We start from the raw sequence: 47,941 nt of genomic DNA on the forward strand, positions 1-47,941 counted from the left end.
AGCCCGTTATAAAAAGGATTCTAAATCGAAATTGCTGTTTCTCAAATTGAAGAAGCCGAAATTCGGAATGACGATCGCAACTTCCTTGTTTCTACGTAGCGAACCCAGTCTTTCGGGTGCAATTTTAGAGAAACTTCATACGAAGGATATCGTGGAAATTCTGGAAGAAGGAACCAGTGCCGTTCCCGTAAACGGTAAATTGGGTCATTGGGCTAAAGTTAAATCTAAAAACGATAAGGTCGGATTCGTATTTACCCCGTATCTTTCGATGGGGGACTCGCCGGATAGTTTTTCTTTTGTTGAAGATTCGGAAGCGAATGAAACTGGTTGGGTTTTTCTTAAAAAAGAACCGAAATTTATTTTTAAAAAGCAAAACGGTAAACTGCAAAGATCTGCAAACGATCAGCTTACAGCGAATCAGTTTTATCTGATACAATCCAGATATTTGTCCAAGGACGGAAAGATTTATTTTCATATCGTCAAGCAATCCGCTTCTTTAGCGGACTGGTATGCGGATCTCCAGGTTACTCTTTCGGCTGATTGTTATGTACCTGCTGAATCCGTAGAAGTCTCCACTCATTACGCATCTTTGTATGCCAGAGTGAACGAACCGAATCGAAAGAAAATTAAGATTTTCGAATTCCTAAGTCAAGAAATCATCGATGATGTTGATCCTGAATTCACGAGTTTCGATTCTTTTACGTTTAAGAAAGTTAAATATCATGTAATGATTACCTCCAATAAGTCCGATTACGACGAATGCAAAGGATGCTTTGAAGCCGAACGTTACAATCGTGTTTTTGTTTTCGAAGAGAAAGGGGGTGGGTTTAAGCTGATTTTTAGCGAAGCCGGTTCGAGGAGAGCTTCTTTTGGCCAATATTCTGGCCGCCCTATAATTACGATCGCAGACAGCCCGCCCGTGGAAGGAGATCAAGATCCGAGTAAAATTACAAACTACAATTACGGATTCAACGGATCTGAGTTTATATTGAATTCCACAGATGTAGTTCGATAATTCCTTTTGTGATTCTGGTGATGTGTTCCGAATTTCAAGACTTCCAAAATGATCTGAATTGAAGAGGTTAGTATCTATTCTTTAATTGATCGGAATTATTTCTTATTTGTTTTTCTACTCTAAATTTTGTTTTGATTGTGTTGACCGACTCGAACACATCAAAGTGTTCGATTTTCGCACTGAGCTTGTTCACAAGTTTCTGAGTTATTTAACGTCGTAATCAATGGTGTTTTCTACCAACCTCTATATTAAAAATATAGGTGATGGTAAAAATGAGAGAAGAGAATGGTGGCACCTTCCTTTACGACGCGGATCGGTTATTGGTGCTATAAATTTCAAGTTATTTGAATAGAATTCTTTGATTAGTCCGTTAAGTTTCAACTGCACTTTTCGTTAAAAATAGGTTAGTCGATCGTTCAGTTCATCGAGAAGAAAATTAAAAATCTCGACTTTCATCTTTAAAATGACTTGATTAAGGCGTTCAGAATATTTGAATCGATCCTGATTTCAGGTTTGAAAATATGAATTCCTTAGGATTACACAGGACTGGAGAGAGATTATTCAAAAAGGCTATATTCTCTCTATCCAATCCACACAAATCACCTTTAACACCTGACTCTTCTATCCCGATCAACACGGAATACTACTCAGAACTCACTGATTACTTCTTAGATACCTTCTACCCTAAATACTGTCCTGACTGTGACATACAACTTCGGAAGCGAGTAAGCACAAGAGAGTATTTGATTCGCTGTGAAGTCTGCCATCATCAAGCATCCAGGCTTTCCTTCACTCCCTTGCATCACTTTAAACTACCGCTCTGGACATTTGGATATGTATTGAATGAAGCTTACCTCAGAAGTCCGAAAGTCCTAACTGCTTCAGAGATTCAAAGAAAAGTAGGGGTGTCTTACAAGACTGCCTTACTGTTAAAGAGAAGAGTTCAGTTGTTCGCAACCGAACAACGCGACATATTCAGAAATCTAATATTCCAAAAGCTGAATCAACAGTTTCAAAATTTTCAACTTCCAGAAGCTCCGGACTTAAGCTCAAAAGCTTACCTGGAGGACTCACTTAAGAGAAAGAATAAGAGTTTTAATCATGTGACTACTCCAGGTAAGGCGATGAAGAAAGCTTTAAAGGGTAAGACACAAGTTAACGCCGATACCTTAGTGCTGTTCTCAGCCTCTCAGAGAGCCAACAAAGGCCGCAGAAGGCACAAACACGGCGGTTCTACAGCGTCCATTTATATGAGCGACAAACTCGGTGGCAAGCAAATTGGCACGTTAGTTCAGACAATTGCGACGAGTGATGGAGCGTTAATTCTGGATTCAATTCCTGATCAGAAGATGAATACTCTCGGTCCGCTCTTCCTCAAAAACCTTCCGCATTCAACTCCAGTGTTTACTGACAGTGCTTATACGTGGCTCGGATCAGTTTATGAGAACCATCGAATGGTAAATCACTCAGCGCGATCTAAGGACTCACGATATCAGTGGGCGAGGAATCGATGGAGTAAAGATGGAGTTCACATTCAGTATGCTGAAGGGAATCACAGAGTGATTAAACAGGCTTTCTCCGAGTACGGATATGTTCGACCTGAATATTCTCAGCTATATCTCAATGAATTTTGTTTCTTCAAGAACTTAAAAGCCTTTGGTGCTGAAGAGCTTGTGAGTGCGGTGAAGAAAGAGAGAGGAATTGAGGCTGGAGAGAGTAGTGGCTTGAGTGCTTCATCACCTTCATCTACTCCTGTTCAGGATGTCAAAGTAGGCCGCAAGTCAGTCCTCCAGAGTCCTTCTCTTGCTTCAGAAGCGAAAGAGAAGACTCGGAAGAATGTGCGGATTATACAGAAGAAATCCCTAACGCAACACTTCGTTGATCAATTTTCCTAAAAGAGAATCTTGAGTCTGAACTGTCTTCTGGTTCGCTTCATAAGAACGGTTGACTTCGATCATTTCAACCATCTCCGTAACAACGCTCACGTTAGACGCTTCTAGATAACCTTGTAGGATAGAAGGCTCGTCCTTGAGATCAAAGGGAACCGGTTCACCGGACTCGGGGGTGTCGGCGTAAAAAGAATCACCTTCTTTGTCCAAGTGGCGCGGATTTTCAACGGTTCTAATTTTAAGTTTATCTAATAGAACGGGAGTTTCAAAACGATTCTTATCAAGTGAGGTTCCGTTTATAGGGTCGTTTCCGATTTCACCGTTGATCCAAACCTCGCCGTTTTCTTTGATCAAAAAGTTTCCTCTTGCGACTCGAATCGGACCATTCTCACCCATCAAAGGAAAACCTTGAGGAGTCACGAGATAGCCGTTCGTATCCATAACAAAGGCGCCGCTTCTGGAAAGTCTTTCGCCGCGGTTTGTCATAACGCTGAAGAATGCAGGATGTTCGTTACCGGGTTTGTCTTGAAGCATAAGATCGAAAGGGTTCTCGGTTTTTTTGACGGCGCCTTGTTCGAAACGGGTGTAAACCTCGTTCACTTCGCCGCCTAATCCGAGTTTGCCGACTACCGGAGCCGTATCGAAGGAGCCCATGGGAACCTTTCCGACGCCGTCTTCGTCGAAACGATGGAGCAGGAGTTCCGGAAACGTTTTGAAAACGGTGGTATCTCTTTTAAACGCGGTTTTATCTACGTTGGCGAGATTGTTGGAAATCACGTCCATGCGGGTTTGTTGAATGATCATCCCGTTGGCGCCTGTGTACATTCCTCTGAGCATAGTGGTTCTCCTGATCCTTTAAAAAGATCGGAGAATTTTCGAAATCCCATAACGATTTTGAGGACATAAAATCGGAAACGGGGAAGAATCTTTTACTTTTTCCTGCCCTTAAGCGTGATTAGAAGGTTGCAATTCTCGAGAGAACTGCCGGTTTTTAATTCGAAGTCGTGTTTCAGTTCCGAAAGAATTCTTTCCTGAAGTTTAGAATCCAGATCGATATCGTAGATTTCTCCGGTTTCCTCGTCGATCGCGTGGTGATGATTTTCAACATTGGAATCATACAGAGTGATTCCCGACTTGAGTTCGAGAAGGTTTACGATTCCTTTTTCGGCGAACAATTTCAAATTATTGAATATAGTCGCGCGAGAAGCGTTCGGCATGTGTTCGTTTACCAACTGAAAAACCTGATCCGCCGTAAGATGTTGAGGTTCGGAAAGCAATAGGTTAGCCATCTGCAATCTTTGAACCGTCACATTGATCCCGGCGTCTTCCAGAATTTTCTTGCTTCTTTCGTAAGAATCCTTCATGAGATCAGCCTCCTATAGGCCTCGTTTTTTGTCTATAATTTAGACTGATTCTAAAAAAAGACTTGAACTAATTTTTTCTTTTTTTAGAATTAGTCTAAATTAAGAATTTATTTAAAAAAGTAAAATTTTGAAAGAATTCTTAGATTTAGGAGGTTTTACGATGAATTCTCAATCTCAAACCGATTTCACGGTTTCGAACCAAGGAAGAATTTCTCAGCAAGCCCTTTCCGAATTTTCACAAGCCTGGACCCAATATCAGAAAAGTATGAGATCGGAAAACCCGGCTTTCGACTCTGCAAGAAACGGAGACGTGGGTTCGTTGCGGATGCAAATTCGTTCTTTAAGCGGCCTTGAAGAGAAGAACACAAAGGGTTACACCTTACTCATGTTAGCCGCTTACAACGGTCAAGAAGAAGCGGTTCGTTTTTTAATATCCGTCGGTGCAGACGTAAATTCTACGGATCTCGGCGGGAACTCGATCTTAATGGGAGCGGCTTTCAAAGGTCACGCGAAAGTAGTGGAACTCCTTCTTCGAGCGGGAGCGGATCTCAACTATAAAAATCCGAAAGGTCAAAACGCATTCCAATTTTCGAATATGTTTGGAAGAACGGAAGTGAGCGCGCTTTTGGAAGATTCTTCCACGAATCAAAGTCGAACGCCGACCCGAGTTCGTTTCGATCGATTCTTATCCTTTTTCAAATTTTGGATCTTATTTCTTTCACAACTTACAAAAGGAGAAAAACAATGAGTAAGAAAATACTTACCACGGCCGGAGGTCATCCGGTTCCACAAAATCAACATTCGGTCACCGCAGGAGCAATGGGTCCGATTCTCATCCAGGACACTCATCTGATCGAAAAACTCGCACACTTCAATCGGGAAAGAATTCCGGAAAGAGTGGTTCACGCAAAAGGTGCGGGCGCTTACGGAACCTTGACGATCACAAACGATCTTTCTAAATATTCCAGAGCTTCCGTTTTTTCGAAAGCGGGAAAACAAACTCCGTTGTTTCTTCGATTCTCTACGGTTGCGGGTGAAAAAGGTTCTGCGGATACGGAAAGAGATCCGAGAGGATTTGCGATCAAGTTTTATACGGAAGAAGGGAATTGGGATCTTGTTGGAAACAACACGCCGATTTTTTTCGAAAGAGATCCTTTGAAGTTTCCGGACTTCATTCATTCTCAAAAAAGAGATCCGGTTACGGGTTATAAAAATCCGTTTCGTATGTGGGATTATTGGGCAAAGGCTCCGGAAGCGTTACATCAGATGACGATCCTTTTTGGCGATCGAGGAATCCCGGACGGTTATCGTTTTATGAACGGTTACGGAAGTCATACATTCGGACTTTGGAATACGAAGGGAGAACGTTTTTGGGTGAAGTTTCACTTCAAGTCCATGCAGGGGATCAAAAATCTCACCGCGGAGAAAGCGTCCGCGTTAGCCGGAACCGATCCGGATTATGCGACCAGGGATTTGTTCGAAGCGATCGAAAGAAAAGAATTTCCGAAATGGAAGTTAAACGTTCAGATCATGCCCGAAAAGGAAGCGGAAACGTATAAGTTCAATCCGTTCGATCTGACGAAGGTATGGTCTCATAAGGATTATCCTTTGATCGAAGTCGGCGTGATGGAACTGAATGCGAATCCGAAAAATTATTTCGAAGAAGTGGAGCAGGCCGCATTCTCCCCGTCGAACATGCCTCCGGGTATCGGAGCGTCTCCCGATAAGATGTTACAAGGAAGATTGTTCGCATATCCGGACGCGCAGCGATATCGTTTGGGAGTTCAGTATCAACAACTTCCGGTCAACAAAGCTAGAAACTCGGTAAACGTTTATCACAGAGACGGTAGCGTTAAGTTTCAATACGACGGAAACTATGATAACTATGAACCGAACGGTTTTGACGGACCGACTCAGGACGCGTCCTTTGCGGAACCTCCGTTGAAGATTTCGGGTGACGCGGATCGATATGATTCTCACAAGGGGAACGACGACTATTCTCAGGCTGGAGATTTGTATCGGATGATGAGCACGGAGGAAAGAGAAAGGCTGACTTCAACGATCGCTTCGACGATGAGCGGTCTTCCGAAAGGTTTGATCGTCGCCAATCTCAAACATTTTTACAAATGTGATCCGGAATACGGAACGAAGCTCGCTGAAAAGACCGGGGTTAACGTCGCGGATTTGAAAAAAGATTAAACCAAAGTCTCGTTTATCAAAATTGATAAGCGAAATCCAACAAAACCAAAGAATGGAGGGAGGATTATCCGCTGGGAACCTCTCTCTTTTTTTATTTTTAAGTCGTTCAAAACGCACCTTTCGGTGAATTTTCGTATAAAACTGGTTTTTTTATTAAACCATCGGAGTCAAAGAATATGTAGTTTTATTATTAAACCAGAATGCCGGAGGGCTAAAACGATGAGATTTAAGGATAAGAAGGTTTTGATTACCGGGGGAAACAGCGGGATCGGTTTTGCCGCGGCGAAATTGTTCGCGGAAGAAGGGGCTTACGTGATCATCACGGGAAGGGATCAGGACAAACTCGATTCTTCCCAAAAAGAATCGGGTTCTAAAGCAAGGGCTTATCGAGCCGACGTGTTGGATTCAAAGGAAAGGGAGAATTTGTTTCGATCCATTCAGGAAGAATTCGGTCAACTGGATATCGTGTTTGCGAACGCGGGCATCATGAAACCGACTCCGGCGGGACAAACCACCGAAGAAACATTCGACGACGTTCTTCGCGTTAATATCACCGGAGTTTTTCTCACCGTTCAATCCGCACTTCCTTTGATGAAGAAGGGAGGTTCGATCGTGTTAAACGGATCTATCATCAGTACGATCGGTCTTGCGGGTACTTCCGCGTATGCGGCGAGTAAGGCGGGTGTTCGTGCGATGACTCGCTCTCTTGCGGCGGAACTGAGTCCGAGAGGAATTCGCATTAATATTGTCGTTCCCGGAGCCGCGAGAACTCCGATCTGGGGTCCTGCGGAAGCGGCTAACGTTAGATTTGACGTAATCGCAAATTCGATTCCTTTAAACCGTGTGGGCGAGGCCGAAGAAATCGCAAAGGCGGTTTTATTCTTCGCATCGGACGATTCTTCCTATGTGCAAGGAGCCGAGATCATCGTTGACGGAGGTGCGAGTAGTTTACCCGCAGGGGCTCCGATTTATCTTGCCAAGTAAATACGATCTCCGAGATTCATAACATTCTCGGGTTCGAGAGGAGGGATCATTGTGAAACGAAAAAATCTTGAAGAAGAAGATTGTCCGATCGCAAGATCCCTTTCCGCAATCGGAGAATGGTGGTCTCTGCTCATATTGAGGGATGCATTCTTAGGCAAAAGAAGATTCGGTGAATTCGAAAAAAGTCTGGGACTCGCAAAGAATATTCTCAGTTCAAGACTTCATAAGTTGGTCGCCGACGGAATTTTGGAAATCGTTCCCGCTTCGGACGGAAGCGCTTATCAGGAATACGTTCTAACGGATAAGGGCAGGGATCTTTTTCCGATTCTTGTTTCTCTCAGACAATGGGGAGAGAAATATCTTTTTGACAAAGAGGTCGTCAACCAGGTTCTTGTGGACGAAAAAAACGGTAAACCGGTTCAAAGGATCGAAGTGAAATCCAAGGACGGTCGGGTTCTCACTTCAAAGGACGTTAAACTTTTGTTTTTGGATTCCAAAACAACGGTCAAAAAAACGAAGAAGGCGAAATCGGCGAAGAAACAAAAGTAGTTCGCGGTCGCCGCGCTCGCCCTTCAAAAAAACATTCAAAACTTGTGTAATTTGTTTTTTGAATGTAGAATATATTCGCCGTTTGTACTAAATTCTATTTTTCTCCCAAACGCTTATCTCGGGCAATGAAGCCTTAGGAATTTTTCCCGAAAAGAGGATTTTGTGAGTGAGAAAAGTTTTAGCCCCACGCATTTCGGAATTTCTCCCGAAGAGGGACGATATAAAAAATTCGTAGAATCCATCTATCAAAAACAAAACGAGGATCCTCATCGTTACGGGGGAAGAAAGGTAGCCGGAAACTTCATCAGCGAGTTGTTCAACATCATCTTTGCCGGATATTTTTCGGACGTCACGTTTCGAGATCTGGCTCACGTTGAGGACAGTTTGTCCGAATTCTTTCTTCACACAAAGGATAAACTATATCCTTATCTTTCCAGTCAGGAAAGTTCCTTTTCAGAACACATAACGATCGACGGGGTTTTGGATCGATTCAAGGACGAACTTCCATCCCTATACGACTTGATCTGGCACGATGCGATTGCCGCGTTTGAAGGTGATCCCGCGGCCGAAAGCGTAAAGGAAGTCATCCTTGCGTATTCCGGTTTTTATGCGATCGCGGTTCATAGGGTTGCAAACGCGCTTCATAAGATGTACGTTCCGATTTTCCCGAGAATGTTAAGCGAATACGCGCATGAAAAAACGGGAATCGACATTCATCCCGGAGCTTCCATAGGTAGATCCTTTTTTATGGATCACGGAACCGGGATCGTCATCGGAGGAACCTCTGTGATCGCGGATAACGTTAAAATCTATCAGGGAGTCACGTTAGGCGCTTTGTCGGTAAGCAAGGATATGGCGATGTTAAAGAGACATCCTACGATCGAAGAGAACGTAATCATCTATGCGGGCGCGACCATTCTCGGCGGTGAAACCGTAATCGGTAGAAACAGTATCATCGGCGGAAACGCGTGGATTACGCAGAGCATCGCTCCTTATTCCATCGTTCATCAAAGAAGCGAGGTCCGGGTTCGGACCTCTAAGGAACTGGACGATGTGATCGACTTTACGATCTGATTCTCTTTTTAAAGAGGACCCGAGGTTCTTCCCCCTCTCAAATCGAAAAGGGCGGAGACCAAAGCGTCTATATCGTCGCAAGTATTATAAAGAGCTAATGAAGGTCTGACCGTATTTTCCAATCCGAAACGACGGAGAATCGGTTGAGCGCAATGATGCCCGGATCGAACCGCAATTCCTTCCTGATTTAAGAACCTTCCTACGTCTTCGGTTTTAAAACCTTCAAGCACGAACGATAAAACTCCCGCCTTGTCCTTCGACGTTCCGATCAAACGTAAGCTCGGAATTCTTTGCAGTTGTTCCGTTCCATACTCCAAAAGAGAATGTTCGTAGTCCGCTATGTTCTTCATCCCGATTTGATCGAGATAGTCGATGGCGGCGCCGAGTCCGACCGCGTCCGCGATGTTTCCGGTTCCGGCTTCAAAACGAAAGGGTGCGGGTTGATAGACGGTCTTTTCGAACGTTACGTCTTCGATCATGTTTCCTCCGCCTTGCCAAGGAGGAATCGTTTCGAGAACATCCGACTTACCGAATAGAACTCCGATGCCGGTGGGTGCGAAAACCTTGTGGCCGGAAAAAACGTAAAAGTCACAGTCTAACGCCTGTACGTCGATCGGTATATGAGAAACCGCTTGTGCTCCGTCCACGAGAACCTTTGCTCCGAACTTATGAGCTTGTTCTATGATCGGGACGAGCGGTGTAACGGTGCCTAACGCGTTCGAAACCTGAGTGATAGAAACGAGTTTTGTTCTCGGGCTGAGAAGTCTTTCGTATTCGGATAGAATGATCTGCCCCGTTTCATCGACGGGAATTACCTTCAATCTCGCGCCTTTTTCCGAACACAACATCTGCCAGGGAACGATATTCGCGTGGTGTTCCAACCAACTGATGATGATCTCGTCGTTCTTACCTATGTTTTGTTTTCCCCAGGTTTGTGCGACAAGATTGATCGCTTCGGTCGCTCCGCGCACGAATACGATTTCGTTCGTTGAAGAAGCGTTTAAAAAGCGGGAAGTTTTTTCTCTCGCGGCTTCATACGCGTCGGTCGCTCTTGCGGCTAACGTGTGTGCGCCTCTGTGTATATTCGAATTCTCGTGTTCGTAAAATTCGGAGATACGATCGATTACACTCTGAGGTTTTTGAGTTGTGGCCGCGTTGTCCAACCAGACCAATTCTCTTCCGTTGATCTTTTCCTTGAGAATCGGAAAATCCTTTTTTAAAGAAGCGATATCCAATCCGCCGGAAGACAAATTCACTTTTGGGATGAGGCTCGGGCTGAATCCGAACGATTCAATCGACTGACTTCCGGGAACGTCCGGTACAAAAGAACGTATGTCCTCCAAAAAAGAAAACGAAGTGGAGAATGGTTGTGCGCCGATCCCCACGTTTTTAGAAGTAAGTCCTCCCGGAAAAGAGGGAAGGTTCGATCCGGATAAGATTCCGTCCGGAATTCTGCTCAATTCGGATTCGCTTAGATTTAAACCATAAGAATTCTCTAATATAGAGCCCGACTTGACCGGAGCCGTTTTTTGAACCAAGGACTTGGATTCCGTTACGGAAGAATCCGAAAGAATCAATTCTTCCACACTTCCGCCTTTGGGGAGAGAACCGAAAAGTTCCCCCGCCATACTCGCGATCACGCTTGGATCGATAAAACCTTGCAGTTCTTTTTGTCCAGAAGAGGGTAAATCTTTCGGAACCCAAGAAAGAGGATCACTTGTACTCATGATAGTTACCCACGTCCACGTTCTCCAGAACGCCGATCGCATCGTCGGTAAGAATCGCGGCCGAACAATATAAGGAAATCAGATAAGAACCGATCGCGGAACGATTGATTCCCATAAAACGAACCGAAAGACCAGGAGTTTGTTCTCCGGGAAGACCGGGTTGAAATAAGCCGATGATCCCTTGTTTTTTTTCTCCCACTCTCAAAAGAAGAATGTTCGTCTTACCGCTGTTAGTTTTCGGTTTACTTTCTCCGTCTACGAACAGTTTGTCGCAAGGAACGATCGGTAGTCCTCTCCAAGTCAGAAACTGAGCTCCGAAAAGGGAAACCGTAGCGGGCGGAACTCCTCTGCGTGTACATTCTCTTCCGAATGCCGCGATCGCAAGTGGATGCGCGAGAAAGAAGGACGGTTCTTTCCAAACCTTTGTGATCAATTCGTCCAGATCGTCCGGAGTTGGAGGACCCTTGCGTGTCGAAATTCTCTGAGACTTGGGAGCGTGTTTTAATAGTCCGTAGTCTTCGTTGTTGATCAGTTCGCTTTCCTGACGTTCCTTTACGCTTTCGATCGTTAAGCGAAGTTGTTCCTTGATCTGATCGTGCGGGGTGCTGAAAAGATCGGAAACTCTCGTGTGAACATCCAAAACGGTCGAGATTGCGCTTAACGTATATTCTCTGGGTTGTTCTTCGTAGTTTACGAAAGTTTCGGGTAGAGGTTGTTCGTCTTTTTGTCCGCAGAGAACGTCCACGGAAGTATTGTCCTTAACTCGGTTGACTCTGAGAGTTCCCGATTCCAACGGTTTCCAATCCAATAGACGGACGAGCCAACGCGGCGTTATGGCTCCGTACTGAGGCGCGGTTTTGGTTGTGTTCGCTAACTTGCGTGCGGCGCTGTCGCCGAGGGAATGTTGTACGGTGGTATCAGCCATGCCGATTTCTCCTAAAATTCAAATTCAATTCGGACGTTTGAGGAGAGTTTGAATTCTTCCTTTTCAAAATCGGTCAATTTAGTTCGTAATATCGAATGTATAATATGTTATTCATAGAGTCAGTATATTATACATTCATTACATTCTAAAATGATTAACTTATTTCGAGTCCTTAAAAGAAAATCATGCTTGGATTGTCGTAAACAAATGAAAATCATTTTTTGAAATTTTCGTATCCGACTAAGCGTTTTTTTGAATAATCAAAAAGAACGGAAACGTTGCAAGCGGAGCTACATAAAAAAACGAAATTTAATCAAAGGGATCGATCGAAGAACTTCGTAAAAACGGATCTTAGACGGATAAAATGGAATCATTCTTAGGAAATAAATTTACTAAGAATTCGGCGAATCGGAAAAGTGGCGGAGCGTTCTTCGGTTCTAAATTCTTTTAACGATAAAGAATCGTTCGGGTTTCGATTTTATTCAATCGATCTCGTATATACTGATAGAGGCTCAGCTTTTGGACTTGACCGAACCGAAGGTTTTGTTCAAAATATGGCGTGAAATGTACCCTATATTCGGCATTTGCGTTTTGATCTCCTTCATCCGATGATCCATATCCTTCAAATCATTCTTGAACAAGCGCACGCCGGATACTGGGAAAAAAATTTCTCCACGAATACGAGTTACTTAAGCCCAGCTTGGAAATCCATGTTGGGTTACGAGGACGAGGAACTCGAAAATTCCATTCGAACTTGGCAATCTCATATCGTTCCCGATGACTTGGATCCGATTCGAAACGAATTCGAAGAATATCTTCAATCAAAGCTCCGAGAACCTTACGAAGCGGACATACGATTTTTACATAAGAATGGAAGTATCGTTTGGTTTAAGTGTACCTGCAAGGTCGTGGAAGCCGCCTCGGATGGAGAACCGCTTCTTATGATCGGAACCTACTTCGACATTACAAAATCTAAAAAGATAGAATCGGAACTCCAACATACGGTCGATCGTCTCGCGCTCGCAACTCAAACGGCACGGGTGGGAATTTGGGATTTTGATCCGATTCTCAATCGAGTCGATTGGGACGATACGATGTTCGATCTTTACGGAGTAAAACGGGAAGAATTCGCGGGTACGGTGGAAGACTGGGAAAAAAGTCTGCACCCGGAAGATTTAGAAAGATGTAAATTAGAACTTTCGCAAGGACTTTCGGGCGAAAAGGATTTCGACACGCAGTTTCGAGTGGTATGGAAGAACGGCGACGTTCATCATATAAAGGCGACCGCAATCGTTCAAAGACTCTCTTCCGGAAAACCGTTTCGAATGTTGGGAACGAATTGGGATATCACCAAACATAAAAATGCGGAAATCGCTCTAAAGGAAAGTTACGAACTCAATAAGGTTTTTATCGAAAAGGCTCCGTCCGCAATCGCTATGTTCGACACAAACATGAGATACATGGCCGCTTCCCAACAATGGCTTGTCGATTATCATTTGAACGAAACGGAGATCGTGGGCAAGTCGCACTACGATATTTTTCCGGAGATCGGAGAGGAATGGAAGGAAATTCATCAGGAATGTCTTCGAGGAAAAGTTTTAAGAAGGGAAGAAGAATCTTTTGTTCGCGCGGACGGTTCCATTCAGTGGATCATCTGGGAAGTAAGACCTTGGTATGTTTCTCAAAACGTGGTCGGCGGCATCTTGATGTACACCGCGGATATAACGGCGCTTAAACGAAAGGAGTTTGAAAGAACTCGACTCGAAGAAATTCTCACACGAACGAACGAAGCCGCGCAGATCGGTTCCTGGGAAGTCGATCTGGAAACCAACACAAGGGTTTGGAGCAAGGTTACGAAATCGATTTTCGAATTGCCTGAGGATTACGAACCCGACGGAAACGAAGGCGCTCGTTTTTTTAAAAGCGAGAAGGAAAGGAAGAAGAGTGCGGATATTTTTGCGGATTCGATCGAAACCGGAAAATCATTCGACATGGAAATCGAGATCGTAACCGCAAAGGGAAATCTGGTTTGGACCAGATCCATCGGGAAACCGGAATTTCAAAACGGAAAGTGTATCCGTGTGTCCGGCACGTTTCAAAACATCCAGGAGCAAAAACAGAAAGAGCTGGCTCTTCAAAGAACTCTGGATATTATGAACGACCAAAACGAAAGACTATTAAACTTCGCTCATATAGTTTCGCACAATCTTCGTTCTCACGCCGGAAACATCACCATGCTTCTGAAAATTTTCGAGGAATCCGACAACGAAATCGAAAGACAGGAAGTCGTTCAGTATATTACGAAAGCCTCAGATAGTTTGATGGATACGATTCTCAATCTAAACGAGGTTGTTTCGATACAAACGAACAAAAATCTGCAGAACACCGAAATCGTTCTCAGGGATTATATCGAAAAGGCGACTCGAACGATCAGCGGCGAAATCCAGAAACATCAGGTTCAGATTAAGAATCTGGTTTCGGATACGATCAAAGTTCATTGCAACGCGTCGTATATGGAAAGTATTCTTCTGAATTTTCTTACCAACGCGGTAAAATACAGACATCCGGATCGGATTCCGGAAATCACGTTGAACGCGGTTTACGAAAAAAATCGTTTGGTCTTGAGCATCTCGGACAACGGACTCGGGATCGATATGAACAAGAACGGTGATAAACTTTTTGGAATGTATAAAACCTTTCATAACAACCGGGACGCGAAAGGAATCGGTTTGTTCATCACTAAAAACCAGGTGGAAGCGATGGGAGGAAGGATCGAGGTCGAAAGCCAGATCAATCAAGGAACCACTTTCAAAATCATTCTTCTCTAAATTTCCAAAGAATCGGAATCAATTTGGATATTTTTTTCACCCGAATTTCTTCCGCCCGACTCTAACATCTACAGTATGAAAATTCTTACCATCTCGGGAAGTTTACGTTCCCAAGCCACGAGTACCGCACTCATCCGAGCGATCATAAAAGTTGCGCCGTCCGAAATGAAATTCGTCGCCTACGAGGGGTTAGACGATCTTCCTCATTTTTCTCCGGAAAAGGACGGGGAAAATTCTCCCGAGGTCGTTCTCCGTTACAGAGAGGCTCTTAAAGATGCGGACGGAGTTTTAATCTGCACTCCGGAATACGCGCACGGGATACCCGGTTCTTTGAAGAATTCTTTGGATTGGGTTGTGGGTTCCGGTGAATACGTGGATAAACCCGTGATGGCGCTGAGTTCTTCTCCGTCGTATATGGGCGGTGAAAAAGCGCACGCATCCTTGATCACAACTTTAAAAGCGATGAACGTCGGAATCGTAGAGAAGGCTTCTTTTCCGGTTGCGCTTGCGCGTCGAAAAATCAACGATCAGGAAGAATTGATCGAGGCGGAAACGATTCAAACCTTCAAGGACGCGTTTCAAGAATTTGCGGACGCGATTGGAAAAAGAATGGCCGACTTGAAGATTCAGTAAATTAGAATATTCTTAAACCTTTCTTAAAGCGGACGTTTTTCGGAGCGCCTTGAGATACGCTTCTGCGGCGTAATCCGTAGGATCGGTTTTTACTACTGAGGCGAATGCCGCCTCGGATTTTTCGAAATCCTTCAACAGGAAATGAGTCACACCTTTTTCGAAATCGTATTTCGTATCGTTTCTTAGATCGATTTGGAATTGAGAAAGTCCTTCGTATACGTCGAAGATCACGATCTCGTCCTCTTTTCCTTTTACCTTTGCGCGTCCGATCAGCCTCATTTTATACCGAGTCGGATCGGGAATCGTCTGCATCGTTTTTTCGCTGATGAGAATGGAGGAATCGAACTTCTTAGTAAGTCCTTCGATTCTCGACGCGAGATTGACCGTATCGGAAATGACCGTGCCTTCCATTCTTTCTTCCGTGCCGATCGTGCCGAGCATCAGATGTCCGGTATGAATTCCGATTCCGACCTTGATCGGTTCATAACCGGTTTTTAATCGATGATGATTGTAAAGTCTTACCTCGGATTGCATTTCGATGGCGGCGCGTAACGCGTCTTCTCCCGATTCCGGGAAGAGGGCCATAATCGCGTCCCCGATAAACTTATCCACGAAACCTCCGTTTTGAATGACAAGAGGATTCATTCTTTTTAGATAAGAATTCAAAAAATTGAAATTGTCTCTCGGATCCATCTTCTCCGAAAGCCTCGTGAAATGACGTATATCGGAAAAGAAGATCGTCATTTCCTTTCTCGCCTGATCTCCCAAACGGATATCGCTGATATCGTCCTTTCCGAGATGATTCAAAAATTGTTTCGGAACGAATCGTTCGAAGGATTGAGTCATTACGGTTTGTTTTTTGAGCGCCTCTTTTTGGTTTTCGATCAGTTTCTTTTGCGCTTCCTCTTTTTCTTTTTTAAGAATGTTGATCCGATCCGCCAACGCCAGAGATAAGAGCAATACCTCGAAGGAAGAACCGAATTGAATCGAATATTCCGTAAAAAAATTGGAAGGAAATAAGGTTAACGTTTTTAGAATATAGGTTACGATTCCTAACAGCAAAAAAATCCATGCGGATAGATAGAATCGAGCGGCCCTGTAACCTTTGAATATGGAAACAAGCCCCGCCGAAATCAAAAGAACCACCATCAAAAACACATAAGCAATCGCTAATTTGATTCCGATGGAAAAATTAAGTCCCAAACTCAAAACGGAAGCGATCATACCGGTCGCAAAATAACCGAGAAGAATCCGATCCAAAACAACGTGATACGATTTCATTCTTAGGAATTCCCTCGAAAATTGCGCCCCCCAAGCGCCGCCGAAAAACATAAAGAAGGGCAGGGAAGAATTGGCCCACCAGATCGCGTCCGGCCATAAATACTGAAACGCAAGTCCGTTCAAACAGGCCTGGAATAAAACGTAACCGGTTAAGAATAGAACGTAAAAAAGATAAGACCTGTCTCTCGTTCCCAAAAATAGAAAGAAGTTGTAGGCCATCATCGCGATCATAATTCCATAATAAAGTCCGAATGTTTTCTGTTCCGCGACGATATGATTCGAGAACTCGTTGGCGGACCAGAGAGTCATCGGAAATTGAACCGAACTTTCCGTGAAAATTCTCACCAAAATTCGATACTCGGTCTGCGCCGCCAATCGGATCGGAAAGATAAAATTCTGATGTCGGATTTCCCTCGATTCGAAAGGAAGTTTATCGCCCGATCGTAATGTTTGAGTTTCGCCACTTTCCAAATTTTGAATGTAGAGTTCGATGGAATCGATCAAGGGATAGGCGAGTTCGTATAAGACGAGTTTGGAATTTCGATCCGCGTTTTTGACGTCTACTCTGAGCCAATGTGCGGATTCGGAATAACCGAGGTTTACCTTGGTGACTTTTTGAAAATCGAAATCGTTTTTTACGAAGTCCGTTCGTTTGAGAAGGGCTTGGTTGTCTTCGTATCGTTCCACAAAACCGATAAGATTCGATTTTTTAAAAAGGGAATCCACGATCAAACTTTCGGAACGGATCGGGAACGTAAAAACGGAGAATAGGACGATACCGGGGAATAGAAAGGATTTGAATCTGAATCCCATATTTTCGCTTCCTTGCTCGTATCCCGTCTCGAAAGAAAGATAAAAGCGTGAAGGGAATATGGGATTCTATTTTATAAAAAAATCAATAATAAATTGACTAAACCTTTTGAAATCGGGAACGAATCGGATTCGACCGACGCCGTTCCGAGTTCGGTTTAACGAAATTCGGTTTATTTTTTCTTAACCTTCTTTTTCGGTTTCGCCTTTTTCTTGGGAGCCGGTTTTTGTTTTTTCGCAACAACGACCGAGTCCGAAGAGGTTCCGAGATACGTTTCGATCCGGTCCGCGACCTTTTCCCAGCCGGCGTCCAACATCATGTTGTGGCCCATACCTGAAAAAATCTCGGCTTCGGTCTGATACGCTTTTGCGGTTCTTTTTACTTCCCAGGGAACAAAAAAACGATCCTTCTCTCCGCCCAAAACGAGAATCGGAGTTTTTACTTTTTTAGGACTTGGAAGACAGAAAAGTAGCATGTCTAAAAACGCGAGGAAGGATTCGTTTTGCATCTTAGACGCGTACCCGAGAGCCTTGTCTTCGTTTAACAATTTGGAGAAGAACAGTTCACGGGCGATTTTTTTGTCTTCCACGATCGGAAGAAGGGAAAGTGTGCCGAGAACCTTCAAGAACTTGATCGGAAACTTAACCAAAAGCTCCAAGGTGATCCGAAAAACTCCGTGAGGTGGAACGCTCGCAAGAAGAACCGCCTTGGGTGCATTCGTTTTTTCTAATGTTTTTTGAACGACGAGTCCTCCCATTGAATGTCCGATCAAAATCGGAGTCTGAGGTAGACTGCCGATTATTTTCTCAACGTCCTGAACGTAGTTTCGAATCGAGTTCCATCGAAACGATCCGCTTCCGTTCGGACTGTTTCCGTGTCCTCTCAAGTCGATCGAGTAAACTTCGTAACCCGCTTTTTGAAAATGCGGAACGAAACAATCCTTCCAACACCAGGCCCCGTGCCAAGCTCCGTGAACGAAAAGGATCGGAGGACGGTTCTGCGAAGAAGTTTTAGTCTTTTTGACTGCGGGGTAATGGTCTAGTTGAATCATCGTTTGCCAATGTCTCCGGTATGAAGTCGCGTTTGCGAATTCTCGGAGACGTACGATTTTTTTTCGAGAACAATTCCGATTTTGAGGATCGGTAATTTAGGGAAGAACGGGATTTTTAGGAGTTTTCCAAAAGAAATCCGTGACCGGAAAATCTTCCTTCCGTAAAAACGTAACGCTCCCAGGCTCCATTCTCAAACTCGACGATCACGTGATGTCGATTGCGTTCCGTGATCTTACCGCTTAGGGTTTTAGAGGAAGAATCCTCTTTGTTCGGTTTCTTCAATTCTAAGGAGACTTTTAAGTCTGCTTCGTTTTGTTCGATGGAAATTCTCGCGGGAACCGCTTTCAAAAAAGTTTCGGTAATCGTGATCGTGTAAGTGCCGGAAAGATCCGGAAGAGGGCCGTCAGTGTAAATGGAAGGTTTCATATAACAGTAAATTCTTAACTATAAAGGAAATCGGATCAAAATGTTTGCTTCGGTTTTTAGATTCTCGTTTAACGAGAGCATTTTATTGCATAAGAACGTTGAACGAGAAGTTCCGCCTTGGAGGAAAGTTCGGGAAGTTTTCTTACGTGAATCCCGTATTTTCTCTGAGCGTCTTCCAAACGGTTCAGACATACCGAAAGGTCTTCGGAATCGGCGCCTTCCTTCCGTTCTATTTTTTCACATTCACATTTGGTTTCGCCGAGATGAGCGGCGTATCGAAGGATTTCTTGTTCTGTGGGTGAGTTCGCTTTACAATTCCAGAAAGTTACGAACAAAAAAAGACGAATCATCGTTTTTTTGCAGTATGAATCCCGGAAAAACACTTTCTTTGATTCAATCTTATCAGACGAAACGGTCAAGGAAGAATCCTCAGACAATACGACGGAAGTTTAGGATCGTATAGGGTGATTCGCCCTATACGATGGGGAGGAGAAATCGGGCGAAGTATATTCTAAAATTTGAATGTATTTTAGTAGATGAGTTTATACGCTTTCGAGGTTCCGGCGGGCGCTTCTGAAAGTGCTTCGAATTTCAGATGTTTTTCGGACACCTGTTCGTAAACGGAATGGGTCACTAGAATTTCTCCGGCCTCCGCCATATCCTCGCCAAGTTTACTCGCCGTGTTTACTTCGGAACCGAATACGTCAGTGTCGCCGATCTTCAAAACCTTACCGTAACCGAGACCTACACAAAGAAGAATTTTCTCCTCCGGAATTTTATCCTGATTGTAGGAAACAAGTTCTTGTTGCATTTTGATCGCGGATTCGATTCCCTTTCCTACGTTTCTAAAGATGACTAAGAAGCTGTCTCCTTCCGATTTCAAAAGAATCCCGTCGTGGTCTTCAATGATTGGAATCAGAATTCTTTCCGATTCGTGAATCGTTTGTAGAAAATGTATGATGCCGAACTTTTCAACCCCTCTTGAAAATCCGGAAAGATCCGTGAACATCACACACCAATCTTCTCCGAAAAGATCCCAGATCCGTTGATCGATTTTCGACTTGTCCGCTCCCGGTTGGAGTCTATCTTGAATCAATTTTTCAAGTCTGTCTTCGGATGCGCTCGCTCCGATCGTTCTTCGAAATGCCATACGACCTCTTATAAAAGATTGAGAATTCTTCGTGAATTAGAATCCGAACTTATATAAAAAATCCCGTCCTTGTCAACGGGAAAGCGAAACGAGTCGTATAATTTATTTCGATTCCATGCTTGCCTAAAATCGGACCGTGTATAATTTTGTGGTCTTTCCTCGTATGGGCATTTGTCCGTCCGAGGGCCCGAGATTCGAACGGAGTTTGTATGAAACGTTTTCTGGTTTGTTGTGTTCTTTTATCTTTGAGCGGATGTTTTTATTCTTCACCGATCCGAAAGATCGTCTTAAAACCGATTCCGATAAACGTGGATTGGGAAGAAAGAAACAAGGAAGCCGTAAAAATTCTTCGGGATTTAATCCGAATTCGCACCGAACGATCCAACGAACTCGCGGTCGCACAGTATCTGCAAACGATTCTAAAAAAGGAAGGAATTCCTTCCACGATCTACGCGTCGAAAGAACGACCCGATCGCGCCAATCTGGTTGCGGTTCTGGAACCGATCCAACCGAGTTCTTTGAAGGGAATCATATTGGGAAATCATACGGATGTGGTCGAGGCCAATCCGAGCGAATGGAGCGTGCCTCCGTATAACGGCGATTTGGTGGACGGGAGAATCTACGGCAGAGGCGCCTTGGATATGAAAGGTTTGGCTGTGATGCAGTTTATGGCCTTTTTAGAATTGAAACGTTCCAAAATAGAATTGAATCGAAAGGTGATGTTTCTTTCCCTTGCGGACGAGGAAAGCGGAAGTTTTTTAGGCGCCCGATATATGGCCGAACATCACAGAGAGTTGTTTAAGGATTACGGAAGTATGTTGAACGAGGGCGGGGTTGCGACCAAGGACGTAGGAATCCAAGGGGCAACCATATTCAACATTCAATATGCCGAAAAAGGAAATCTTTGGCTTAGACTCAAGGCGAAGGGAGAAAGCGGACACGGAAGTGCTCCTAACAAGGATTATGCGACTCTCAATTTGATTCGTTTTTATGACGAGATTCTTTCCTTCGACGTCGGAATTCGAATTACCGAGGAAACCAGAGCTTACTTTTATCAACTCGGTTCCGTTGCGTCCTTTCCCACTTCTTTCTTTTTAAAAAACGCGTCCAATCCGATCATCAAACCCTTGTTAACCGGAACCTTAAAAAAAAATAAACATCTTTCCGCGATGACCCGGAACACCAAGGCGATCACCGGGATTCAAACCTTGGAAGGAGACGGTTACAACGTCCTTTCCGGAGAAACATTAGGAAAACTTGATGTAAGAATTCTTCCCGGCGTGAATTCGAAAGAATACTTGGAAAAAATCCGTGAAATCGCGAAACCCTACGGAATCGAGGTGGAAGTGTTCGACGAGATCGGACCGGATGATTCTCCCTTGGATAGCGATCTGTTTCAAATTTTGGCGAACGTTTCCACGTCTAAGGTTCCCGGAAGTGTGGCCGCTCCGTTTATGTCCGCCGGTAAAACCGATAACGCGAGGTTTAGAAGAATCGGGATTCAATGTTACGGTTTGAATCCCGCCATCCTAACCGCAAAGGATACGGAAGGTCTTCACGGTAAGGACGAGAATATCAGCGTGGAAAACTTGAAGTTAGGTTCTACGATTCTTTTTGAAACTTTGATTCAATACGCGAGTCCATAAAAATTAAAGCGACTTCAAAAAATTCAAAAGATGGGTTCGATCCCGTATGTCCAACCCGAGAACGTATTTTTTAGAAGACTCCGCTTCGCCGCCATGCCATAGTACCGCTTCCATCAAGTTACCGGCCCTTCCGTCGTGCAGATAACGTGTATGACCGTTGACCGTTTCGAAAAGACCGATCCCCCAGAGAGGCGGGGTTCTCCATTCGCTTCCGCTCGCTTCTTCGTCGGGTCTGTGATCGGCGAGTCCTTCCCCCATATCGTGCAACAAAAGATCCGTGTAAGGTCGGATGGTTTGATTGGACAGTTCGGGAAAACTCGCGTTCGATCCGGTTTGCATTTTTGGAATATGACAATTCTTGCAACCGGCCTTGAAGAAAATTTCTTTTCCGGCGAGAACACTTGTGTTGTCCGCCTTTCTTCTCGCGGGAACCGCGACGAGTTTCATATAATTGGTGATCGCGGTGATCTTACTTTGTGGAACTTCGGGGGAACCTCCGTTAACGGAAGATTGACACTGAGTTTGAGAACTCATACAATTCTCGCTAGGAAATAGAGGAGAGGTGATTCCCAAATCTCCCAAAAAAGCCGCTGAGTTTTGTCTCGTCAAATCGGTGTTATTCGCTTTCCATCCGAATCTTCCCAAAGTGGTTCCGATTCCGTTTAGATTGCGGACGTAGTTCGGTTTTCCGGAAATTCCGTTTCCGTCCTTGTCGTTCGGGTCCGCGAACCCGAGAATGGAATTTTCGGGAATCGCCTCCAAAAGACCGAGCCCGATCACTTGTTGAGTGACCCGGATAGAGGTTCTCGTATCGTTCGCAAGCGGTCCGTAACCTAAATTCGAAAGTTGTAATGTAGGAGAACGTAATGTGTATTCGGTTCCATCGTCGAATTTACCGGCGATCTCCTGATACGTTACGATCGCGTCTCCTTCTTTGGAAACACCGGAGACCCCGTTCGGTTGAAATTGTCCGCCGTAGTTCGGTTCCGTATTGTGCGAATCGTTTCCCACGCTCAGACGAACAAGACTCACGGTCAATTTTTCTCCGTCTTCTTCCAAAGCCCTTCCGTTGGCCGCGTGACACGTAAAACAAGAATTTGTGTGGAAGAGCGGGCCCAAACCGTCCCGATCCGGAAGCGCAGAGGAAAAACCGGCCGTCCAGGGAACCTCAAAGACGGTTTGCCCCACGGTAAATTCCGAGATGGAATTCAGGGGCGCATTCTTTGCAAATTGACGAAACGCGGTGCTTCCGAATTCGAAACTCGTCATACCGATTCCGCCCTGGTATTCTTCCCCGTTTTCGTAAGCCCATTCCGAGTTAGACGAAATTGCAAGCAAGGCGAGAATCGCAGTGCCGTTTTTGCAGTCCGTGGAGGAACAAAATTCTCCCTTGGGAGAACAGGCTCCCAAGAAGAGTGAAATTCCAAAAAAAAGAAAAAATCTAAATTTCAAACGCATTCCAATCCTTGTATATTATGGAATCGTGATGGAAACCGGAGTCGCCGCGCCCCAGTTCGTCTGAAGATCCGGTCTTCCTAAGGAACCCTTGAAGTTCCAACCCCATCCGTAAAAATTACCGTTGGAAAGAAGCGCGAAGTTATGCGTCGCTCCGCAACCGAAATGGATTAGGTCCGAGATTCCGACCACGGCGTTGTTCGGTTCGTACACCTTACTCGTCGTAGTTTCGCCGATTCCGAGATTTGCCGTGGTTCCGTTCGCTCCCCATCCTTTTACGGTTCCGTTTTTTAGGATCGCAAAACTTTGGGTTCCACCGGCCCAAACGGATGAAGCATTTGTAATATTCGAAACCGGTGTTGGAGTTGCGGTCGGGTTCGGCGATCCCGTGCCGCCGATTCCCAACTGGCCGCTCGCGTTGAGTCCCCAAGAGTAAACCGTTCCGTCCGATTTGAGCGCGAGAATGTGATCTCTTCCGTTTGCGATCTGTTTGATTCCGGAAAGACCTGGAACTTTCAAAGGAGTGGATTGTGCGGTCGTTGCGGTCGCGATCGTTCCGTTTCCAAGGTTACCGTATTGGCTTCTTCCCCAGACGTAAACTTCTCCGGAAGAGGTGAGCGCCGCCGAATGAGCCGAACCCGCGATCACTTGAATCACGTCCGTCAATCCGACAACCGCAACCGGGTTTGTGGAGATTGTGGTCGTCGTAAGACCAGTGGCTCCGTTGCCGAGTTGTCCCACGCCGTTCAGACCAAAGGCGACTAACGTTCCATTTGATTTTAGAACAAGCCCGTGATCGAAACCGTACGCGCCCATAACCGCGTCGCTGATACCCGGAACCTCGATCGGAGGTTGTCTCGGTCCCGCCGTGGAAGCGCTCGCTGGATCGGTCGTGTTGTTTCCGATTCCCAGTTGTCCGTTTGCGTTGGTTCCCCAGGTATAAACCTTTCCGTTTTTGGCGATCGCCATCGAACTGTTTTGTGTAAAATGAATGCTCGAGATATTGTTAAGCGAAGTGAGTTTAACGATGACGTCGTTGATCCCGTCTCCCGTCGAAGTTCCGGTTCCTAACTGACCGAAATTATTTCGCCCGACCGTATAAACCTCTCCATTCTTTAAAAAACCGGAGTGGGCCGCGCCCGCGCTGAGTTTGGTTCCGAAGTAAACGTGAACTTCTTTTTGAACCACGGTTCCGTCCGATTTTTTAAAACGAACTTGGATCGTATTCTCTCCGTTGACCGGTTTGAAAACGGAGGATTTGAGGGTGGTGGGAGCCTCGGCCGAAGAACCGTAGATTTTTTGATCTCCGTGATAGACCTCGTATTCTCCGGCGGTATCGGCTTGGATCGTAGTTTCCAACTGATATACCGGGATGATTTCGCCTTCCTTGGGGGAAAGAATTTGGAACGTATTCTGGTTATCCGACGTCGCCTGAACGGCCCCGATCGCCGTGAGGGAAAGGGGAGTGAGGTCGTTTGCGGTATTTTGTCCGCAGGAGAGAACCCAGGATAAGGATAGAATGAACGCAACTTTGAGTTTCATGATTTCCTCTTTATTTGTAGTTTATTGAAAATGAGAGTAATTCTCAGTATCAATCTAGCCATCCAAAAGAAACCACGCATAACGTCAAGCGATCTAAGTTGTTTCTTTGCATTTGACAGAAGGGGTTTCCTGTGGAGAATCGTGAAAATTCTTTCCTGGAGAATCCCATCAATGAACCGTTCCTTGCGTTGTTTGTTCCTTCTTTCTTTCCTGGTTTTGAGTTTTCAAAACTGTAAAAAAGAACTTAGCGTTTCTATGGCTACGTCCACTTCCTTAAGCGACAAACTCGCGTTCGCCGCTCTCGGAGGAGGAAGTTGGAAACCGGAAGACGGGGCGGAGTTTGTAAAACTTCATTTTTATCCGGACGAAGGGTTTCAACTCAAGAAGGTGGAAGTGGATTCTTGTAAGGGAGAATTCAGCGACGCGGTCACGGCCTATATCAACTTCGACGAGTTCAGCGCGGCCGCGGATCTTTCCGGCAAAAAGGCTTCCGTCAATTTTGAAAAACCGGTATATGCAAGATCCGTAACGATCAACTTTCGTAAGAACAAGGATCTTTGTATCGGAGAAATCCGTTTTTACGACGAAAGGGAAAAACAATTCTCCCTAAAACTTCCAAAGATCGTAGAAGGAAGTGCGACCGCTTCCGAAACCGCGAGTCCGGTTCTATCCTACGACGTGATGAATCTTTTCGATTCCCGTTACGAATACGCGTGGGCTTCGGATAAAAAAGGAAAAGGAGTCGTTTTAAATTTTAGATTCGCGGAGCCTCAAAAATTCGACACGATCAAAATCTGGAACGGTTATCAAAGATCGGATCAGCACTGTTATTCGAACGGAAGATTGAAGACCGCTACCTTGACCGGCGATAACGGTTATACTCAGAAGATCCAACTCCAGGACGTTTTAGGACCTCAGGAAATCGCATTAGAAAAACCTTTTGAAGGAAGCACTCTGCGTTTGACCGTGGACGATATCTACGCGGGAAAGATGTATAAGGGTCTTGTGTTGAGCGAAATACGTTTCGGTAAGGATAAGAATTGGGTATTGATCAATCCGATCAACAGATCTCAAACCATCGCGAGATCCAATCATCTTCAATTTACTCCTCCCGATTTGGACGGAATTTTAAATCACGGTCTGAGAGGTTCCGAGGTTTCCGAACTTCCCGCCGAAATTCAAAGCACGGAGAATATCGCGTCATCGGAAACATCCGCACAAACCACGGAGGAAGCGCAAGGTTACAGAGTTTCATCCGATTGGTCGCTTAGAATGCGTTCGGACGGTTCTTTTTTTATGGAAGGAAACACTCAGGATCAAAGCGGAATGGATTCCGGAATGTTGCATAAGACGAGCAAGTTCTATGCGATCGGAAACTACGAGGTTAAGGAATCTTCAGCGGATTCTTTGAAACTAAGGGTTTTCGGTTATATGCGTAAGTATTCCTCTTCCTTTGTGGAGAACTACGGAGATATGGACTGCAACGGTTGCGGTCGCGATTGTAACATGGCGGACAGCGATCCGGATAAAAAGGAAATCATCTTTCAGGACTTTATCACGATCAAAAAACTGAACGGAAGCATTTATGTTCAAAACACGAGTCCGAGCAGAAAATTGGATTTTAAAACCCTGGGGATGACCCTCGAGTGAGAAAAATCTATTACGGAATTGGAATATTCATTTTATCTTTCGGACTGATCGATTGTAAAAAGGATTCTTCCGGTCAAACTTCGGAGGGACTTGAACCGATTTCCTCCGATCCGAACCGTCAGATTAAGGTCAGCGTCCTTTGGGAGAAAAAAAGTTTTCCATTGGACATCGAACTCTATGAAGGTGCTTCTCAAAGACCGGTGGATCTTTGGGCGACCGGTTCGGTGAAAGATTTATCCGAGGCCCCCGTTTCCGTACCGATCGAAGGGAACGATCTCTATCTAAAACCCGGTTCTAAAAAGAAATTCGTTCTTGTGGTGAAGAATACAACGGATCGGGATTTTTATTTTTTTGCGTCCCCGCATTCCATGCTTCCGGCGGAAGGTTCTTTGGGGTTTAAGTTCAAATGTCTTTGTATCAACCACGCGTTTTTCATTCCTCCGAAAGAAACCTGGTATAGGGTTGTGGAACTCCGAACGGGAGGAGAGGCTCTCGCAAAAGAATTAAGAATTACTCATACACTTGTGGGAATGGACGAGGAGAGAATCCGACTCTATCAAAAAGGAATAGGAACCGGAAGCGGCTCGCGAGACGAATAGAACTTGCGCGAGCCGATATTCTGAGGAGATCGTTTTTGTTTAGTGAAGAGGTTTGATGTCGCCGGATTCGGCAACCGGACCGCCGCAGAGAACGATCTTGTTTTCGATTCTGCAGTGTTTTTTGGAATGATCGAAAGCCGAAAACAAAATGCCTTCGCTTGAATTCTTTTCGTCCTGGAATTCTCCCTCATACACGCTTGTATCGGGGAAACGAACCTTTCCGGGGCCGTTCATTTTTCCCATTTCGAACGTACCTTCGAGCATCGCCCCGTTTTTAAAAATATAAGTTCCTTTTCCGTCCTTCATATCCTCTTTGAAGGTGCCTTCGAATCGATCCCCGTTTTTGTATTTGATTCTTCCCGATCCGCTTCTCAGATCGTTTTCAAAACCGCCTCTGTACTCGTCGTCGTTGTCGTAGACATAGGTTCCGGAACCGGTGACACAATTTCCTTGAATACAACCCCGGGTCGGATCTACGGTTTCTTCGGTTGCGGATCTGCTTGCGGTAGTGGTCTGTGTCTCTTCCATGTTTCTTGCGCTTTCGTCCGAGTAGGCGGAACGTCCCGCGCCGCTTGCGGACTCGTTAGGCGCCATCTTTTGGTCTCCGGATGAACACTGAACGAAAACACAAAGGAACATAACTCCGCAGAAAGAGCATCTTACAAAAAATCTCATCATATTTTTTGAATACGAAATAAAATCGTTTTCACTTACAAACATGGTCAAAATTTTATGAACCGCGCCGTAATCTGTCAAACTCTATTCTATTTCAGGAGCTCCGAGACCGGCATGGCCTGTTGATTGATAAACGAAGGGAGCTTGGACCGAATTCTCTGATACAAAAATAAGTAGAAACGTCTCATAAAAGGATGAAATAGAATGCGGTCCATCAGTCTTATGTTCTTTCTTTTTCGGACGAATAACTTCAGCAAAAGTTTAGACATAAGTCCGGGGGTTCTTCTTCGGGGAAGAATTCTAAACTTATACGCGTCCGGATAATTTTCGGAATACAGATCCCGGAGATAAATCGCCTCTTCGAGAAGATACTGTTCCCGTTCCGGATCGGGAAGATAGATCAGCTCCCTACAAAATGCGAATAACTGAAAGGTTTCGTATTGAAACCGGAAATCGTAAGGAAGATCGAGTCGTTTCGAGATTCTTCCCATTTCTTTGAGGTCCTCGATCGCCCGATATCCCTTTTGTACCGACTCTTCCGGGTTCTTGCAAAAAGCTGAATATAAGATTCGGAAGTGATCGCTGATCGTGACCCTGTCCCAGGTGATGTGGAGAAGGGGAGGAATCCTGACCCGATGAATGTATAGAGGAAGATCGCTGAACGAAGGATCGTATAAAAGATTTTCAATCACGGAATCGGAAAGTTTTAAAAACCGGACAAACTCTTTGATCCCCTTTTTACCGAAGAATTTTCGGAGACTTTTTTTGACGCTCCAATCCTTTTTAAAAAGTCCGATACAAACGAATGTGTTGAGTTCGTTCCAATAGGAAGTATTCTTTAAAAACGTAATGTTCTTAAACGAGGACCAGCCCCCGGTTTGACACCAGACGCTGAACCCTACGAGATTTTTGGCTTTTTTGAGTTCCTTTTTATACGCCAGATATTGCCAGCCCACAAAGGACGGATATTCTCCGAAACCTTCGTATTCTCTTCTTGCCTGAAACTCCACGAGTTTCGGAAGATCGTCTTGGAAGAACAGGGAATTGATCGAAAGATAGCGAAAAAAATCGCCTTCTCCGTATTTCATGGAAACTACGAGGTTCTTGGAAGGAACTCCCTCGAAAACTTTTTCATATGTTTTTTGATTCCAGATAAGATCGCCGATCGGATACGCTCCGATCGTCCAGGTTCTAAATATTAGAGTTTTGGAATGTTTTTCGAAGACGGGGAGAATTTTTTTTAAAAATCGGTTCGCGTCCTCGGGCTTTTTTAGAAACAGTCTGCTTCTGAAATCCCCTTCGACGTCGACTCCGTCCGATTCTCCGATACGAAGAACGACCCCGTCCACGTTTTCGAACTCCGTAAACAGTTTTTCCAGACATTCCACGAAAAGATCGGAAACACGATCGAATTCTCCCTTGGTTTGTTCTTCGATGTAAGAATTGAAGAACATAAAATCGCTCGTGATAAAAACCTTGAGTTTGCTTTTACGCGCGGTTCTAAAAAGTTTACGATAGGAATTCTGATAGGATCTTATTTTGTTTCTGAGAAGATCGGGATAAAAGGAAAAGTCCGTCACGAAGGAAAGTTCGTCGATCGTGATCGCGTTGTATCCGAGCGCGCTGATTCGCCTAACGTATGAATCGAAATTCTCCCGGATTCTTTTGTGGGTTTTCTTTTTGAATTCCCTGTTTTTTTCCAGAAGTGCGATCGGGGCCTTGGACCAGTTCTGCGATTTCCCGGGAGCTTTTACGAAGAACGGGGCGCTCGAATCGATGAGCGCCAGATTCAGTTTCATGTTTTATTCTTCCTTGCCGAACCGAATCGTTTCCAAGGTGCCCGCGACCAAGATCAAAACTCCGCCGACAACTTCTCTGTAACCCGGAATATCTCCCAACAAGATCCAAGCGAGTAAAATGGAATACACGGGTTGTATGCTCGAAAGAATTCCGGCGGTCTTGAGTTTGAGTTGAAACATGGATTTGACGTACAACGTATGCGCGAATGCGGTGAAAAAACTTCCGAGCAAAAAGATAAGACCGAGTGATCTTGTGGAAGTGGGAATACTTTCCCAGTAACATACGGGAGCCAACATAAAAACCGATGCAAAGGATTGAAGACACATAACTTGTGCGCTTCCGTGATGAGAAAGAAATTTTTTACTGAGTAGATTTCGAAACGAAAAAGAAGCCGCTGACAATAAACCCGTAACGATTCCCCAAAAGAAATCGTTACCCGGTTTGAAGTCCGGAATCAAAATCCCAACCCCGAGTAAAACCAAAAACGCCAGCGAAATGTCTCTCAATTTTAACTTGGATGGAAAGTAGATCGGCTCTATAAAAACGGTGATCACGGGATGAGTGAAAAGCGTTAGGACCGCGATCGCAGGAGATGCTAACCGCGCCGATGCGAAGAATAAAACCCAGTGGGTTGCGAGTAAAATTCCACCTCCGATGGCCGCGCCGTTTTCCGTCGCGCTTGGAAACAAAACGGGTTTGTCCCTCCATTTCAGAAATAGATAAAGACCGATGCTTGCAAAGACCGTTCTTCCGAAAGTAATCATCCAAACACTTTCATCGATCAGTTTTGCGAAGAGTACGTTTCCGCTGATGAGGATCATCGCGAATTGAAATTCCAAAAATATCTTAGTTTTCGAATCGGAGGACATGGGTTTCTCTCAAACCAAAAGACGATAAACCCCGTTCCTGGAAAACAAAATTGATTTTTTTAAGACGAGACGAAACCGAAAAAGAACGAATCTTTTTACAAAACTGTAAAATACCTTCTCCTTCTCGTCGCTTGAAATCGGAACGAAGAAAGAGAAGGTCTATCGAAATCAAGCGATACGTTGTTCCGCCTGTAGCTGTGTTTCCGGATTGTAACGGTTGGCGCGTAACATACTGTCAAAATCGTTAAACCGAATTCCATAACGTTTCATCGCCGGATGAACAAAAGGTGCGACCATCTGACGGATGTAAAACGGTTGATTGACCACGAAGTGATGGATTCCGTGAGTGCTTCCGAAGTTGAAACAAAAAAGATGCAAAGGAAGAAGTAACCAAGAATTCAAGACCTGGGTTTGTTCGTGGATTCCTTTTACGTCTCCGTAGTAGTGCATGTTGGACGAAACGATTTGAATGCTGGATTGACGGATCCAATTCGGGAGCATATAAACCACCGCGGCCGTATTCAGAAACATACGAGCCGATTCCAAAAGTTCGGGATAGGGAAGCTCGACCGGGGAACCAAGAAATAAATTTCCGTAGTGGATCAGATTCAAACCCAGAAAGTTGTACCAAAGAGTGTAATAGATCACGAGCCAAGGCCAACTTTCCGAAACGATTTCCTTTCTTTTAAACTTAGGAGCGTCTTTGACGAGTTTTCTAAAATTGAGAATCGCGGAAACGTTTCCGTCGATCATCGCAAAAAAACGAACCAAACCGGCCTTCATACCGTTGCCGATCAGACGTTCTTCGATATCGTCCTTATGACCGGAAACTTTGTGGTGTAGAGTGTGAATCATTCTTCTATACCAAGGACTTACGGTGTTTCCCCGAAAAATCCAAACGGTCCAGAATAAAAGATCCTGCATCTTTGTATTGTCTTTGAAGTAAAGATTGTGGATCGTATCGTGTTCGATCTCGTGAAGAAGGGAAGCGAAGATCGCGTTTGACACGATCGCAATCCAAGCCGGGATGATTCCCGCTATATAAAGCCCCGCGGTGACGATCATCATTCCCGCCGAACCGAATGTGATCGACGCGCCCAAAAGATTCTGTCTGTTTAAGATAGGAAATTTTTTTCTGAGATTCTTTTCCCTAAAACGAATCCAGCGCATGATCTTTACGTTTTTTTCCCGAGTCGCCAGTGTTTGCCATTTCTTCGGCTTTCTACTCGGAAGAATTTCATTTTTCGCTAATATAAGAGCGCTCATATCGACTCCTTTCCAATTCTCGTGATGGAACGGATTCTAACTCCTTTCCCGAATTCGGTCGTCCTATTCTATCGATTCCGACGCGGTCCGGCGACCGAATCGATAAATTGCGCCGAGTTTGTGCGGTATTCGCTCGGAGTAATTCCGGTATGTTTTTGAAACGCGCGGTTGAACGAAGACTTGGTTCTAAAACCGACGGAATATGCGATATCGATGATGCTCTTATCGGGTTCGGAAGTCAAAAGGCTACGAGCTTCCGCGACCCTGTAGTCGTTTACAAATACGGAAAAATTCTTACCCAATTCCTGATTGAGAAACTCGGAAACCTGATGTGTGGAAAGTGCGAGCTCGTCTGCGAGATCTCCGAGACCCAAATCTTCTTCCCTGTATAAAAAATCCTTTTCCATCAGATGAATCAGATTTTCTTTCAAAGCCGCGCGATCGATTCCCACCAAAAGAGAACGCGCGTATTTTTCTCGCGTCGCTTGTGTGACTTCCTGAAGTTTTTGAAAGAATCCCGGATTTCTATGACCGATCAGATAAGCCGCGCAGAGAGCGAGGCCCATTCCTCCCGAAGTGAGAATCAAAAAGTCGGAAGTTTTCGTGATAAAAAAGAATGCGCCGAGCGTAAGATGAAGAATGGAAGTCACCGCTAAAAAGGAAAGAATTCTCGCGGTCGGTTCGGCCTTCCAAACCTCCCATCTCCAAAGATCGCGGGAACTTTTTAAAACTAAGGAAACATAAAACGCGATTCCGAAAACCGCAGGAAGAAGAACCCAATCCAAAGGACTTGGAAAAATCTTTTCCACAAAAGATCTGTGGATCATTTCGGGAATGTGTCCCGGAAAGAATAGAATTCCAAGATAAAGAAACGCACCCGTTACCGGAAGAACGCAGTGAAGCATTCTTTCCCGGTTGGAATCCATAAAAGATTCTCCCGTGCTGACCTTATAAATTCCGTATAAAACCGGGCCCACGGAATACAAAGCCGGGATATGAAGCAGGATCAACCAGGATAAAAACGAAGTGGAAAAGGAAAGAATCGAGATCGAACTTCCCTGAAGAATAGACATTCCTAAAAAGAGAACACCTAAAAGATAATTGAGTCTTACCTTGTTCGGTAGAACCATCTGGCCTAAAAACATCAAACAGCCCAGAGCAGAGCCGAAAACTCCCATCCAATAAAAAAAAGAACTCAGCCAAAGTGGAAGAAAAAGGGGAGACGGAGAAGAAAATAAGCCGTGAGCGAACACAATAGCGAACGCTACAGCGTTGAGTAAGTTCTGTCAAGGGAGAAAAGCGAATGCCTTTCTCCCTTAAAGAAAGATCAGTATCTAGATCTAGATTTTTCTGGGAAAGGTTTTTTAGGAAGGGCTTCGTTCACTTTGATTTCTCTTCCACGGATTTGTGTTCCGTTTAAGCCGTCAATCGCCGCGTTTCCTTCGTCCTTGTTCGCCATTTCCACAAACGCTAATCCCCGGGATTTGCCGGAAAGTTTATCAGTGATGATGCGTACAGAGGTTACTTCTCCAAAAGACTCGAAAGCCTTACGAAGATCGTCTTCGGTTGCCTGATAGGCGAGGTTGCCTATATAAATGTTCATGAGAAAGGGTCCTTACAAAAAATTACTGGCTTCTAAAACAAAATAGAAGCTAAGGCTAGACCATTCCATCGGCGGGATTCGAGAGAGAAGGGACCTTTCCTGGTTGCTCTATTGTTCAAAAGTTCTCAACTGACCCGGGAAAAGGCAGCTAAAAATTCCAGTCGCGCTCACGGTAATCATAGTCAAAAAATTGTCAAGAAAATCTCATATTTTACGAATTTACTGTCTGAAAAACCGAAACAACCGTTTGGGAACTCGGGGTAACATGGCAAATTTGTTCTATGTCACATTTGTATGCGAGCGATTGCTCTCTTTTGAAGCAAAGTAATTTAGCTTTTTTTAAAATTTTTAACGATTCTTTCTGAATATAAGCCTGAAATAAGAGGGCTATATCCAAGCTCCGTATTCTTTCCCTTCGGATTTGAAATGGAGAATTGAAAATGAAAGGATTCGCTTGGAAATGGATCGCGATCGTTTGGATTGCGTTCGAACTGATCTCTTGTAAACCGGACGATCAGAAATTCAACGCTCTTACTTTTTACGATAATATCACGAACGATGGAAGTCTGCGGCTTTTCAATCTTCTGGACGAATATCCTTCCTTAAAAGCGGGCTTTCAAAGTCTTCAACCGGAACAATTCAATCTTCGTTTGGACAGCTCCATGCGAAAACCTGCACGTAAGGACATCACCGGTTTTTTAAGAGTTTCCTCCGATATGCTTTTGAAACCGGAAGCGAGGGTGAGAGAATCTTTGCTCAAAGCGAACGTTCTCATCCATCGTTTGAAAGATTCTCCATCGGGTGCGTTTGAAGGAATTCTTCCTTGGTTGGAAAGAATCCGCAAATATCCGGGGAAGGTGGTTCGAAATCTTTCGCCGATCAGTCAGAGCGCGCTCATCTATCTTTACAATACATACAACACCGCAGATACGGAAACTAAATACAAGGAATTGGCGAACGCGCTCAAAGATCCGGATATGATCGAGTTGTTTCAGGATTTGGAAACGGTTCTTCATAAGTCTTTGGTGCAAAATGCAAACGCAAGAAGCGGAGTGGAATCCATTCTCAAGGGCATGATCGATCCCACGTTGAGCGCGGATCGTGTTTTGAAAAATCAGATGATCAACCTGATCGCGGAGATCGGAAATACGTTTGCGCAAAGGGCCGGTTTCAGCGATTTTAAATCCTCGGATACGGCTCTCAAGGATCTGATCGTTAATTTAGAAAAGTTTTATACACCGGGCGGGGCCGTTTATAACTCCGCCGGGATTGCGGACTACAGGGACGCGAACTATCCTTCGGATTTTTCGATCGTTCTCACCGAAGTCTTTCGTTATCTAAGACCGATGTTGTCAAAGGGCGGAGTTTATACAAAGGATCCGAACGTTCTTTTGGGTAAGGAGCTGAGTAAGAATTTATTCAACCTCGGTTTTCCCACCGAAATCGAGAATGTGGATTTTTCTTTGAAAGAATTGATTCGTATGGATTATCTCGGAAGGGATCGAGCGTACGGCGGTTTCGAATACAAGGTTTCCGCTTTGGAACATCTGATGTTTCTCCTAACGCTCGCGGACTCGTATGGGTTTCGATGGGAGAATCCTTCCGACAATACGATCATGAGTTTGGAACCGAACGGCTCCGTGAACGGCGGTCCGATGACAAACGGGGTTTTGACCGTGGGGGACAGCATCTACGCGCTCGGTTCGGCGATGACCGGAAACTTAGGAGTCAAAGCGTTCTTAAATCAAAGCGCAAACGACGGTGCGGTTTATCGAAACGGGGACGCAACTTCTCCGACTCCGTTTACGATGGGAATCAACACTCCCACGCTGGCTCTTTTGGAATCTCCCGATCCTTCCGTGGTTCCTTCCGCGAACGATCCCGTTTTTACAAAGACGATTCCGTTTATGATGAGAATGATCGTAAACGTAGTGTTAGGCGGTGGAGGTCCATACTACAATAAGAACAGAAGGGATTCTTCCGGAAACGTTTATACGCCAGACGGAAAACTTTATATGGATTCCAACGGAAACGATCTGATCTATAAAACTTCCTGGACCACTTCGGATTACAGAATCAAGGTTTCTGATACGGGAAGCGGAACCTGCACAGCTGGAAGTCTTTGTCGTTGGGTCGGACCGGGTGGAAGAGAATCGAACGCGAGTTATGCGAACAACCAATTCGCTCAGGTCGCATCGGGAACCAACGCAAGCGGAACCAAGGGATGGAGTATTCCCGTTTGGGAAATTTCAAAATCCTCTTCGGAACGCGCCTTGGAAACGGACGAAGAAGCTCTTTATAAAAACTTTCAGTGGCTCCTTTCCGAAAAAAGAATGGTCGCAGTTATACCATTGCGCGCTTCACTCGGACCGGGTGTTCCTTATAAGATGGCCGCCTTTGTCACAGTGATCGCAAACGGTTTGAAAGGTTTGATGGGAGCCAAACCTCAGTTTCAAGACGGAAGCGCTTGTTCTTCGAAACAAAACGGAAAGTGGAATCTTTTAGGTTCTCTTTGGAAACCCGGATGTGCTTCTTCCACACAACCGAATTTTAGAGTGGCCGGAACGGCCGTTCTTGAGGAGAATTTTTCCTCTCTTCCAGGTGACAGCATGTTCTTTTTGGAAGCTTGGGATTACGGAACGAGCGGAAACAGTTCGATCACCTTCAACAGTTTAGGCGATTCCAACGTTTACAATATCTTTTATCCACCGACTTCCCAATACGGGGTTTTACCTCCCGTATTCGCATTCAATTTTCCTGTTATGGAAAGGCTTTCCTTTTTAACGGCGGATTCCGTTTCTCCTTCTCAGGTAAATTCTCATTGGGAACAAAGAAATAAAATTCTTCCCTTGATCGTTTCTCTTGCAAAAACTCTTTCCGATCAATCCGATTCTGCGACGAACAAAAATCCGTTTCAACTTTTAACGGGACTCGGCGCGGCTTTGACAAGACCCTTGTTGACTCAAACCGCGGACGCCGAAAACAATTCGGGAGGAAGAACGATCACAATTATCAAAACGGGATTGTCGAACGGAAACTTTCGAAATCGTTTTGCGGGTCCCGAAGAATATCTGTTTCGTCAAAGCGATCCGATCGCGGAGGAACCGATTCGAAGTCCTTTGTCCGTGTTGATCGAAAAGGAAAGGGGATTTCAAGACGGACTTTTGAATCTCGTATCTAAAACAAAACTTTTGACCAATCTTGTTCACATGCTCGCCGAAATGGGAAGACCGAGCAGACAACCGGGAAGCGATCTTTTTTTTGCGGGTCTTGCGGCGGTCGGAGGTGAGATCAAAATCACCTCCGAAACTCCGACTGCGGTTCAATTCAATATACAGACCTACTTGGAAAAGTTAGGAAACGATCTCGCTGTTTATCCGGATACAAGACCGACTAACGTATACGACCCTCTTTGGGATGATATGGGAGTGGTTGCCGTTCGAATTCGAGATTATCTTTCTAGGGATTCGGTTTATTCCCTCATACCTATGTTGGATTTTTCGATGGACCTGGTTTTGGACGTAACACCTTCTCCGCAGGAAATCATTCATCTGCTGAATCTTCTCGGTTCGATTTTTCAGAATGCGTCGGGCAATCGTGATTTTCTCGTGACGACTCTTTTGACCTCGGACACACCCGCGTTGATCCAAGTCTCCGCTCCGTATGGAAAATGTATCAACGGAGTTTTGATGGGGCTTTCTTTAACGGGAGAATTTTTCAGCTATCTTGAGGCGGACATGAACACTCCTTATACGATCCGTGAAATTTTCGACGACTTGGATCGATTGACCGTTTCGGATATGGTTCAGAGTCGATCCGGAAATCATTCCCTTCTGTATGCCGCTGGAGTTTTGATGAATCTGTTTGCGGACATCACCGAAAAAGGAAGAAAGCCGTTTCCGGACGGAACCGTGTTCTGGGATCGATTCAATAAGAACGAAGATTCTACCACGTATTGGGACAATCTTACTTCGATCTTCAGTCGTTAGTCCATATTTACCTTAAGTCTCTAACTCTAAAAGCCATTCTACGCGCCGTGTTTGGGCTTAAGCGCGCGTAGAATTCTAAAGCCGGTTCGAAGTTTCGACCGGCATTTTTTTAATTAAGAACGGTTGTTATAAATAATCTTTTTTATTCGAACATTCGAAAAAAATCCGGAATATAAGTATTAGATAAGTCCGAAATCGGCCAGGAAGCGTATTCTTTCCCCTGTTTTGAAGAGAAATGGGAACAGGACGGAAATTCAGATGCTAATTCAAAGAATTCAATTCATCGGAATCGCATTGCTTCTATGTTGGTTCGTGGTCGATTGTTCGGATAAAAAGAAAGATTCCGGCTTCGACTTGATGGCGCTTTTTGATTTGGGAAGTCCGACGGGGGGCGAGGTTGCAAATACTTCCGTGATTCCTCCTTACAACAACGTGGACAACAATATCGCGACTCTTCCCGTCAATTTCGGAAATACGGGACCACAGGCGTATCTGTTTATCAATTCCACCGAAAACGTAAATCGTTATAAGGATCTTGAAATCCAATTCTCGAAACCGATGAACCGCGCTCTTACACAAGCGAGCATAACGTTGACGGGAGCCTCCGGACCTCTTTCCGGTCCCGGAATCGGAGTGGAATTCTACTGGGCCAGCGAACAAAGGTTGATCCTCAATCCGTATCGCGAATTGAAACCCGGAGAAAAATACACGCTCAATATCAGCCAAGACGCGCTTACGATTTCAAACAAACCGCTGATCGCTTATACGCAGGAATTTAAAACGACATTGAATTATTCTCTGAACAACAACATCGTTCAAGGAGCTTTGAACAAGGCCTTGAACGGATCGGACGATATGACGCTCGATATGTCCGCGAACATCACGGTCAACTCCGCGTTTCAAACGCCGGTTGTAGGGGAGAATTATATAGATTCCATTTATCTAAAGAAGAGTGGAAGCGGATCCTCGGTAAAAATTTGTCCGAGCGCGGTTCCCGGTTCGACCTGTTCGATGAATCCGATCAGCATCAATCTTTCGACTTCGGTTTTGACGCCGACGATCGGAGGAAATACGTATTACTACGAGATTCAGACGAAGTTCGGTCCGGTTTATAAAAAATACTTCAGCTTTAATTACGGAAATCTAAACAACCCGAACAATCTTCTCTCGAACATTTCGAACGGGGTGATGGACGAGGCGCAGATGTTGCCCTTTCTCGGGAAGGTGATCCAAAAGTTTACGACGGGAGCCTTCAAGGTTCAAGACGTCAACGGAACTCCGAGAACGTTTCAAGAATTCTTAATCGGACTTCCCGATCATTCCAAAAAGAAATTCTATGATAACGGTCAATGGAACATAGGCGAGGCGTGCATTCGTCCCGGACAATCCGGATCACCCGGAACAAACAAGTTCGACGATTTCAAAAATCAACAATTCATTTCCGTGCTCGGTGCAAAACCGGGAGCGGAAGGAAGAGGATATTGTTGGGTTCCATCAAGCACATATCCTACGTATCCTACCTCGGTGGTCGAACCGAAAGGTGCGGAAGATCAGGGAGAATGGGCATTCGATAAATGGCCGAAAGCCGCCGCGCCATTCAGTCGTTATAACGCTCCCTTGGAAGATTCTCTCGGTGCGGCGAGTATGACGATGGACGTTTACGTAACCGATATGAGACTTCCATCCTATGTGAAGAATGCTTCCGGTTCTCAACTTGGAAACATTGCCGCCGATCTTAGAGTCAATCCCGGAACAGCAAACACCGCGCCAGGACTCGGACTCGATTTGAGTTCACGTTATGTGGAAGTGGATCTGTTTATCGTATCTCGTTACGAGGATTGGTATACGATCTTTATTTCTCCGGGCACTTTGATGTATTTCAAAACCACGGCGCGATTGAATTGGGATCCGAACGTGGATCCGGGTTTGAACGGAGGAAACAATCAACTTCCGAATATTTATCTGACGACTCCTTCCTTGAGAATGGCGAGAGCGAGAAATACGTTGTCCGTCGACGGAACCGGATCCGTTTCCATGGCGGTTCGTTCTCCGTTTGCCGTAAACAATACGGTGTTTCCGACTAACCCGAGTAATGCGGACATCGACTCGGTTACGAATAACTTCTTTGTTCTTCCTTGGTCCAATCCTACCTTTCTTCCTATGGGAATCTATTCCGGAGCGGAAGATACGAAGGACTTTATGTATACCGCTCCGATGGAATACATCGCTTCCAACGAAGGAGGAGTGGATAACATTCTCGTTCCGTTGATCGGAAGAGGAACGGTTCAGAATCTTGCGGGTGGAACCGTTCCTTACGTAAAAGGAATCATCACGCAGTATATGTTGAAGGACATCGTACAAAGAATTGCGCCTAACGTTCTCAATTCGGTCGTGGGCGCTCTTCGAGACGACGGCGTAACGATCCAGTTGCCGAGTTATCTACCCGATCCGCTTCGTAATTTTCCTTTGACCGTAAAGATGAAACTGAGAACGGACAGCGTAATCAAACACGACGGGGTCAACAAGGGACTTGTCAGCAATTTGGATCTATCGTTTTCGAGCAACTACGTGGATCCTCAAGGAAGAGGTTTGAGAAATCAAACCGCAAAAACGGGAATGGTGATCACAAGAAACCCTGCGACCCCGTTTCCTTCTTCCTATCAATTTACGCAGAGTAGCGCAAATCCGGGATTTCTTCTTTCCTTACATTCGGATACGATTTCCCAAGCCGCGTTTCACCTTTGGCAAAGAAGGGGACTCGACATCACGATGAATAAAAGTTTCATCGAAACGATCAACAGTTACTCGGGGGGAAATCCTCTCTTTCAATTGACCACTACCTTACTCAAGGCCTCTCCGATCATAACGATCTTGGCACCGGGAAGAGAAAAACTGCAGGGTTTAAACGGATCGAACGCGCTCGCTCCGGCCGCAAAACCCTACGACGATATCGAGATGGTGATGGAACCGGTGCTGGCTCCGAGTGTGAAGTTCAAGCCGATGACCGGACCGGGAATTCCGAAACTGCGTCTTTATTTTACGGAGATGCAGTTGAAGATCGTCGCCAAAAAACCGGCGAGTTGTAGCGGATTGACGGGAGCCGAATTGACGGATTGTGGAATCGACACAAGACCGAACGGATACACATACACGTTAGGCGCCGTTCGAATCAGTCTGGCCGCGGACGCCGAGTTTAAGTTTATCACGTTCTCCAATCCGAACAACGATCCTAATTTACAAAATTTGAATGCACTTCAGGTCGTTCTTTCCACCACGAACCTGGATTACACGGTGGAAGTGTTGGAAGGGATCGCGAACAATCCTTTCGGACTCGATCCGGACGGAATCAATAGCGTGATCGAACCGTTAGTCACATCGCTCGTCGTTCCTCTTGTGAACAGTATTCTGAAGGAGGTTCCTCTTCCTCCACAGATCAACTTTCCGAAGCTGAGACATCCGACGAACAACACCGCGTGTGCGATCAACGCAAGAAGTAACGTGATACAGTTCTTCACGTTGGCAACGGAGAATACATCCGATCCGTATATGTTAGGAGGAATGAGATTTGTAGGAGTAGCCGCAAGTGATCCGAGTTCGTTGATCGTCTGTCCGTAAAAATCAAAACGAACTCTATTCGTTATATGGGCCTGCAAAATTGCAGGCCGTTCTAGTTTGTGCAACCAAGATGAAAGTAATTTTTCTTCTCTTCGTTACTTAAAAAAACTCTCTTAGCTTTAAAAAACTAATTTCAAAATCATGATTCTCTGCATTCTAATACGTGCGAAAGAATTTTGGTTGATAAAAAATCATGAGCTTTTATTCACAATTTAACTGAACGGTTGTAAGATAAAAAAGGTATTTGAAAATCAATGAATATAACGCTCTATCAGATCTCCTGCTATTTGGTCGCGACTATACTGGCTTATAGAACGCTTCATCACTTATTTCTATATTATAAGAATAGAAAGCAGGTGTACCTCCTACATTTTGCTTTTTTACAGGTTTCTTACGGTTTTTACTTACTGTTTTTTACAAAAACGATCAATGCGGCCAGTGCACAGGACGCACTTCTTTGGGAAAGATTGGAAAACGCGTTCATTCCGATTTTCGGAATGACCATGATTCTGTTTGTAAACAGCTATAGAAGAATTTTCAGCAAAGACTTTGTATATCTCTACATTCTTCTGAACGTCTTGTTGTCTGCGGTGATTCTTGTGGATCCGAATTCTTACCATATCGGACTTGCACACGAACGGAAATTTCCCGCGCTTGGAATTGTGATCTACGAAACCGATCAACCCTTGCTCGTTCAGTATTTTTATTTGTCCGGAATTTTGATGATTATCTGGACCTTGTTCAAGGTAATCACTCAGTTTGTTCGAAATCTTTTTAGGAACTTATTCCTTCTCATCGGTTTGGTGATCTTCTGCACGAACGTGCTCTTAGACATTCTTGTCGCGATGGACGTGGTTCCGTTTCCATACACTTCTCATTTCAGTTTTTTGATTCTGATGTTTTCCGTGGATTCATTCTTAACCTTGAACAAATCGGGACGTGAGATCAGGGAAGAATTAAAACAGGCTCTTACTTCTCCGGAGGATTTCGATCTTTCTTCCGAGAAGATGAACTCGGGTGCGGGCGCCAAAAGCAAACAAGAAGAGATTCAAGCCGCATATTCTAAAATTTCCTCTTCGGGTTCCGAGAAGGATCAGATTTTTATCCGAGCGTTGGGCGGTTTGGAATTGGAACGGGGAGGAATTCGAATTCCTCAAACGGAAATTTCCAGTAAAAAGAAAATGCTCAAACTTGTAAAAATTCTTCTCATCCGTTTTGAAAAGGGAATTCATCGCGAAGAATTGCTCGAACTTCTTTGGCCGGGAATGACGGATAAGAATGCGCTCAACAGTTTACACGCGCTTTGTTTTCGTTTGCGGAGAATCATAGGAAATCCGGAAGCGCTTGTGTTTTCGGAAGACCGTTTGTTTTTCAGACAGGATCTCGTTCAAACGGACTTTCAACTTTTTGAAAAACACTATGAAGGCGGGGCCAAGGCTCTTCGCAAAGGCGACACGGAACTGGCGATTCAGGAATTCCGTTTCGCGCGCGCATTTTATCGCGGAGATTTTTTCGAGTTCGATCTTTATTTTCCGGAATCCGAAATCAGAAGAGAATACATCCGCAAAAGTTTGATCGAAATCTTTCGATTCTTATGCGAGAAGGATGGGGAACGGAAAGAGATGGAAGGTCTTTTGGAAGATTCCGCGAGTTGGATTCGTTTGGACGATTTGGATGAACGGGCTTGGAGATTTCATTTCGAAGCTCTTCTTCAATTGGATCGTAAGAATGAGGCGCTCCGTAAATACGAAGAATTCCGAAAGTCTCTCAGGAAGGAACTCGGTGTGGACCCGGAACCGGAAACTCTCGGGCTCATCGAAAGAATTCGTTCCGGCGCGGTGACTCGGGCTTAAGAGGTAGGAGTTCCCACAAAACCGGATTCTTCTTTGCTCTTCCTTATGAATCGGGAAGGGCATAAAATAAAACGAACATTCTAAAAAAAAAATCATGGACGGATATTCCGTCGCGATTAAGTTTCATCAAAATCTCTTAAGCGATAAATGTACCCGAAATGAGAAATCGAAAGTTGCCGTTTGGTTTTCTTTTATTTGTAACGATTGTTACAATAAACGCGAGCTCCTGTTCCTTAGTTTATAACATCACTGGAAGAACCATTTCTTCCTACGCGGACGATCACCTAATCCCGTTTATGCTGGAATCGAAGGATTTGGATTCCGTTTGCAACGCAGGCGTGAGTTTAGCGCCCTTGATCGCTTCCTTTGAAAGAGTCAGTCCTCGTCCCGATCTTCCCGTTATGGTTTCTATGCTCGGCGCCGGAATGTGCGCGGAAAGACAGGCGCAAGAAGCGGAACTTCATTATCTCGCCGCGGTTCGAAAAGGAAAGGGAGAAGAGGCGACCGATCACCAAGCGGTTGAAATTCGAAATCACGGACTTGCCGCAAAACGTTACGGCGAGGCTTACAAACGTTTTATTCTTCACTTCGGAGAATGGAACGGCAAATGTCCTTCTCTTTCCAAAGAAGATCAGTTCTATTATTTGATCGGTTTATCCTCGAGTCTTCTTGCGATTCTTCACGACCGCGCGGCTCAAGGTGTGGCTAACGTGCCGACCGATATTCCTTCCCTTGTTTCCAACGCTTCCAAATGTTTGAATCCGGACGAATGGTGGGGAGTTCCGATCGCACTCGAAGCGATCATCTGGCTTTCCATTCCCGGAGCAACTCCTGCGGGCAAAGATCCGTTTCAACAACTCGATCGTGCCGTTGCGATCGGAGACAAGGCCGGTGTCAGTCTTTCTCGCGCGTTTCAAATCCAAGCGTTAGCCGGAAGAGGAAACCAAGAAGCGATCAAAAAGGCAGTGAAGGAACACGCAAAGATTTTAGAGAAAGGTCAGAGCAATCCCAACTATCAACTTTTGGAATCGTATGCGGAACAACTTTCCAGACACGAGTCCGATAAAATTTGGATCAAGGAAAAAGGTCACAGAGGCCCGCTTCTTCTCGGAAGTTTTCCGCAAGGCAAACGCGACACAAAGGAAGACGACGATCTTCTCAAAGGTCTTTGATTCAAAGTCATTCTAAATAAGAATTCAATTGTAAGGAGAATATCCATGAAAGGAATCCGTTTCCAAATTCTAACCGTACTGGCGTTGACCTTGTCGTCTTCGCTTTTCGCCGCAGATCCGATCAACAAAACGATCTGTGTTTTTGATCCGTCCGGAACACACGGAGATATTTTTAAGTCCGCTCTTCGTTATCAGGCTCAAGCCCTCAACTGGGGAATCCGTCTCGAGCCAAAGGCGTATACGGACGAGGTTGTAGCCAATTCCGACTTTAAAGCGGGCAAGTGCAATCTTGCGCTTCTTACAAGTTTAAGAGTTCGCAGTTACGTTCCTCAATCCGGTTCTCTCGAAGCGATCGGAGCTCTTCCTTCTTACGATCTTTTGAGAAGAACGATCGACGTACTTTCCAATCCGAAAGCGAGACAGTTGAACGTTGCAGGCGAATACGAGACGATGGCGATGTTTCCGGGCGGAGCGGTTTATCTTCTTTTGAGAGATAAGAATCTTCGTTCGATCAAGGATCTTGCCGGTAAAAAGATCGCAACCTTAACGTACGATCAAGCCGCTACTACGATGGTGGACGTCGTCGGTTCTTCCATGGTTCCCGCGGAGATCGCTACATTTGCGGGTATCTTCAACAACGGACGTGCGGACGCTTGTTATTCTCCGGCGGTGGGATTTAAACCTCTCGAATTGATGAAGGGTGTTGTGCCTAACGGTGGAATCGTGAAGTTTCCGATCGGACAACTTACGTTTCAGATCGTAGGTAAGACCTCCGATTTTCCCGCAGACTACGGAAATCAATCCAGACAATGGGCGGCGACTCAGTTCGACACGATGCTTGAGTTGACACGCAAAGCGGAAAAGGAAGTCCCCGCTAAGTATTGGCTCGAAGTTCCGAAAGAGGAAATCAAAGGTTATTTCGAAAAGTTCAGAGAAGTTCGTATTAAACTCAGAGACAAGGGAGTGTATCACGCATCCATCTTGAAACTGATGAAAGGGGTTCGTTGTAAGGCGGACGCGACTGCGGAAGAATGTTCGGACTCTTTAGAATAAATTAGGAAGACATGGCTAAGAAAATCGTATCCTGGGCAGTACTGCTCTTTCTTTTTGTTCCCTTAATTCAAAGTTTCGGTCAGTTGGTCCAGGCTCGTATGCTCGAGCTTGGGGAATCCATCTGGCCGCGTTATGCGGAGATTCGGATTCACTGTATCGCTTCCGAAATCAATTCTTTGCAGAAGGTGGAAGTAAGCGCTTCCGATTCGGCTCTTTTGGAAGAATTGGATCTCGGAACGGATTCATCATCCAAATCAAAACATGCGCCTAAAAAGGAAGAGGCAACGAACACTGCGGCTTCTTCCGTTCTTCCTCCGATGGAACTCAGTCTCGGACAAAAGTTGTACTGCGGAACGGAACGAAAACTTTCCTCGATTACGATCTTTGCAATCGATTATATTCCGATGACGATGGTAATTTTGTTGCTCGTTGCCGGAATCGTTTCTACCACGAGACGATATCATATCGCCCTCAAAAATCCGGAAAACAAAAAGGAAGAACTTGCCTCGGAGTTGAGTCAGATATTCGCGAACGGAATCCTGATTTTTTCGGCGGCTTCTATGCTTCCTTTTAGCAAGGGTGTGGACGCGCAGATTCAGATTTTGTGGATCGCCGGGCTTGTCTTTTTGAGCGCCTTGAATGTTTATAATATTCGAAATTCAGAATTTACTCATATTCCAAAGGATCAGGAAAAAAGCAGGATTTCGGAGATTCTTCTGGCGATTCCTTTGTATTGTTGGATGGCGACCGTCTGCGGAATCTATTTCACGCTGATCGAGTTTCATCCGGCCGGACTCGCGATTTATCTTCAAAAGTTGACCGCGCACGCGACGCTTTACATCCAAATCGGTTTGTATGTTTGGACCGGGATCTTACTCAGGGACACTTCTTTGGGAAGAAGATTTTTCGATCTTTTAAAACCTTGGAAACTTCCGGCGGAACTTTTGGCCGTGATCGTTGTGATCGCCGCGGCGCTTCCCACCGCATACAGCGGCGCTTCCGGAATCGTGGTTCTCGCGCTCGGAGCGACTATCTTCGTCGAACTCAGAAGAGCGGGCGCCACTCAGGAAAGAGCGTTAGCCGCAACCGCTATGAGCGGAAGTTTGGGAGTCGTTCTTCCTCCTTGTCTTTTGGTCGTGATCGTGGCTTCTTTGAATCTCGACGTGACGACCGACGAACTTTTTCACTGGGGTTGGAGGGTATTTGCCGTTTCCACTACGTTGTTTTTGGCGGTGAGTTGGTTTTTGAGAAAGGATTCTTGGAAAATTCAACCCGAACAAAACGCGTTGAAAACGACTTGGTCGGTTTTTAAACCGTTCAGTTTGTACATTCTGATCGCGGTTGTGATCGTGGGTTTTCTCGTCTTCGGATTGAACACTCATTTCGACGAACACACTGCTCCGTATATGTTGCCGATTGCGATGCTTGCGTTGATCTACTGGGATCATAAACAAAGTCAGAAGGAACATCATCCCGCTTCGGGCGCCAGAGACGTGGTAAAAATCTCCAGAACTTCTTACGATACGGGTTCTCACTTGGGCGCACTTTTGATGCTCATGGGACTTTCGGCTTGTATGGGAGGAGTATTCGAACGTTCGAATATTATAAATCTATTTCCTACTCAGCTCGGTTCTCCCTTGTCCGCGATGATCATTTTGACGATCGCGCTTGTGATCATCGGAATGCTTATGGATCCGTATGGGGCCGTAATTTTGGTTTCGGTGACGTTGTATCCGATCGCAAAGGCGAACGGAATTCATCCGTTGAATTTTTGGATGACTGCGCTCGTTTCTTTCGAGTTGGGTTATTTGACTCCGCCGGTCGCGCTCAATCATCTTTTGACGAAACACGTCGTTCGAGAATATTTGGAAAAAGAACCCGAAGTGCATCACGCGAGTTTTTTTGCGAGATACGAAAGGGTCATCGTTCCGATCATCGTTCTATTCTTGACGTTGATCGTGACCGCGTTCGGACCGATTTTGTATCAGAGTTGGAATTCTTAAGTTAGAATCGGACTCGAACCGAATTGGATCGACTCGGATTCTTTCAAGAGCCGGATGTTTGTGTAAAAACAAAGTCCGGCTTTTTATTTACGACTTACGGCAAGAAGAGCGGAAGCATCCAAAACGTTTTTTCCGTATCTTCTTTCGATAATTCTTCCGCAATCCAAAATCAAATCCCTTGAATTTTGAAAATTCTTTCCCGCAAGAGCGGTCTGAAGTTGTTTCGTGAATTCGGAAGAGGGGATTCCGATCGCGGAATAAATCCGATCCGAAGCCAAGATCCAATATTCTCCCGTTTTCAAAACCGTCTTTTTCAGATCCAACTCGACGGCCTTGTAATCGAAGTAACGTACTTTCGTTTTTTCGAATGTGTTTAAGGTTTCGTTTTTATAAACGAACGCAGGGAGTTCCTGAAAGTGAACGTAGCCTAGTTCGCCGGTTTTGGTTTCGAGATAAAAAATAGAAAGGTTTAAAAACGGGATCGGCATCTTGGAAAGAATTTTACCGATCTTAAGAACCAATTCTTCGCCGCGCACTCCGCTTGTTTCGTTCGCTAGGGAAAAAATTCCTTCGAGTCTTGCCTTAAACGCGGATTCTAAAACGCCCGGCGTAGGAAATCCAGCGAGAATTCCCACACAACCGTCCGAGCTTGGAATCACGTTTACGTAGTCGCAAATCGAATCTCCGCTCATTCTCGGGAAAAGAGAAACGTCCAAGTTGCGGATCTTAGGAAGTTGAATTCTATAAAACGCTCTTTGCACCGAGTCCGCGATTTCTCTCGCTCTTTCGCCTAACGCTTCTTGTGCGGGTTCGTCTTCCATTTCTTTTTGTTGAAAGAATTTCAAACGAAACGCGCGAACGAGTTCTCCGATTTCATCGTCCCTTTCGGCGACCGGATGTTCTTCGTAGACGTCGCTTCCCCAGTCTTGAACCAAGGTCACGAGAGAACGCATCGATGCGTATATTAGTTTTACCGCATAGAAGACCAAGGACGCGAGAAGTGTGGAGAATGAAATCGAAAGCGCGAGACGAATGGAAAGAGAAATCGCCTTTTGTTGACCCAAGGGGGATTTGAGGATGATGTCGTCCGCTACCGTATAAACCAAAAAGAACAAAAAGCTGAGAACGAAAACGGCGATCGGTAATTTTAGTTTGGAAGGAATTTTGTTTATCAAGTTATTCTCTCTCTATCACCTTCATGAGAACGATCGAAACCGCAAACAGGATCGTCAAAGGAACGAATA

At 45.0% G+C, this 47,941-nt stretch carries 37 protein-coding genes and 1 pseudogene (2 of these 38 cut by a window edge); 19 read left to right on the top strand and 19 right to left on the bottom strand.

Features of this window, described 5'->3' with window-relative positions; all coding sequences use genetic code 11:
• Together CH367_RS07965 and CH367_RS07970 are read left to right on the top strand one after the other, a co-directional pair.
• A protein-coding gene (locus CH367_RS07965) for an SH3 domain-containing protein (protein WP_100761934.1) crosses the window boundary here: on the top strand, positions 1-1,015 show its 3' portion. The gene continues 269 nt to the left of window position 1, outside the view; the window shows 1,015 of its 1,284 coding nt (coding positions 270-1,284); its start codon lies off the left edge, out of view; its stop codon occupies positions 1,013-1,015.
• Between the two features lie 947 nt (positions 1,016-1,962).
• The gene (locus CH367_RS07970) at positions 1,963-2,910 is read left to right on the top strand and encodes a transposase (RefSeq protein ID WP_244284506.1); all 948 of its coding nucleotides are present in this window, start codon (positions 1,963-1,965) and stop codon (positions 2,908-2,910) included.
• Here the strand turns inward: CH367_RS07970 and CH367_RS07975 are convergent.
• Both CH367_RS07975 and perRA read right to left on the bottom strand, forming a co-directional pair.
• On the bottom strand, positions 2,878-3,741 hold the full coding sequence (locus CH367_RS07975) for a flagellar hook-basal body protein (protein WP_100761935.1): 864 nt from the start codon (positions 3,739-3,741) through the stop codon (positions 2,878-2,880). The genes CH367_RS07970 and CH367_RS07975 overlap by 33 nt on opposite strands.
• 92 nt (positions 3,742-3,833) lie before the next feature.
• On the bottom strand, positions 3,834-4,268 hold the full coding sequence (gene perRA / locus CH367_RS07980) for a peroxide-responsive transcriptional repressor PerRA (protein ID WP_100761936.1): 435 nt from the start codon (positions 4,266-4,268) through the stop codon (positions 3,834-3,836).
• Positions 4,269-4,428: 160 nt separating this feature from the next.
• Here perRA and CH367_RS07985 point away from each other — a divergent pair, with 160 nt between their 5' ends.
• The 5 genes from CH367_RS07985 to epsC all read left to right on the top strand — a co-directional run bounded on the left by CH367_RS07985 (position 4,429) and on the right by epsC (position 9,074).
• Positions 4,429-5,016, top strand: coding sequence for an ankyrin repeat domain-containing protein (locus CH367_RS07985; RefSeq protein ID WP_100761937.1), 588 nt, complete (start codon positions 4,429-4,431; stop codon positions 5,014-5,016).
• Positions 5,013-6,467 carry a catalase gene (locus CH367_RS07990; RefSeq protein ID WP_100761938.1) on the top strand — a complete coding sequence of 485 codons (1,455 nt, stop codon included), beginning with the start codon at positions 5,013-5,015 and terminating at the stop codon, positions 6,465-6,467. Before CH367_RS07985 ends, CH367_RS07990 begins: the two co-directional genes overlap by 4 nt.
• A 219-nt stretch (positions 6,468-6,686) precedes the next feature.
• Positions 6,687-7,451: an SDR family NAD(P)-dependent oxidoreductase gene (locus CH367_RS07995; protein ID WP_100761939.1), complete on the top strand. Its 765-nt coding sequence runs from the start codon at positions 6,687-6,689 to the stop codon at positions 7,449-7,451.
• A 51-nt stretch (positions 7,452-7,502) separates the two neighbouring features.
• Positions 7,503-8,000, top strand: coding sequence for a winged helix-turn-helix transcriptional regulator (locus CH367_RS08000; RefSeq protein ID WP_100761940.1), 498 nt, complete (start codon positions 7,503-7,505; stop codon positions 7,998-8,000).
• A 198-nt stretch (positions 8,001-8,198) separates the two neighbouring features.
• Positions 8,199-9,074, top strand: coding sequence for a serine O-acetyltransferase EpsC (epsC, locus tag CH367_RS08005; RefSeq protein ID WP_425268816.1), 876 nt, complete (start codon positions 8,199-8,201; stop codon positions 9,072-9,074).
• An 8-nt stretch (positions 9,075-9,082) separates the two neighbouring features.
• Here epsC and CH367_RS08010 read toward each other — a convergent pair whose 3' ends face one another.
• Positions 9,083-10,801, bottom strand: coding sequence for a family 2A encapsulin nanocompartment cargo protein cysteine desulfurase (locus tag CH367_RS08010; RefSeq protein WP_100761942.1), 1,719 nt, complete (start codon positions 10,799-10,801; stop codon positions 9,083-9,085).
• Positions 10,788-11,726 (bottom strand): family 2A encapsulin nanocompartment shell protein, encoded by a 939-nt coding sequence (locus CH367_RS08015; protein WP_100761943.1) that lies wholly within the window; start codon positions 11,724-11,726, stop codon positions 10,788-10,790. The genes CH367_RS08010 and CH367_RS08015 overlap by 14 nt, the downstream gene beginning before the upstream one ends.
• A gap of 608 nt (positions 11,727-12,334) precedes the next feature.
• Here CH367_RS08015 and CH367_RS08020 point away from each other — a divergent pair.
• Positions 12,335-14,554: a PAS domain-containing sensor histidine kinase gene (locus CH367_RS08020; protein WP_100762096.1), complete on the top strand. Its 2,220-nt coding sequence runs from the start codon at positions 12,335-12,337 to the stop codon at positions 14,552-14,554.
• Positions 14,555-14,629: 75 nt separating this feature from the next.
• Entirely contained in the window at positions 14,630-15,187 is a 558-nt protein-coding gene (locus CH367_RS08025; protein ID WP_100761944.1) for an NADPH-dependent FMN reductase, read from the top strand.
• Between the two features lie 12 nt (positions 15,188-15,199).
• Here CH367_RS08025 and CH367_RS08030 read toward each other — a convergent pair whose 3' ends face one another.
• The 5 genes from CH367_RS08030 to CH367_RS08050 form a co-directional block, all read right to left on the bottom strand.
• A complete protein-coding gene (locus tag CH367_RS08030; protein ID WP_100761945.1) occupies positions 15,200-17,281 on the bottom strand; it encodes a 7TM diverse intracellular signaling domain-containing protein in 2,082 nt (693 codons plus the stop codon).
• 170 nt (positions 17,282-17,451) lie between these two features.
• A complete protein-coding gene (locus CH367_RS08035; protein WP_100761946.1) occupies positions 17,452-18,330 on the bottom strand; it encodes an alpha/beta hydrolase in 879 nt (292 codons plus the stop codon).
• Positions 18,331-18,445: 115 nt separating this feature from the next.
• Positions 18,446-18,757, bottom strand: coding sequence for a hypothetical protein (locus tag CH367_RS08040; RefSeq protein ID WP_100761947.1), 312 nt, complete (start codon positions 18,755-18,757; stop codon positions 18,446-18,448).
• 68 nt (positions 18,758-18,825) lie between these two features.
• Positions 18,826-19,107, bottom strand: a complete 282-nt coding sequence (locus tag CH367_RS08045) for a hypothetical protein (protein ID WP_125226104.1) — start codon at positions 19,105-19,107, stop codon at positions 18,826-18,828.
• Between the two features lie 179 nt (positions 19,108-19,286).
• Positions 19,287-19,907: an adenylate/guanylate cyclase domain-containing protein gene (locus CH367_RS08050; protein ID WP_100761949.1), complete on the bottom strand. Its 621-nt coding sequence runs from the start codon at positions 19,905-19,907 to the stop codon at positions 19,287-19,289.
• A 209-nt stretch (positions 19,908-20,116) separates the two neighbouring features.
• Between CH367_RS08050 and CH367_RS08055 the strand changes: the two genes are divergently transcribed.
• The gene (locus CH367_RS08055) at positions 20,117-21,553 is read left to right on the top strand and encodes a M20/M25/M40 family metallo-hydrolase (RefSeq protein WP_100761950.1); all 1,437 of its coding nucleotides are present in this window, start codon (positions 20,117-20,119) and stop codon (positions 21,551-21,553) included.
• Positions 21,554-21,556: 3 nt separating this feature from the next.
• On the opposite strand, the gene CH367_RS08060 is transcribed toward CH367_RS08055, so the two are convergent.
• Complete coding sequence (locus CH367_RS08060; protein WP_100761951.1) at positions 21,557-23,011, bottom strand: di-heme oxidoreductase family protein; 1,455 nt, start codon at positions 23,009-23,011, stop codon at positions 21,557-21,559.
• A 15-nt stretch (positions 23,012-23,026) separates the two neighbouring features.
• The gene (locus CH367_RS08065; RefSeq protein WP_165783243.1) at positions 23,027-24,550 is read right to left on the bottom strand and encodes an RCC1 domain-containing protein; all 1,524 of its coding nucleotides are present in this window, start codon (positions 24,548-24,550) and stop codon (positions 23,027-23,029) included.
• 171 nt (positions 24,551-24,721) lie between these two features.
• Between CH367_RS08065 and CH367_RS08070 the strand changes: the two genes are divergently transcribed.
• Entirely contained in the window at positions 24,722-26,200 is a 1,479-nt protein-coding gene (locus CH367_RS08070) for an NADase-type glycan-binding domain-containing protein (protein WP_100761952.1), read from the top strand.
• A complete protein-coding gene (gene lsa20, locus CH367_RS08075; RefSeq protein ID WP_100761953.1) occupies positions 26,197-26,799 on the top strand; it encodes an LIC11469 family lipoprotein adhesin Lsa20 in 603 nt (200 codons plus the stop codon). Before CH367_RS08070 ends, lsa20 begins: the two co-directional genes overlap by 4 nt.
• 39 nt (positions 26,800-26,838) lie before the next feature.
• On the opposite strand, the gene CH367_RS08080 is transcribed toward lsa20, so the two are convergent.
• The 6 genes from CH367_RS08080 to CH367_RS08110 form a co-directional block, all read right to left on the bottom strand.
• Positions 26,839-27,519, bottom strand: coding sequence for an MORN repeat-containing protein (locus CH367_RS08080; protein WP_244284520.1), 681 nt, complete (start codon positions 27,517-27,519; stop codon positions 26,839-26,841).
• Between the two features lie 44 nt (positions 27,520-27,563).
• Positions 27,564-29,273: a glycosyl hydrolase family 67 gene (locus tag CH367_RS08085; protein WP_100761955.1), complete on the bottom strand. Its 1,710-nt coding sequence runs from the start codon at positions 29,271-29,273 to the stop codon at positions 27,564-27,566.
• Between the two features lie 3 nt (positions 29,274-29,276).
• Entirely contained in the window at positions 29,277-30,143 is an 867-nt protein-coding gene (locus CH367_RS08090) for a DMT family transporter (RefSeq protein WP_100761956.1), read from the bottom strand.
• A gap of 168 nt (positions 30,144-30,311) precedes the next feature.
• Positions 30,312-31,409: a fatty acid desaturase gene (locus CH367_RS08100; RefSeq protein ID WP_100761958.1), complete on the bottom strand. Its 1,098-nt coding sequence runs from the start codon at positions 31,407-31,409 to the stop codon at positions 30,312-30,314.
• A gap of 68 nt (positions 31,410-31,477) precedes the next feature.
• On the bottom strand, positions 31,478-32,662 hold the full coding sequence (locus CH367_RS08105) for an AraC family transcriptional regulator (protein ID WP_244284508.1): 1,185 nt from the start codon (positions 32,660-32,662) through the stop codon (positions 31,478-31,480).
• A 74-nt stretch (positions 32,663-32,736) separates the two neighbouring features.
• Complete coding sequence (locus tag CH367_RS08110; protein WP_002152104.1) at positions 32,737-33,012, bottom strand: RNA recognition motif domain-containing protein; 276 nt, start codon at positions 33,010-33,012, stop codon at positions 32,737-32,739.
• A 62-nt stretch (positions 33,013-33,074) separates the two neighbouring features.
• Here CH367_RS08110 and CH367_RS20985 point away from each other — a divergent pair.
• The 7 genes and pseudogenes from CH367_RS20985 (at position 33,075) to CH367_RS08140 (ending at position 46,697) form a co-directional block, all read left to right on the top strand.
• Positions 33,075-33,276: pseudogene (locus CH367_RS20985) on the top strand (hypothetical protein).
• A gap of 176 nt (positions 33,277-33,452) precedes the next feature.
• Positions 33,453-37,001 (top strand): hypothetical protein, encoded by a 3,549-nt coding sequence (locus CH367_RS08115; protein WP_100761959.1) that lies wholly within the window; start codon positions 33,453-33,455, stop codon positions 36,999-37,001.
• Between the two features lie 258 nt (positions 37,002-37,259).
• On the top strand, positions 37,260-40,616 hold the full coding sequence (locus CH367_RS08120) for an Ig-like domain-containing domain (protein WP_100761960.1): 3,357 nt from the start codon (positions 37,260-37,262) through the stop codon (positions 40,614-40,616).
• Positions 40,617-40,870: 254 nt separating this feature from the next.
• Positions 40,871-42,469 carry a BTAD domain-containing putative transcriptional regulator gene (locus CH367_RS08125; protein WP_100761961.1) on the top strand — a complete coding sequence of 533 codons (1,599 nt, stop codon included), beginning with the start codon at positions 40,871-40,873 and terminating at the stop codon, positions 42,467-42,469.
• Positions 42,470-42,765: 296 nt separating this feature from the next.
• On the top strand, positions 42,766-43,641 hold the full coding sequence (locus tag CH367_RS08130) for a hypothetical protein (protein WP_244284509.1): 876 nt from the start codon (positions 42,766-42,768) through the stop codon (positions 43,639-43,641).
• A 45-nt stretch (positions 43,642-43,686) separates the two neighbouring features.
• A complete protein-coding gene (locus CH367_RS08135; protein ID WP_100761963.1) occupies positions 43,687-44,694 on the top strand; it encodes a putative solute-binding protein in 1,008 nt (335 codons plus the stop codon).
• Between the two features lie 11 nt (positions 44,695-44,705).
• Positions 44,706-46,697, top strand: a complete 1,992-nt coding sequence (locus CH367_RS08140) for a TRAP transporter large permease subunit (RefSeq protein ID WP_100761964.1) — start codon at positions 44,706-44,708, stop codon at positions 46,695-46,697.
• Between the two features lie 83 nt (positions 46,698-46,780).
• Here the strand turns inward: CH367_RS08140 and rktP are convergent, their stop codons facing one another.
• Both rktP and tatC read right to left on the bottom strand, forming a co-directional pair.
• Positions 46,781-47,872, bottom strand: a complete 1,092-nt coding sequence (rktP, locus tag CH367_RS08145) for an Arg-Lys translocation region protein phosphatase RktP (RefSeq protein ID WP_100761965.1) — start codon at positions 47,870-47,872, stop codon at positions 46,781-46,783.
• 1 nt (position 47,873) lies between these two features.
• Positions 47,874-47,941: the 3' end of a twin-arginine translocase subunit TatC gene (gene tatC, locus CH367_RS08150; RefSeq protein ID WP_100761966.1), read on the bottom strand. It continues 727 nt past the right edge of the window; 68 of the gene's 795 nt are visible here — the last part of the coding sequence; its start codon lies beyond the right edge, outside the window; the stop codon is at positions 47,874-47,876.

The sequence above is a fragment of the Leptospira barantonii genome, assembly GCF_002811925.1.
GTDB classification, from domain to species: Bacteria; Spirochaetota; Leptospiria; order Leptospirales; family Leptospiraceae; genus Leptospira; species Leptospira barantonii.

What these genes read in the sequence shown, in the direction of transcription:
- CH367_RS07975 (WP_100761935.1), bottom strand. Translation starts at nt 3,741, where the DNA reads ATGCTCAGAGGAATGTACACAGGCGCCAACGGGATGATCATTCAACAA.
- perRA (WP_100761936.1), bottom strand. Translation starts at nt 4,268, where the DNA reads ATGAAGGATTCTTACGAAAGAAGCAAGAAAATTCTGGAAGACGCCGGG.
- CH367_RS07985 (WP_100761937.1), top strand. Translation starts at nt 4,429, where the DNA reads ATGAATTCTCAATCTCAAACCGATTTCACGGTTTCGAACCAAGGAAGA.
- CH367_RS07990 (WP_100761938.1), top strand. Translation starts at nt 5,013, where the DNA reads ATGAGTAAGAAAATACTTACCACGGCCGGAGGTCATCCGGTTCCACAA.
- CH367_RS07995 (WP_100761939.1), top strand. Translation starts at nt 6,687, where the DNA reads ATGAGATTTAAGGATAAGAAGGTTTTGATTACCGGGGGAAACAGCGGG.
- CH367_RS08010 (WP_100761942.1), bottom strand. Translation starts at nt 10,801, where the DNA reads ATGAGTACAAGTGATCCTCTTTCTTGGGTTCCGAAAGATTTACCCTCT.
- CH367_RS08015 (WP_100761943.1), bottom strand. Translation starts at nt 11,726, where the DNA reads ATGGCTGATACCACCGTACAACATTCCCTCGGCGACAGCGCCGCACGC.
- CH367_RS08020 (WP_100762096.1), top strand. Translation starts at nt 12,335, where the DNA reads ATGATCCATATCCTTCAAATCATTCTTGAACAAGCGCACGCCGGATAC.
- CH367_RS08025 (WP_100761944.1), top strand. Translation starts at nt 14,630, where the DNA reads ATGAAAATTCTTACCATCTCGGGAAGTTTACGTTCCCAAGCCACGAGT.
- CH367_RS08030 (WP_100761945.1), bottom strand. Translation starts at nt 17,281, where the DNA reads ATGGGATTCAGATTCAAATCCTTTCTATTCCCCGGTATCGTCCTATTC.
- CH367_RS08035 (WP_100761946.1), bottom strand. Translation starts at nt 18,330, where the DNA reads ATGATTCAACTAGACCATTACCCCGCAGTCAAAAAGACTAAAACTTCT.
- CH367_RS08040 (WP_100761947.1), bottom strand. Translation starts at nt 18,757, where the DNA reads ATGAAACCTTCCATTTACACTGACGGCCCTCTTCCGGATCTTTCCGGC.
- CH367_RS08045 (WP_125226104.1), bottom strand. Translation starts at nt 19,107, where the DNA reads ATGATTCGTCTTTTTTTGTTCGTAACTTTCTGGAATTGTAAAGCGAAC.
- CH367_RS08050 (WP_100761949.1), bottom strand. Translation starts at nt 19,907, where the DNA reads ATGGCATTTCGAAGAACGATCGGAGCGAGCGCATCCGAAGACAGACTT.
- CH367_RS08055 (WP_100761950.1), top strand. Translation starts at nt 20,117, where the DNA reads ATGAAACGTTTTCTGGTTTGTTGTGTTCTTTTATCTTTGAGCGGATGT.
- CH367_RS08060 (WP_100761951.1), bottom strand. Translation starts at nt 23,011, where the DNA reads ATGCGTTTGAAATTTAGATTTTTTCTTTTTTTTGGAATTTCACTCTTC.
- CH367_RS08065 (WP_165783243.1), bottom strand. Translation starts at nt 24,550, where the DNA reads ATGAAACTCAAAGTTGCGTTCATTCTATCCTTATCCTGGGTTCTCTCC.
- CH367_RS08070 (WP_100761952.1), top strand. Translation starts at nt 24,722, where the DNA reads ATGAACCGTTCCTTGCGTTGTTTGTTCCTTCTTTCTTTCCTGGTTTTG.
- CH367_RS08080 (WP_244284520.1), bottom strand. Translation starts at nt 27,519, where the DNA reads ATGTTTGTAAGTGAAAACGATTTTATTTCGTATTCAAAAAATATGATG.
- CH367_RS08085 (WP_100761955.1), bottom strand. Translation starts at nt 29,273, where the DNA reads ATGAAACTGAATCTGGCGCTCATCGATTCGAGCGCCCCGTTCTTCGTA.
- CH367_RS08090 (WP_100761956.1), bottom strand. Translation starts at nt 30,143, where the DNA reads ATGTCCTCCGATTCGAAAACTAAGATATTTTTGGAATTTCAATTCGCG.
- CH367_RS08100 (WP_100761958.1), bottom strand. Translation starts at nt 31,409, where the DNA reads ATGAGCGCTCTTATATTAGCGAAAAATGAAATTCTTCCGAGTAGAAAG.
- CH367_RS08110 (WP_002152104.1), bottom strand. Translation starts at nt 33,012, where the DNA reads ATGAACATTTATATAGGCAACCTCGCCTATCAGGCAACCGAAGACGAT.
- CH367_RS08115 (WP_100761959.1), top strand. Translation starts at nt 33,453, where the DNA reads ATGAAAGGATTCGCTTGGAAATGGATCGCGATCGTTTGGATTGCGTTC.
- CH367_RS08120 (WP_100761960.1), top strand. Translation starts at nt 37,260, where the DNA reads ATGCTAATTCAAAGAATTCAATTCATCGGAATCGCATTGCTTCTATGT.
- CH367_RS08125 (WP_100761961.1), top strand. Translation starts at nt 40,871, where the DNA reads ATGAATATAACGCTCTATCAGATCTCCTGCTATTTGGTCGCGACTATA.
- CH367_RS08130 (WP_244284509.1), top strand. Translation starts at nt 42,766, where the DNA reads ATGCTGGAATCGAAGGATTTGGATTCCGTTTGCAACGCAGGCGTGAGT.
- CH367_RS08135 (WP_100761963.1), top strand. Translation starts at nt 43,687, where the DNA reads ATGAAAGGAATCCGTTTCCAAATTCTAACCGTACTGGCGTTGACCTTG.
- CH367_RS08140 (WP_100761964.1), top strand. Translation starts at nt 44,706, where the DNA reads ATGGCTAAGAAAATCGTATCCTGGGCAGTACTGCTCTTTCTTTTTGTT.